The following is a 50,064-nucleotide window of genomic DNA, read 5'->3' as shown; positions in this document are numbered from 1 at the left end:
AAGGTCGTACCATAAAACACTTGGGCTATACGTGTGAGATTGACTGAACGAACCTTTACCAGTGCTAGAATAAATTGGGCTAGCAAGGTGACTCGGGCTTGATGCCAACCAAAAACCCCTTTAAGCTCTTTGGTGAGTGAATTGATCTCTTTCATTGTTTTACAATTCTTCATGGTTTCGCAGCCTGAATTGTAATACCAATGAGGGATCAATTCACTTCTAACTAATTGATTTTTCTTATTTATTCAGCTTTTTGTCCTGTACATAGGCTGTACACCCAAAACTTTATGCCCAATCAGAGTTGCATTTGAACGCCAATCTGTATATATTTTCGCCACCTTTTGATTTGGTCAGATTATGAGCAGTGACTAGTTTTTGTTTACAACTCATTTGACCCGTTTTGTTTTGACCAAATTAAAATATCGCGTTAACCCTAAACGCTCTCAATTCACTTAATCTGCAAAAGAAGGAGGCTCACAGTGATAAATACTCATATGTTCATTGACACAACGGGTTTCCTTGCCAAGTATGTTTTCAGTTAATAACCAGCTGTTCATCGCTGGTTTATAGCATTACAAGCCCTATTAGCACTTACTCATTACCAGTACGCCTGGAGACTGTTTAATAGCGGCTTGGCATTGAGCCCTTCCTAAAGTTTTGTCCTCTATTGTCATACGCACCATGATGACAGAGAGAAAACAGCCAACTTTTTGTATTAAACAATGCCATTTAGGAGTGCACATTATGATTTGTTTTATAAGCCAGCCTCATTTAGGAGCAACTTGTCGTATGCCTATTTTTACATTGATCGTAAAGACACTTGATGATGAAAAAGAAAGATATAAAAGAGATTATTACCTGCTTAGGTGAAGAGCGGCGTTTGTTTTATTATCATAAGGACCGCTATTGTTTTGATCTGCTGCGTTATGCAATGGCTAAAAATAAACACCAAACCTGCAAGTTAAATCAGCTTAAGCAAAGCCAGTTTGGCCAATTTTTTACAAAAAAATCAGTCAAGGAAGCTTTATCCATTTATGGACAAGGTGAAATCAGTCAAGACCAGTTGGCGTGTTGCTGGTTAGAAAAACCATTCATTTTTGCATTAACCTTAGACTGCTGGGGTAATGGCGATAGAGGTTGGGATCAAACTTCTCGAAACCAATCTAATTTAGTCCTACAAATCAACTTTACGGGTGAGCACTTAGATAATTACTACTCACTGATAAAACCAGATAAAGATGATGAAGGTCCGTTTGCATCCGACTCGCACCCTATCAATACCAAAGGCCGCCATACTATGGCTTGGGTACGCTTAGACTTCGACCTGGACACTAATGAAGCATTAATAGAAGAAGTTCAAAATGACTGGTTAAGGGATGCCAACCGTGCTTATATGCGTCTGAAAACCAGGCGAAAAAGAAATCCCAATCTTAATCCAAGCGATGTTTGGTATAGTATTAATGGAGACTATGAGGGGTTATCTCGCTATGTTGAAACCATTTTACCCCCCTACCAACAAATTTGGGCTGAAGCATCACTGGCAGCGGCTATACAGTTTATTCGAGAAGAGCTGGGCATTACTCAAATCTACTACCACACCTATGAAACGGGAAAAAAAATAAAAGATGTAGCGCACAATCCCCCTCGATCAATCTACACCAAGCTGCCAAGACAGTTTGGCTTTAAACTTACTGCAAATACACCCGTGTTTTTACGCAACGATAAAGTCGCACGCCGCTATCTTAAAGCTATTCGCCAACCTAACTGGTATGTCATGCAGCTTTAATAGAGACGGTATACCCTGCAACTGACATGCAGCCTCAGTTATACCCTTCACGAATGATTTCTAGGTTTTGTTATCTTCACTCCTCACCCCAATCACCTATTAATATAGGTTCATGGGGCTTCGTCTCTCGATGGCCGCACCTAAAAACCATTCGTATTGGGTATATATCGGCAGGTATAGAAACAATCGCACTGGTTCAACTAGATTATTTTGATCTAGTTGAGCCGGATATTTAACGGCTATAAATTATTTGGAAGTATTCATTTTTACACAATTTGTTTATGGCAAAGAATTGCTTAATACACTCCCCTAAGTAGAACACTCAACAAACGAGAAACATTACTTTATATAAGGACTTTTAAAATATAAGGACATTCAAATCTCGCATTGCCATAATTCTACTATTGATATAAAGCTCCTTAATGTAATGCTAATTGCCTTAACGCAAACGATGTTTTTTTGGCATAATACTATTGCTTACATGCCTTGAGTGTAGGTTTTTTGAGGTGACATCATAAGGCTTAGTTAACCATCTACAAAAAACTGAGTTTTATTGCCTATCAGTGCTGACACTTACTCAATAACCCATCACAGAGCATGCTGAAATGAAAGGCTAGATAAGGTAATACTAAGTTGATTTTTTCCTACTCTACATACACCCTGAAGCAATCTATACCCAACACGTAGGGTATATTTATTATGGCATTGGTTTTACCAATAAAATATAGCTTAAGCCAAGTAGCAATAAGCTAAAAATAAAGGCATAAGTCTTCTTTTTAACAGTGAAACAAATCCCCTAATAGGGTTTGCGTAAAGGGCAACACTAACCTTTGTCTACTTAGCGTGAAGCCACTATGCTGAAAACAACATGTTGCCATGTAAGCCACAGGACTAAAGAATTAACTAAAACGGTATAAAAAGCCGGCGAGGTAATTGATAATGACTGATAGCAACGAGGGTCCTCAGGTTTTTGAAGATCTCCACTCAGCTCAATTAGTGGAGTTGGCAGTAATACGCAATGAAGGCCGTTTAGCATCAAATGGTGCATTAGTCGTTGAAACGGGAGCAAGGACGGGTCGCTCACCCAAAGACCGCTATATTGTCGATGAACCAAGCACATCAGATGCTATTGATTGGGGAGCTATAAACCGACCATTTCCTGCAGAAAACTTTGATACACTCTGGGAAGAAGTAGAACAAAGTCTAGCGGGCCGAGACCGTTTTATACAGCATTTACATGTTGGTGCTGACCTTGAACACTACTTACCTGTTCAAATGACGACAGAAACAGCCTGGCATAATTTATTTGGCAGAACCCTGTTTGTTCGCCCATCAACATACAATCCTCAAGGCAAAGAAGCCTGGCAGATTCTTAATGTACCCAGTTTCACTTGTGATCCAGCCAAGCATGGAACCCACTCTGATGGTGTTGTGATCATTAACTTTGCCAAACGTAAAGTACTACTGGCGGGTATGCGCTATGCCGGAGAAATGAAAAAAGCCATGTTCTCCGTGCAAAACTTTCTACTGCCTGAAAAGGATGTTCTCCCTATGCACTGTTCCGCTAATGTTGGGGAAAATGGTGAGACTACCCTTTTCTTTGGTTTATCCGGCACGGGTAAAACAACACTCTCCGCAGATGAGCAATGTTATTTAATTGGCGACGATGAGCACGGTTGGGCTAAAGGCAGTGTCTTCAATTTTGAGGGCGGTTGTTACGCGAAATGCATTAACCTTAGCCATGAAGCAGAGCCTGTTATTTGGAATGCGATTCGCTTTGGCGCCATTGTGGAAAATGTGGTCATTCATCATCATACCAATGAGCCGGACTATGCGGATATTTCCATGACAGAAAACAGTCGATGTGCATATCCTCTAGAACATGTACCCAAGCGTGTTCATGAAAACCGTGCTGGTGAGCCAACGGCGATCATCTTTCTCACCTGTGATATGACAGGTGTACTGCCACCTGTATCGATATTATCCAAAGAGGCTGCAGCTTATCATTTCTTAAGCGGTTATACCGCACTGGTCGGTTCAACCGAGATGGGGAGTGAAGCTGGATTGAAATCCACATTTTCAACCTGTTTTGGTGCCCCCTTCTTCCCAAGACCTGCACGAGTATATGCTGAGCTTCTTATTAAGCGTATTGAAGAATTTGGCAGTAAAGTCTTTCTGGTTAATACTGGCTGGACAGGTGGAGCTTATGGCAAAGGCGGTAAACGCTTTAGTATTCCAACGACACGTGCCGTCATTCATGCGATTCAAAATGGTGACCTGGCCGAAGTGCCAACTCAGCATTTACCCACTATTAATGTTGAAGTACCCACTCAAGTTCCTGGAGTAGATGCAACACTATTGAATCCTCGCGATACTTGGCAAGATAAGCAAGCTTACGATGATGCCGCCAAAGACTTAGTACAACAGTTTATTAATAACTTTAAAAAGTTTGACGTACCTGAAGAAATCATCCAGGCAGGTCCTCATATTGATAGCTAATAGCCGCTTTAACTAGCTATCTTCACATTTCTCGATAGCCAAGGGGATACTTCAACTATACTAAAGTTGGAGTATCCATCGACCTCTTTAATTTCCAACTTGCCCAATAAATAGATAAACCCTATCTACTGCACTTGTTTTATTAATAATTCTTTTGAGTAATTACCCAGGGCATGCCGTCCAACCTGACCTAGCGCTTCAGGTCTGGCTAGAAAGCCTGTGTTTTTCAGTGTTGATCCTCTTAGTAAGGTTAATGCTCATGGCTTATCGAGCAAGCTGAGACATGTACGATAATTAGTCTGTATAGTGAGTGCAGAGTAAGACACTTTCTGTTTGAGTGTGTCATAATCTGGATTGTTTTTTATTAATTGAGAGAAAGGTAATTCATGGAAACTATCTTTCAGCGTATTGCGGAAGAACTCGATGTTCGTCAAGTGCAAGTTGCTGCAGCCGTAGAGCTACTTGATGGTGGTGCTACTGTTCCTTTTATCGCCCGTTACCGGAAAGAAGTAACAGGTGGTCTTTCAGATACAGATTTACGTACTTTGGAAGAGCGACTGCGCTACCTCAGGGAGCTGGAAGAGCGGCGTGACACAATACTGAACAGTATTAAAGAGCAAGACAAGCTCACCCCCGAGCTGGAACAATCTATAAAACAAGCAGATACCAAAACACGGCTTGAAGATTTGTACCTGCCATATAAACCTAAACGTCGTACAAAAGCACAAATTGCACGCGAAGCTGGGCTAGAACCACTTGCCGATTTACTTTTCAATCAGCCAGAAACCTCTCCAGAACAAGCAGCTGAGTCATACATTAATGCAGATCAAGGTGTAGCGGATGTCAAAGCCGCACTTGATGGCGCTAAGTTTATTCTTATGGAACGCTTCAGCGAAAATGCTGAATTGCTCGGAAAACTAAGAGAGTTTTTATGGGAAGAAGGCGACCTGTCTTCAACAGTTGTTGCAGGTAAAGAAACTGAAGGCGCCAAATTTCAAGACTATTTTGCCCATCGTGAACCTATCAAAAAAGTACCTTCTCATCGCGCACTGGCTATTTTCAGAGGCCGTAATGAAGGTATCCTGCAAGCTGTCATTGCCGTGGGCGAAGAGCTAGAACGTGGGGCATCTCATCCTTGCGAACACATGGTTGCTGAGTTTTGGGGAGTATCTGACGAGCAACGTCCTGCCGATAAATGGTTGCAGGAAGTCGTGCGTTGGACCTGGCGCGTAAAACTGCTCAGCCAACTGGAAAGTGAACTTCTCACCCGCCTGCGAGAAGCCTCAGAAGAAGATGCTATTGCCGTTTTTGCACATAATCTAAAAGACCTTCTCCTCGCAGCCCCTGCAGGCCAGCGTTCCACCATTGGCCTGGACCCTGGTTTACGAACCGGTGTTAAAGTCGCAGTGGTCGATAACACCGGTAAGCTTGTTGAGCACACCACCATTTTCCCTCATGCGCCACAAAATGACTGGGATAGATCAGTCGCAATACTGGCAGCCCTCTGTCAAAAGCACGATGTTGAGCTGATCAGTATCGGCAATGGCACAGCGTCAAGAGAAACAGACAAGCTAGCCGGTGAACTCATCAAAAAATACCCTTCATTAAAAGTAACGAAGATTATGGTGAGTGAAGCAGGTGCTTCTGTTTATTCAGCTTCAGAACTAGCCGCAAAAGAGTTTCCAGAACTTGATGTGTCATTCCGTGGTGCGGTATCTATTGCAAGAAGGCTCCAAGATCCACTGGCAGAGCTCGTGAAAATTGAACCTAAGTCTATTGGGGTAGGCCAATACCAACATGATGTTAGCCAAACCCGCTTAGCACGATCTCTGGATGCGGTAGTTGAAGACTGTGTGAACGCTGTGGGTGTTGATGTAAACACCGCCTCCTCTCAGCTACTGCAACGAATATCAGGACTTAACCAAACGATTGCCAGCAATATTGTCAGCTTTAGAAATGAGTTTGGCGTCTTCAAAAATAGAAAAGACCTGAAAAAAGTGCCTCGTCTGGGTGAAAAAACCTTTGAACAAGCAGCAGGCTTCTTGCGTATTATGAATGGCGATAACCCATTAGATGCTTCTAGCGTCCACCCTGAAGCCTATCCTGTTGTCAAATCAATCGCTGAAATCAATCAACGTGATATACGCAATATCATAGGTGACAATGCATTTCTGAAAACACTGGACCCTGCCAAGTTTACAGATGAACACTTTGGTATCCCAACAGTTACAGACATTATCAAAGAGCTTGAAAAGCCAGGACGAGACCCTCGCCCAGAGTTTAAAACAGCCACCTTTAAAGAAGGAGTAGAAACACTGGCTGACCTCAAACCCAATATGACATTGGAAGGGGTTGTTACCAATGTCACTAACTTTGGGGCATTCGTTGATATTGGTGTGCATCAGGATGGGCTGGTCCATATCTCCGCTTTATCAGATACCTTTGTTAAAGACCCTCGTGATGTGGTTAAGGCAGGGGATATTGTTAAGGTGAAAGTGCTGGAAGTGGATATTCCTCGCAAGCGGATTGGTCTGACAATGCGCATGACAGATACGGCGGAAGACTTCAAAGCACAAAAAGATCAACCTCGTGCAGAAAGGAAAGCAACAGGCGGTAATAAAAAAGGACGGACAGCCAGTGCCTCAAGTAAGCCTGCTGGCGGGACTTTTGCCGATCTGTTTGCTAATGCTAAAAGCCTCAAAAAGAAATAATTACACTCTTGGTCTCTGGCGCTATCCAGAGACCATGCCCAACCTTTCGCTTTTGATTCCTTCTTTAGCTACAACCTGATTATAATTCTACCCACTCAATTACTGTCTCAATGTTATTTTGCTAAAGACCGGTGTTATACCTTGCAAAAAAACGTATACACCTTTGTTTTCGGCTCAACATCCCGCTTAATAAAGCAAAAATGCTGATAACATTCGCACATAACCCGATAGAGATGGTATACCTTAGTATAAGGTAACTTGTAGTGATGATGACTCATCCCCATATAGTGTTCTCCACTCATCTGATTAGCTTAAGGAAGCGTTGTTTTGGCTAACTTAGCAGACCGGCTTAAGTTGTTAAGCCAGCCGGTAAACCGCCAACTGCTCAAAGCAACACGGCGCGGCATTGAAAAAGAAAGTTTACGAGTCTCCCCTAACGGTTTCTTAGCTCAAACTCCTCACCCACTGGCGTTGGGTTCCAAGCTAACACACCCCTATATCACAACAGATTATTCAGAAGCACTACTGGAATTTATTACGCCCGCCTTTACGGACATTGATACGACGCTTGGCTTTCAGCATGATTTGCATCGATTTACCCAGCAGCATTTAGCAGATGAGTTACTTTGGGTTAACAGTATGCCCTGTATTTTAACGGGAGATGAGAATATCCCTATTGCTTATTATGGTGAATCCAATATAGGCAGAATGAAGTATATTTATCGCGAAGGTTTAGCTCATCGCTACGGTAAAGCAATGCAAACCATTGCGGGAATACATTATAATTTTTCTCTTGCCCCAGAAGTATGGTCACTACTTAGCGACTATGAGCAAACAAGTTTACACGAAAAAAATCAGCACGATTTACAGTCAAGCAGCTATTTAAACCTTATTCGCAACTTTCGGCGCTTAAGCTGGTTATTAATGTATTTATTTGGTGCGTCACCTGCGGTATGTCGTTCCTTTTTCAGCCATACCAACCACCAGTTGCATGACTTTGACGACTATACTGTTTATTTACCTTACGCGACTTCGCTGCGCATGAGTGACTTAGGCTATCAGAACAATGCGCAGTCTGGCTTAAATATTTGCTACAACACATTACCAACATATATAGAGTCCCTTGAGCACGCAATTCGTACCCCCTTTCCTGATTATGAGAAAATAGGTCTCACTAAAGATGGCCATTATTTGCAGCTTAATACCAATATCCTGCAAATTGAAAATGAATATTACAATGCCATTCGCCCCAAGCGTACTATAGAATCAGGCGAACGCCCTGCCCGTGCTTTGCAGGCAAGAGGTATCGAGTATATTGAGGTGCGCTGCCTGGATTTAAACCCATTTGACGCTATTGGTATAAACGCCTCACAAGCCGCATTTATGGATGTATTCTTAACCTATTGTGCTTTAGCTGAAAGCCCCACAATCACCACACCAGAATGCGAAGCCATCACTCATAACTTTACACATGTGGTGTTAGAGGGAAGAAAGCCAGGATTGCAGCTTCAAAAACAGGGAAAACCCATCCTACTAGCTCATTGGGCAAAAGAAATTATTGATTCACTGATGCCTGTCGCTGCACTGCTTGATGATGCCCATGGAGCAAACCATCACCAGGAAAGCTTACAGCAAGCATTACAAAAAGTAGAAAACCCAGAATTGACACCATCTGGACAATTACTACACACACTCTCAGAAAAACAATACAGTTTCAGCGAGTTCACACTGATCCAGTCAAAGCAACATGCTGAAACATTTAAACAAACGCCAATAGCCGCTGATACACAGCAAATGTTGGAAGTACTAGTTAAACAATCCCTTCAACAGCAAGCTGAAATTGAAGCTGCACCACAGGAAGCATTTGAGACTTTTTTAGCTAAGTATTACACATAAATAATTAACATGTGCGGCAAGCTATTTGCTTTTATTAGTCTTATGACTTGCTGCACAAGCTATTTATGATCACGTTATTCGCTAACTAGCGCTGTACTACAATATTCTTAAATAACAAATCTTCAACTAAAGGCTCACCTTCTTCTTCTTTAAAAAAAGCTTGCACTTGATGTAAGGCATCATTCCGCAATCTTTCTTTACCAGCAACCGTATCAACATCATCGACTTTTTGAGCACTGAGCAACAAAACTAATAAATCACGTACTGCAGCAATATGCTGACTTACTTTTGCTTTAGCTACATCTCCGGTAATTTTGAAGGCAATATCCGCTTTTAGATACTGCATACGTTTCGTCTTACTTGATAAATTAACTATGATGGGAGGATTAACATCAAGATACGCCACTTGAGGCACTTCCTCATCTGCAGACAAAAGTGTGGCAAAACAAAAACTAAAAACCAATACCGTTAAGGCCAACAGACTAATCTGATAAGCAGCTCTTTGTCTCACGCGCTTCCCTCCCCAAACACCGTTTTACGTCCCTGTTTTAGGTTATTAGTGAACAATTTTAGCAGCTCATAGACTAAAAAAAGAAAGCTCACACAAATATGTCCCTAGCGTTACTTTTCTTGAGTGACGTTAGTCAATCGTTTGTAGTTTATAGATCGTTACAGGTATATTTGTGGATGCAACTGACTTACTGTATTCAATATTATGTACATGATTGTTGACTAACTTTCTCGGCAGGAGACTCTTCATGGGCTTACCACAATCTCGCCCTTTGTTCTTTTTGGCATTTTTGACCTGTGCTGGCCTTATTGGAGGCGCATTGTTTTTTCAGCATGGTTTAGGACTTGAGCCCTGTCCACTGTGTATTGTTCAACGCATTATTGTGATAACAATTGGTGTGATTTGCTTGCTGGCCTCTATTCACAACCCTGGTAACGTTGGTTACCGCATTTATGCTGGACTCACTGCTTTAATTGCAGGGACTGGTATTGGTGTAGCCAGTAGGCAAGTCTGGCTGCAGAGCTTACCACCAGATCAAGTCCCTGAGTGTGCTCCTCCACTCGATGTGTTAGTAGATATGCTACCTTGGCAAGAACTGCTAACAGTCATGTTCACAGGCACTGGTGACTGCGCTGAAGTTCAATGGACATTTCTTGGGCTAAGTATTCCTGGCTGGTCACTCGTTGCATTTATTGGTTTCTTTTGCTTTGCGATGATCGAATTATTCCGCCAACGTCCCAAACGTATGTTTTCATAAGCAAACACAATATTTAGTGTATTCGTTGATATAGTCGTTAAACCCTATATCCAAATTAAAGGGCACCACTCTACCTACCCTTCACCCGTCATATATTTCTAGGTTTGTAGTTGGCGCTCTTGAGCACCACAGTTGGAGGGAATGCGGCTTGGGGGATGTCATGCAATGGCTGCTATCGCCAGTCTTAATAAACCAGACTAGCCCCACTAAAAACGCTTTGTATAAAGTATACCCAATACGAATGGTTTTTAGGTGCGGCCATCGAGTGACGAAGTCCCATGAGCCTATATTAATCGGTGATTGGGGTGAGGAGTGACGATAACAAAACCTAGAAATCATTCGTGAAGGGTATATATCTGGCTTTTCTTTAGGTTATTTTCTCGCTCTTATTGCTGCAAACAAGTACATGACCTTTCCATTAAGCAATTATTGCACTTGCTGCTTTCCTGCCACTGGCCTAATCTACCGTTAAAAAACAAACTTCATCACACCTGTAAATAAGTATGTAGTAACATAGCATCGTCGCACACGCTAAATAGCTTTCGCGAAGGGTGTAATACATAAAATAATAGTTGAATGGTATGCATAAGGGGAAAATGAATGCTTGAAGGTTGTCATAATGCGAAAGAACGCTGGGGTGGAGTGTCAGAGATCATTGATCGATGGTTAAATGAGCGACAAGAGCTCATTGTTTTATATTGCGATATCAATGGGCTCAATGGTATTAAAGAAAAAAATACTCAAAATCAAATTAAATACGAGAAACTCCAGGCCCTGTGCCAACTCATGATGGACTATGTCTCTGCCGGACATTTTGAAGTCTATGAACAATTGTTAAGAGAGGGAAAAGAGTTTGATGATGGGGGTATTGAAGTTGCTAAACAACTCTATCCTCTCATTCAAAAGACAACCGAGATATGTCTACATTTTAATGATAAATATGACAGTCAAGCCAGCTGTAAATCCAAGCAAGATCAATTGCGTGAAGACCTTTCACAGCTAGGTCAAGCAATGGAAGAACGTTTTACTTATGAAGACCAGCTGATTGAAGTTCTTCACAACGCACATAAAGAGCTGCTTTCTGAATAGTCTTTAGTACAGCTCATACTTTTACTAGTTTGGATAGCGGGGTTTTAATAGCAAAGCTCCGTCCACCCCTTTTTTCAAGGGCCACTTGCGCCCTCTCCAGAGCATTCATTCTAAAAAACATCTAGCCTTGACTCTGAAGCATACTTTAGGCTCTATGCTTATGGCGTGGAGGCAATTTATGGAAACGAGTCTTAGTATTGGCACACTAGCCAAAGAGTGCGGCCTGACCGTAGAGGCAATCCGTTATTATGAAAAGCAAGGGCTGATGCCAAAGCCTCATCGAACGGAATCAGGCTATCGCTTTTACAAAACAACCGATATTGATCGTTTAAGCTTTATTTTGCGTTTAAAACGCTTAGGTTTTTCCCTAAAAGAGATAAGAGAACTTCTCTTACTTAAGTCAGCACCCGAAAAAAATCACCAGCAAATTCATCAACTGGCTGAAGAAAAACTGGAAGATATTGAGCACCGAATCAAAGATATGCTTCGCGTTCGCCATGATTTAGTCACCCTCCTGAAAAGCTGCTCAAAAGCACATCAGGATTCATCTTGCCCAATACTTAACGCATCTAACCCTTTAGCCAAGGATTCGTAGTCATGACAGCATTTATAGAAAACTTAATCGCCCTTACCAATGCTGCATCACCCTGGCTGCTTCTTGGCTTGGTACTCGCCGGATTAATGAAAACCTGGCTACCACAGCAACATTTGCAACGCTGGCTCGGCAAGCCAGGACTATCAGCAACTATTCGTGCAGCAATTATTGGTGCGCCACTCCCTTTGTGTTCTTGTGGCGTCGTGCCTGTTGCGATGGAACTGCACCGCAAAGGGGCTTCTAAAGGAGCTACTTTATCATTTTTAGTCTCAACGCCAGAAAATGGTGTTGACTCTGTGACCCTAAGCTATGGGATGCTAGGTCCCTTCATGGCTATTATTCGTCCAGTCTATGGCATTTTTTTAGCGATATTGACGGGTATTCTCGGAGAGAAACTGACAGAAAAAGATACACAGCATGCAACAAACTATTCTTGTGGCGGTTGCTGCGGAAATAGTGAGAATACTCGTCAAGTTCAGGCGAAAACAACCACTTGGGAAGGCGTACGCTATGCAATTACTCAACTCTATGATGATATGCTGGGTTGGCTGCTTATCGGATTAATCATAGCTGGCCTAGTCATGACATTCCTGCCATCTTCAGCACTCAGTGACTGGGGGCATGGCGTTTTTGCTATGCTATTTATGCTCGTTGCAGGCATACCCATGTATATCTGTGCTACAGCATCGACACCACTGGCTGCCGCATTATTGCTTGCTGGAATTTCTCCAGGAACAGTGCTTGTATTTTTATTGGCGGGACCAGCAACCAATCTGGGAACCTTAGGCATCATTCGCAAGGAACTAGGACACCGTGCGTTTTTAGGCTACATTATTGCTATCAGCGTTGGCTGTATTAGTTTTGGATTAATGACAGATTTGATTGTTAATTTATTTCAAATAAATATTTCTGCCCAAATACAGCCTGAACATGCTTTATTTCCTGCTTGGTTTAATGCTACGTGCAGCATTATTTTAGTATTACTGGCTATCAAACCTTTAAGAAGACAACTGCTGCCTGCCTAGCGTTTATAGAAATCAAGTTCATTTCGCACCTTTCCTCCCCTGACTGAGGCTATCAATAAGATAGTTTCAGTCAATACTCACCACTTAAGTAAAAGCTGCTAACCTGTATTTATATCCTTTATGAGTGATATTTAAATCCTGACTTTTTACTACTATTGCCACAACTAAGTATCTAAGTCAGAGAGCAACATACTCTATAAATTGTATGACTTAAATAATACTTCTGTTTAATCATTATGTACCCCTTTCCCAAACTACCCATCATTATCCTTCTTATCTTCCTAATGATTGGCTGTACCCAAAAAGAAGAGAAGTTTTGGGAGTTAGCAATCGTTGGCAACACCGCCAGTGCACTGTCCCCTGATGGCCAGCTTGCCATGATTGGTTCAATTAATCACGGTGGCAGCCTTTGGCGGATGCCAGCCTATGAGCGACGGTTTAACTGGAACCACCAAGAAGGTGTTTTCAGCTATCTCGTTGCAGTCGCATTTTCAGGCAATAATGAGTTAGCAGCTACTGCTGATAATTTGCAAACCCTTGTGCTATGGTCATCTTTAACAGGTGAACCTCAAGCATTTTGGCGTGCCCCTGGCGATGTTTCCAGTATCGTATTATCCAGCGATGGCAATAATGCTTTGTTAGGTCTGTTAGATAATCGCGCCATTTTATTTAATATTAAAAATGGGGGGGTTGAGCGCACTTATCTTCATGCTGATCGAGTTAATGCAGTGGCTATGTCTGGTGATGGAGTGATGGTGCTTTCTGGATCGGATGACTACACAGCTAAATTATGGGATACAGCAACAGGTAAACTGCTTCATAATTGGGATATGGGAAATAAAGTCGTTGCCGTGTCACTTTCAGCAAATCATCGTTTCGCATTCATTGCAGCAGCAAACAGTTTTGCTCAAGTTCGCGACACTAAAACAGGCAACCTGGTTTATGATGTTAACCCTCATGCAGAATGGATGGGGCGCGGTCCCACTCTTGTCAGCGCAATTTTCTCGGATAATGAGCAAAAGCTATTAACAGGAACAACCAATCGCGAAATAAAACTGCATGATTTACAACAAAAAAAAGTGATAAAGCATTGGCAGGTCAGTCGCAGACAAGCCTGGAAGCCTACAGGTGTTGCTATACAGGCATTGGCTTTTGGGCAAGATCAATTTTATGCTATTGGCTCTAATGGTCTCATGTATGTCTTACGCTGACCTGAAAAAAAGCCAGTAGCTTTTATGACATTGTACGGTAAACAAGGAGTAAGTCAGTAGTGGCGATGATAATGAATAGTCATCGCCAACTACTCATAAGTACCTTTTAGTGAAAAGGTGCAATATTAAGTCACAAGTTACTTAATATTATCTAACTTTTTTTGGGTTCTTCTTTCTTTTCAGCCTTTTCAGCCTTTTCAGCCTTTTCAGCATTTTCTACTTTTTCAGGTTTCTTGATCTCTTTCAGCTCAACTTTAAAGATGAGTGTAGAGTTTGGACTGATTTTATTTGGAATACCACCTGGTCCATAAGCAAGTTCAGAGGGGATATAAAGCTCCCAAACAGAGCCTTGAGGCATTAGCTGTAGCGCTTCTGTCCAGCCCGGAATAACCTGATTCACACCAAATGTCGCAGGTTCGCCACGCTTATAAGAGCTATCAAAAATGTTTCCATCTAAAGTTCGGCCTTCATAATGAACAACCACTGTGCTCTCAGCCTTTGGTTTTTCACCTTCGCCTTTAGTAATTACTTTGTACTGTAAGCCAGAGTCAGTCTTGATAATCCCATCAGCTTTAGCATTTTTTTCTAAAAATGCCTTTTCTTTCGCTAAATTTTCTTTGGCTTCTTTTTCCATACGCTTTTGAGCACGCTCATAGCTTTCACGCTGAGCTTTTTGAATGATTTTGATCATTTCCTGCTCATCAATCGCAGTTTTTTCTTCTTTCAATACATTAGCCATTGCTGCAGACATGACATTTAAGTCCAGGTCATCATATTTAAAGTCTGCTTTCAGCCGTTGCGCAAACATAACACCCAGGCTGTAGCTGAGCTTCTGTTTGTCGTTGGTTAATTTAACAGGTTCTGCAAATACCTGTGAAGCTGTCGCCAACACCAAACCGGCTGTTAATACTTTTAATTTCATGATCTTCTCATAGTAAGTTGGTTGAATTATGTCCTTAGCACTACGCACCCATAAGGATACTGCAGTTTTGAGCCCTTTAGCCTTAGAAAGTTCGCCTGTGGCTGTTTCAGCCGACAAGTGCATAACTTCCAGTCCAATCGGCAGGCAACCAATTTTAGGGTTGACCGCATCATACCCCATCAGCCAGAAAGAAGGTATAGAGCATTGATGAGTTGTCTACTTAAAGCACAATGACGAGTATGCTGGGTTCAATGCAATTAAAACAGAGATGTAATTCTTTAGTATTTTCGTTCCATTAAATATTCACTATCACAGTCCAGCATAAAGACCACAAAACTCAATAGTCACTTTATGTTTAGGCTCAAAGTGTATCAATGGTATTGCTTGTTCATGAGACTCTCTAATTTTTATTGAAGAGGAAATATAAGGGGATAATATTGGCATATCTTCATCCAACAATTGATTAACCATTTCCTGTGGTAATTTTGCCCGTGGCTGAAACTGATTAACCACAATTCCTTCAATGCTTAGTGCCGAATTATGATCAACTCGAGTTTCCTCAATATTAGCCATTAAGTCATACAATGCACGCCTAGAAAAATCGTCACAGTCAAAGGGTATCAAGCAATTATCTGCCGCTATCAATGCTGATAAACTATAAAAATTAAACGCGGGTGGCGTATCTATATAAACCTCATCAAATAAGTGCTCAACGCGATCAAGCGCTTCACGTAACTTATATATCTTATGGCGGGTTTCCAGCTTATGCTGCAACTCATTCAATTGCGGCGACGAGGGTAATAATGAAAGTCCTGCATACTGGGTAGTAGTAATATATGAGCGAAGATTAGCTCCTGTTAGACGAAATGTCAGACTCTCCTGAAAGAAATCAGCTATAGTAGGAAGAGATGTACTATAGTTTTTTCCAAGTAGATAAAGAGAGGAGTTACGCTGCCCATCGAGGTCAATAAGAAGTGTTCGCTTACCCTGGCTGGCAGCAATAGCAGCGAGGTTACAGGCTATTGTAGACTTCCCAACACCTCCTTTCTGATTAAAAACTACTCGACGCTTCATAATTTAGCCCCTTTGCATGAATGGATAATATTACGTCAATTTGCCATTAATATTTTTCCTCTTGATGAATACTTCAGTAAGTGGCAGCTCAGTGGAAAAATTACACTGATTCACATTTTGTCTTATTAAGTGTTTACCTGGAAATATTGCAACTATTACTTAAAGTATAATGCTATTAGCATCAATATTACGCACAAAAAATTTGCAAGTGTTTCCTATTTTTGCCACCATAAGGTAAATATTTTTAATTTTTCATCCTTAAGATATGGATAATTATTTTTCTCTTCGTATAATTCTTTTAAATTGATCTCTACTGTTAGATGAGGAATTAAAATGGCAGCCAAGAAAAAGGCAACGGTTCGACGAGCTGTAGCTGTTACTGTTTCAGATATAAAACAGCAAATTCAAAAACTCGAGCAGCAATTAGCTCAAGCTCAAGAGAAAGAGCTTACTCAACTTGAGAAGCAAATTACTTCACTTCAAACCAAAGTGGAAAAAGCAAGACTAAAACAGGAGAAAGTAAAACTTAGACAAACAACACTTTCAGCAAAACTTAAAGTCAAAAAAACTGCCGCAACAGTGCGTCAGCTAGAGAAGACAAAAGTTGACTTAGCTGTCGCTAAAGAAGAAGTAGCATTACTTCGCGACGAGCTAAACACCGCTAAAGAAGAGCTTAAAGAGCTTAAAGAAGACGTCAAGTACACCGCTAAACGCGATAAAGTACTTGCAAAATTCGAAGCGGAAATTGCTAAAACTCAAGCAGTCAAAGAGCTAAAAGCGGCTAAAACAGCAGCGAAAACTACTGCTAAAAAACCAGGTAAACGTGGTCGTCCGGCAAAAGCTAAAACAGAAACTACTGCGAAAAAGCGCGGTCCAGGTCGCCCACCTAAAGCAACAACAGCTAAAGCTGCGGCTACACCGAAGAAACGCGGTCCAGGTCGTCCACCTAAAAAGGCTACAACTGCCACTGCTTCTACAGCGGCAACGCCTAAGCGTCGGGGGCGTCCACCTAAAAAAGCCACTGCAGCAACCACTGCAACAGCGGCAACTACTGCAGCACCTAAGAAAAAGCGTGGTCGTCCGCCTAAAAAAGCTACTGCTACTGCAACCGCAGCAACAACGACAGAGACAAAAGCAGCACCTAAAAAGCGCGGTCGTCCACCTAAAAAGGCAACTGCTACAGCAACTAAAACAAAAACAACTGCAGCTAAGACAACGACAGGTCGTCGTGGCCGTCCACCTAAAAAAGCAACTAAAGCGGCAGCACCAGTAGAAGCACCAACAAAAGACTTACTGGCAGAAGCAGCTCTAGCAGATACTGCAGTAGAATCTACCAGCCAGCAAGAACTGCTACCTGTAGAAACTAAAGCTCCAGAAGCTGTTTCTGAAGCACCAGAAAGTACACCAGTTGCACCAGAAGCTAATGAAAACAAGGATTCTGATGCACCAAGAAGTATCTTTGATCCTGCTACTGACATGTAATAATGTTTTACTAAAGAAGGGCTTAAGTCCTTCTTTAATTTAAAACGACATTACTACCACCTATAGCATGGAGTTAATGCACTAACACCAGCCATTGCTCTAATTGTTTTTTTAGTTTCCTATTTATCGTACTCAATCCTGCATAGTGCTTGATATAACAATCGATGTTATGCCTTAGCAGTGCTTTATCTTCAGAAGTTTCCATGTAACAATCTGCACTACAATATAACCAGTACATAAAGCGATTTTCTGCCCATAGTTCTAAATGCTTTATCTGCTGTCTAAGTTTATAGCCTTGAGTAATTGCATATTTTACTACAGGCACTTTTAAGCGCTGTCTCACACGTCTTATTGGCTCAATTATTTGCTTATTCCATCCCTTTATGTGTTGATAGACGGGGTTATCCTCAGGTAGAGGAAGTACTTTATTGTTTTGGGATAACCAAACACAAAACAGTAACCAGCAACAATCCAGTCCATAATCATCCTGCAACGCTAATAAAATTTGCTCTTTTTCTGGCGTATAGTAAGCGACTGCAAATAACCAAAATTCGTTATCAATCAATGGACTCAACATGTAAACCTAAACCACTCGTATAAATACTCACAAAATAAGTTATCAAGGATATAATTCTCTTTGTCATCAAAGTTATACCTTTAGTAGTCTTTAACTACCTACAATTCTCTCTACTGACAGGTATACTGGGCAATATACTCAATCATCACATAGCAAAGTATTTATGATTCGATTACATGACATCAGTTTACAGCGTGGAAGTAAAATACTATTAACGAATGCAACGACAACCATTCATGATGGTCAAAAAGTAGCAATAACAGGCGCCAATGGTTGTGGAAAATCGTCATTATTTGCGGTGTTTAATCAGCAGTTAACTGTAGACAGTGGTGAGTTTACGATAACCCCTAACCTTCGTATTGCTCATATGGCGCAAGAAGTCACTGCGTTAGATAAAGCCGCCATAGAGTATGTAATTGATGGTGACCAGCACCTGCGCTCAGTCCAACATCAATTAACCGTTGCAGAGCAGCAACATAATAATAACCTAATTGCTCACCTACACAGCGAGCTTGAAAAAATTGACGGTTACACTGCACACCATCGTGCTGCACAACTTCTTCATGGCCTTGGCTTCAGTACTCAGCAAGAACAATTACCTGTGACAAATTTCTCAGGAGGCTGGCGAATACGTCTAAACTTAGCTCAAGCGCTCATGAAACCATCAGATTTATTATTATTAGATGAGCCAACCAACCACCTTGACCTTGATGCCATTCTTTGGCTTGAGCAATGGCTGAAAAGCTACCGGGGAACACTGATTATTATCTCTCATGACCGTGATTTTCTGGATAATGTGGTGCATCAAATTATTCATATTGAGCACCAAACACTTAACACTTACCGAGGAAACTACAGCCAGTTCGAAGTATTACGCAGTGAACAGTTAGCACACCAACAATCAATGTTTGAAAAACAACAAACACAACGAGCCCATATTGAGAGCTTTATTGCCCGTTTTCGCGCAAAAGCCACAAAAGCAAAGCAAGTACAGAGTCGCATTAAAGCTCTAGAGCGGCTTGAAAACATTGCACCTGCTCATGCGGACTCTCCCTTTACATTTACTTTTCCTTCGTCAGAAAAAATGTCAGACCCACTGCTACAGTTGCATGACTGTGCTTTAGGCTACGCTGACCAGGCTATTTTGCAAAATGTAAAGCTTAATATTCATCCTGGAGATACTATTGGGCTACTGGGACCAAATGGCGCAGGAAAATCGACGCTACTCAAAAGTTTGGCAGGAATGCTCAGCATACCAAGTGGTGAAAGAATATGCGGAGAACACCTAAAAATAGGTTATTTTGCCCAACACCAATTAGAGTATTTAGATAATAACTCCAGTCCAGCACTACACCTACAACGACTGTCGCCAAATGCCTCAGAGCAAAGCATACGAAATTTTTTGGGTTCCTTTGATTTTCGTGGCGACTTAGCATTTGACCCCATTACTCACTTTTCTGGTGGAGAGAAAGCCCGTTTGGCTTTAGCGATTATTGCCTGGCAGAAACCTAACCTCTTGCTGCTTGATGAACCAACAAACCACCTTGATTTAGAAATGCGCCAAGCCTTAACCGTCGCTCTTCAGGCTTTTGCTGGAGCATTAGTCGTCGTTTCTCATGACCGACATTTATTACGTAATTGTGTTGATCAACTGTTACTTGTTGCGAATAACCAAGTTAAAGAATACGACGGAGATCTAGACGATTATGCTCAATGGCTAAGCCAAGAAAAGCAGCCAACCTCTCAACAGCCCGAAAGCTCAGGAACCAGCCAAACAACGCAAGCCTCTCAATCAAAAAAAGACCAACGACGTAAAAAGGCAGAGATTCGCCAACAGCTGCGTCCCCTGACTTCAAAAATTAAACAGCAAGAGCACGCATTAGAACAGTTATTAACTAAACTAGACGCAATAACAATTCAACTAAACGATAACGATATTTATAGTGATAACAAAAAGGAACAACTCAAACAGCTTCTTACTGAACAGCACGCAATAAAAAAACAGCAAGAAGAAATTGAAGAGCAGTTATTGATAAATATGGCTGAACTAGAAACGCTGGAAGAGGCCCTTAACGATACACTGGCTGACGAGTGAGAAGCATAATAATAGTGATAATATCAAGGAAAGAAAAAGAGAAATGTTTTGGGAGTAAAAACCATCCCTGGTCAGAGGTGTATATCATATGTAGCTTATTTACAGCTCAAATAGACATTATTCCTTGACTATCATTATGAATCATTGGCTTAGCGGCGGTCTGTGTTAGCACTGACAGCATATGATCCGCCATTTTTTGTAACTGCCATTCGGGCTGTCGGGTACTACCCATAATGCGTAACCCCCATGAACCCGTCATTAAAAATTTTGCCATTTCATCAGCAGGCTGATTCTCTGGTATTTCACCACAGCTTTGAGCCTGCTTAATTTTATCAGCAAAACGACTCTCCATATCACTAAAATAATCCATGACACGCTGATGTATTTCATTATCATGAGGTGCAACTTCTAACATTGTATTAATTAGGAAGCAGCCTTTACTCTCCTCATCCTCAACAATTTTTAATATTAACTGCGAAAAATAATATCGAATTGTATTTAAGGGTGACTGGTCTGCAGAAAGACATCGCTGTAGCTCAGATATACAGCGCTCTGCATATCGATCTAGCGTTGCGATAAATAACCCTCGCTTGCTTTTAAAAGCTGCATATAAGCTGCCAGGCTTAAGTTTGGTTGCTTCCACTAAGTTAGCAACAGACGTAGCGCTGTATCCTGTATTCCAGAATAACTGCAAAGCCTGCTCTAACACTTCATTGCGGTCAAATTCGATGGGTCTGCCCATTTCTCCCCCTTCTTTTTCATCAAAGGATCACATTAAACAAAATGTTTTAGCGAATTTTCGCTATAAAAAGGACCAACGTAAGCTCCAAACAAGCAGCTACGTCCTTAATAGCAATGGAGGGATAAAACGTTGATTGCCACATCACACAACAACTGACAACTCGCTGATAAGTAATAGCTTTGCTGAATCACTGAGCTGATCCAAACTAAACTCCACCAACTATACAGTTATTGATGAAATCACTTTTCCGAAATACAGTTTTCTGGTGAAACCTTTTGCCATGCAAACGCTATATCAATTCTCTGGCCTCTCATTTTCAGAGGTAGCCAAATTCACTATGCCGCATACTTAATACCGATATAGTCATCTTTTGCCCACACCACCTGTCCAGTAATTGTCTTCCACTTTTGACTAAGGTGAATTAACTGCCCCATACGCAGTGGCTGTTTACAACTAACACCTGCACCACCAGTGCTTTGATTAACAATCAAGCACTGTGTTTTTTCTTGACCCACATCCAACTCTGCTGGCTCATAACAGGCAATGCGAGGGGAATGGCGGCGCTCATGAGATAAATACTCTAAGTCACCTACATCAAGCGCTCTTAAAAGGTTTTCAGGGCGGTAGTTCTCATTAATCCGCATCACCTCTGCAACACTTGGGTGAACAGACTCATTAACGGCGGGCAATAAATCATTGGCAACTCGCTGACGCTCACCAATAGCACGTTCCCCGCGCCGGTGACTCAGAGCATCGATCATTTTATAGGGAAGAGAATAGTTATTCGGGATAATAATCTGCTCACTCTCACTTTGCAGTTCAATTTGTTGTGTGTAAGCAAGAATTTGCGAAACATATTCAGCGTTAAACTGTAAACCACAGTCCCCAGCTTCTCCCATCATCCATAATAATGTTTGGTCTGATAAATAATTTTTTTCGTAGCCCCCGCCAATATTACTGTGCACACCAGAAAACCATACTTGCTGAATATCTTGGTACTGTGCGAGCTCTGCACTGGTGTTTACCCATAAATCTGGTGCAAATGCACCTCGTCGCTCATCTATTGCCAGTGCTTGTCGTGCGGTCTGAATATAATGGCCAAGCTTTACATCAAAAAAACCAACCCAACGCTGAGATAGCTTTTGTAACATTGGGGTAGGTACTCCCATTGCACCAACACTATCCCACACACCTAAAAAACGTATACAAAAGTTTTCAATGCTGCTTTCTTTTAGGGATAAATAAAACTCATGTTCTGGGGATAAATAGCGCTGTTCAGGAGACATTCGGTAATAACGATAAGCACGCGGTAATAAGTCAAGGTCTTTTGGTGCAATGAGGCCCACAAGCCCCATAAAGCCACATAGTGCTCTCACCGTATAGGCACCTCGGCTAAAACCAAAGCAAAATATCTCATCACCTGACTGATAGTTATTGGCCAAAAAACGATAGGCTTGCAGAATATTTACTGAAATACCGTATCCAGTTGCTCCGCCGACGTATTTTTCCACAATACCTTCTGTACCGATGCCTGGGTCATAATAGGATATTTGGGGAGTTTGGATACAAAAGTCAGGCCCAGAATAAGCGATGGGCTGAACAGCTCGCATTAACTTTACAACGTTTGTTGTACAAATTCGTTTCGTTTTCTCATCAATTTGATCAGGACTATTCCATGTGCCATCACAAAAAATTATTAAACGCTTTTTCATGAATATGACCTTAGCGGGAAAAATCCAGACCACGCTTATCTGGAAAAACATCAGCCCTAAGTGCAATGAAGAAATAAAAACTCAAGAATATTGTCTCACTACACCAATCTGTCTTATTTATTACATATAGTTTAAGGATTGTTCTTTTGCTGCTTTTTAATAAAAATTTACACTTCATTCAATTTAAACCCTGCAAGACATAAGGATGCAAAAGAAACGCCAAAAGATATAACGATAGCTTATTGAGCGAGCACTTATTAATTACTTTATTTATATCCTTTCCCACTTATCAAAACATTTTTTGACTTTATCAGAATTGCCAATAGCTCAACTCATATGGTCTAACTTTAAAATAAATAATAAATACAGGGCAAAGATCCATGCACAATAAGGGATTTACCATCATAGAAGTAATGATTGGATTAGCAATTGCCGTTATTTTAACAACCGTCGCATACCCTAGCTTTATATCATTGATTGTCGAAAACCAACTTGCCGCAGGCTCAAACAGCTTTGTCGGTAGTATTGCTATTGCGCGTAGTGAGGCCATAAAACGAGGTCAAGCGGTCAGGTTAGAAGCACTCGATGCTTCGGATAATAGCAATGAGTGGGGACCAGGCTGGCGCATTGTTGTTGTAACAAGCAGTGAGTTAATCCGAGAGTATGAGTCCTTGGACAATAACGCAACGCTCAATAGTGTTGGTGACAATGGTGCTTACACATTTAATTCCCGGGGTTTCATTACTACCGCCGGTGATACACTTAATTTATGTCACAGCTCAGGGGATGGTAGTCGTCAGATTCAATTACTACGTTCAGGGAGTACAAGTCTAATAAAAGGAGCAGGATGCACACCATGAGAACTTTCACTAAGTTAGCCTCGCAACGAGGCGTCGGTATGATCGAGCTTTTAGTGGCCGTATTTATTTTATCGATTGGCCTGCTTGGCATGGCTGGATTGCAAGCTGTCAGTTTAAAAAACAATAATGACTCCTTAAATCGTAGTTATGCAACCTTTTTAAGTTCCAGCATCATTGATCGTATAAGAGCTAACCCTACAGCAACCTACACTATAGCCTTGGATGCAGCACCACCTGTAAAAGCAGATAGCTGTGAAGGCAGCTCAAGCAACTGCAATAATGCTCAGTTAGCACAATATGATTTAGCTACTTGGAAATGCTCATTAGGCAGCCATAACGATGATAGCAATTGTGCAGGTGAACCTGCAGGTTTATTAAATAATGGGCAAGGCAGTATAACCGTTAGCGGCAGCGAATATACCATTACTATTAATTGGACTGAGCGTCTTGATGCAGAAGGTTCTCCCATTATTACAAGCTTTGTAACGAGGACACAATTATGAAAAAACAGCAAGGCTTCACCATCATTGAGTTAATGATTGCCATGCTGTTAGGGTTATTTTTAATGGGTGGCATTATCAGTATTTTTAACAGTAATCAACAAACTTTTCGTATGTTAAATGGACTTTCTACCATGCAAGATAATGCACGCTTTGCTTTTGACACTATTTCTCAAGACATTCGAATGGCTGGCTATATGGGCTGCCTTTCTAGTATTAATGATGTCAATTATTTAAATACCCTTAACCCATCTTCTTCTGACTATATCTTCGACTTAAGCACAGGTTTAACCGGTTACGAAGCCTCAGGTTCAACATGGAAACCACACCCTGAAAGCTATGTAACCGACCTAGAGCCTCAGACAGGTTCAGATATTCTTGTTATAAGACGTGTGTCAGATAATGGTGCCAGTCTAACCCAAGCCATGCCCTTCCCCTCTGCCGATTTAAAAACTGAAGCTACAGCTCCAATAGAAGATAGTGAAGTTATTTTAGTCAGTGACTGTAGTAAAGCGACAATTTTTCAAGTTACCAATATCACAACTACTGTTGATGATACCGAATACAATGTGGTTCATAACGCTGGCACCTCTGAGTCCCCCGGAAATGCTCAAAAAGAATTGACAAACGACGGCTCAACCTATGATGAAGATGCATCTGTCTATAAGTTCAGAACTGCTGTCTACTATATTGCACCCTCTGCATTTACTAATAATCGGGGCAATCAAGTGTTATCACTTTGGCGCCGAGAAAGTTTGGACCCCGCAGAAGAGTTAATTCGGGGCGTAGAAGATTTAGCCATTTTATACGGAGAAGATCTCGATAGTTCCGGTGTACCCAATCGTTATGTTACTGCAAGCAACGTGGGAGACATGAATCGTGTTGTTGCCGTAAATATCAGCTTGAGTGTTAATACGGTTGATGAAGTAAGTCAGGATAATAACCTTATTACCCGAACATTTAATGCCACTATTAAAATCAGAAATCGTGGAGTTTAATTCGCCATGGATACTCTTAATAAGGCTTTTCATTCTCCCTCACACATCTCGTATCACGTTATCACCCAACAACCCCATAACTTAGGTAGAAAGAATTTTTCGCCTATGTGTAAAAGTTACAATAAACAACAAGGCATCGTTTTAGTCATCAGCCTGGTCATTTTATTGCTGCTATCCATCGTTGGCATCAATGCCATGATGACAACCTCGTTAGACGAAAAAATGAGTGCCAATTTAAAAGATCACAACACCGCTTTTCAAGCCGCAGAAGCCGCCTTAAGAGAGGGAGAAAATGTAGTGAGCGCCCTAGTCACACTGAGTGACTTTAATAATGATGGTGATGATGGCATGTACTCTTTAGCCGCAGCTAAAGATTCACCCTGGCAAACTATCGATTGGAAAACCTCTACCAAGCTACGCACTCTCTCCACCACCATTACAGGGTTAGCCGATCAGCCCAAATATATTATTGAACATTTCACAGCAGTGGTTTCAGAAGAAGAAGCGCTCAATTTAATGAATGTTGGCGAATCGACAGGGGGAGGAGGCACTGAAGTTTTTCGAATAACCGCTTGGGGCGTTGGCTCTTCAGCCGCATCACAAGTCATACTGCAAACCACTTTTGCTAAACGGATCTAAACACGCTCTTGATAATAGGCAGGGTCGCAATGAGTAGCAAACACACTTTTACAAGAAAATGGTTAAGCCTATGTATTGCTTCTGTCGTATCAAGTCAAGCGACAGCAGGTGTTCTTGATATTGCAGAACATGCATTAGAGATCTCCATTGGTGCTGAACCCAATATTGTCATTCTATTAGACGACTCTGGCAGTATGGACTGGGAAGTAATGACCACTGACCAAACCAATGGTGGTTTATTTACAGGCCAGCAACGCGACGGCAGTAATACCGGTATTGGACCAGTAAAGCACCGTGATTCTAACGATGATGGTATAGCCGACTGTAGCTTTAGTAGTGAAAGTATTTTTGGCTACCTCTATGGTGTTGAATTTGGCTCCAATACGTATAGTGATGGCTCAAATGATTGCTATACGGCAGATGACCAGTCTTGGCGGTTTAGAAACAGTAACTTTAATGCCCTATATTTTGACCCAACCCGAGAATACAAACCCTGGCCTGGCCTGGATATCAATGGCAACCCTCTGACAAACATTGATATTACCAATGCGCCTGATAACCCATACAACCCCGCAGAGCGAATCGATTTAACACAACATAACTCCAACTGGGCAGGTGGTACTGATCGCGATACATCGGACCGAAATAGTGATGGCAAGGCTGATGGTTATCGCTATTACACCTGGACAGACAGTAACAGTAATGGACTTTTTGATAACGGTGAACAAACGGAGTTTTACATTCAGGATGCAGATGCAGCGACCCAACAAAACTTTGCCAACTGGTTTAGCTATTACCGCTCCAGAGATCTAGTTGCTAAAGGTGCGTTAGGCTTTGTGATTGATGGGCTAAGCAATGCCCGAGTGGGTTTTGCCACTATAAATAACGACAGTAATAGTATTGAAGTTGCTTCCATGAATGCTTCTTCTAGCTCTGGGAACAAAAAGGCCTTGCTGGATAAAATTTATGGCTCTCCAGTACCCGCACGCGGTACACCACTTCGTCAAAATCTAGAAAAAGTCGGCAAATATTTTGAATGTTTAAGTGGCAATATGTTTGATGCCGATGGTTCTTTTGCCTGCCCCCTACAAGCCGCCCCCATAGGTACCTGCCAACAGAACTATGCCTTACTCATGACGGATGGTTTTTATAATGGAGGAGCGCCCTCAGTCGGTAATGCTGATGCCAATACCACGAACGCATTTGATGGCGGCGCCTTTGCAGACTCAGCCTCAAATACATTAGCCGATGTTGCGATGCATTACTATAAAAGGGACCTGTCAACCACATTAGACAATAATGTTCCTGCAACAACCAATGATGCTGATCGCTCCACCTTAGCTGAAGGTGATAGCATGCACCAACGAATGAATCTGTATACCGTTGGCTTTGGGGTAACAGGTTCCGTCACCAGTATGCCATCAGACTTTACAACGCCATTTACCTGGCCATCAACCAGCACCAATGAAGGTAAAGTTGACGACTTACTCCATGCAGCATACAACGGGCGTGGTGAATATTTGAGTGCTGGTGATCCAGAAAAACTAGCCACCGGTTTAAGTGAGGTTTTTAAAAAAATACAATCAGAGTCAGGTGCGGCCAGCGCTGTAGCTTTTAATACGCAAAACGTAGAGTCGAATACCCTTCTATTTCGTGCTTTTTATAATCCAAGCTTTAACAATGGCGATGTAGTTGCTCAGAAAATTAATTCAGATGGTACCATCAGCGACATTATTGCCTGGTCTGCAGCCACAAAACTTGATGAAAAAATTGCTGCAAATGCGCGCATCATGTTTACCTACGATAAGGCCAACACAACAGGTGTGCCCTTTAATTATGATAGTGGCCTGACCACTGCTCAAAAAACAGCGTTAGAGTCACCAACGCCAACCTCTCTTCCCAGTGGTTATGGTGATGGTGATAGTGTAATTGGCGATGAACGAGTCAGCTATTTACGAGGAAGCCAGGCGTTAGAAGGCGAAAACTTCGATACCGGTCAATTCCGCGAGCGCCTTTCATCATCAGGTAGATTGGGCGACATCATTCACTCAACGCCGACATTTGTAGGCGCTCCTAATTTTATTCGTCGTGACTCAGAGCCATACCCTACTGCTTCAGGTAGCCTATATTCTGAATTTGCCGAAGCTAAAGCTACGCGCACAGAGATGGTATATGTAGGCGCTAACGACGGTATGCTCCATGCTTTCAATGCAAATACTGGTGACGAAGTATTTGCCTACATTCCTGACATTTTATTCAGCAAATTGGGTGAGCTAACTAACCCAAACTATGTGCACCAGATGTATGTTGATGAAAAGGTCAGCGTTAATGATGTATTTACAGCTGTTACCGATGGTGGCCCCCCTGCCTGGGCTTCGGTCCTGGTAGGTGCACTTGGTGCAGGAGGTAAAGGCTTTTTTGCATTAAATGTTACCGACCCAAGTAGTTTCAGCACAGAGTTATCTGCAGTCAATCAAGTGATGTGGGAGTTTACCAGTGCTGATGATAGTGACCTTGGCCTATCTTTTAGTCGGCCCATCATTGCGATGACAAATACAGAATATGGCAGTGGTGAAAAACGCTGGGCTGCAATTTTTGGTAACGGCTACAATAGCACCAGCACTGATGGAGATGCTGCACTCTATGTTGTTTTTCTAGATGGTGGACTGGATGGTGTCTGGACAGCCGGTACAGACTATATCAAGATCACAACTGGCAAGGGGAAAGCCGAAAGTAGTGATGGAACTACGCCTAACGGTCTAGGTATTCCTCGAGCTATTGATATCGACTCCAATGGTACCGTTGACTACATCTATGTAGGTGATATTCAAGGCAATCTTTACCGCTTTAATTTAACGTCAACTACAGCAACTGACTGGACTGACAGTGCTAGTCAGCAAATTATTTTTACCGCAGCCTACAGCAGTACCGTTCAGCCCTTTATAGGCCAGCCCATTGCCGTCCGTAACCCAAATGGAACTGGTTTAATTATTATTGCAGGGACCGGTAGCTGGTTTCTAAATTCCGACGTTTCTTCAACGTCAATACAAAGTCTTTATGGTATCTGGGATACCCTTGACTCAGGTACCACTTACCCTGTTCCTCGAAGTGATTTAGTTGAGCAATCATTTACCAATATTGCGGGTACGGTTGAAGGGACTGTGGTTCGAACACTCACAGATAATCTCGTCAGTTATAAGACAACAGGGAAAAAAGTCATGGGTTGGTATATCGACTTTGATGTGTTAACCGCAGGTAGTACAACAGATGTCGAGTTTCCTGGGGAGCGCCCTGTACGTCAATTACTTATTAGAGATGGCATATTATTTACCAACACCGTTATTCCCAGCACTAATTTATACTGTACTTCAGGACCTGGTGGCTTTCAGATAGCAATCAGCCCAATCAGTGGTGGCGTTGGCCGTCTCACGCCAATCTTTGATATTAATAATGATGGTGCATTTGACTCTGATGATAACGTTCCTGCAACAGATACTGTTGTCTCTGGCACACGGTTTGAAGGTGCCACCCCCTCTGACTCATCCTTTATTGGCGATTTTCTAGTGACTCAGCTAAGCGATAAGTCTATTGAAATCACTAAAACAGATACCAGTGACACTGCTACGGGTCGTTTATCGTGGCGACAAATTTTTCTAGAGTAAAGGTGATTAACATGCCAAGGATTCAAAAGTATCCAAGTCTTTTTTACTCAACCGTTTTTTTATTAGTCAGCGGTATAACGCTATTTAGTTCATTGGCAAAGAGTGAAGAGGTAGAGTCCAAACCCTCATTCAACTTACCGAGTTATTATCCTGTTGAGTTTCAGTATAAAGCAGTCGTTGATCAATATATTCCTCGACAAAACAAGCTGGTTTTAAATGCACAGCATTTTCCAGTCTGGCAAAATGCTAAGCTACACTTGCTATCACAAGAGCATGCAACCCTTCATGCATTAAAGTCTGGTATGGTCATTGGCTACAGTATGAAAAGCATTAGCAACCGAATGGTAATTAATGAACTATGGGAGCTGCCTAAAGAAATGGCCCCTCCACCTCACTAACTTTTTGGCGAACCGGACAATATAACTTTAAATAAAGGAAAACATGTATGAGTAAAGCAAATGGTTTCTCGCTGATTGAGCTGCTGATTGTGATTGCCATCATTGGTATTATTGCCGCTATTGCCTACCCCTCTTATCAAGACCACGTTACAAGAACCCGTCGGGCAGACGCCCAAGCCGCATTAATGCAAATGTCCCAAGCCATGGAGCGAGCTTATACAGAGGCCTCCCCCTCTGCTTACCCTTCAAGCATCGCAGATTTGGGATTTCCTACCGAAGCCCCCTTAGATGGTGATACAAAATTTTATGACTTAGCTGTCCTTTCAGGCAGTGGTACTGGGTATGCTATTGCAGCTTCTCCCAAAGGTGCACAAGCGGGAGATGGCCGTTTACGGTATGAGTCAACGGGTCGGAGATGCCGCTTTCCTGCTAGTGACTCATCAGCTGAAGCTTGCACTCATGCAAGTGCTGTATCATGGGATGCCCGTTAAGCCTAAACTGACTCCTACGCTACTACATCAACTGTTTTATAGATTGCTTTACTTGATGTAAATAATGTCCACCAAATAAATTATAATGATTCATTAAATGGTAAAGGTTATAAATTGGGCGCCTTAATACATAATCTTCTGGCAACGGGAATACTTGATTGTAACCTGTATAAAACTCTTGGGGGAAACCACCAAATAACTCAGTCATAGCAATATCTGTTTCGCGATCGCCATAATAACAAGCAGGGTCGTAGCAATAAGGCTCACCATCCGCTGTAAAGCCTGCATTACCACTCCAAAGATCGCCATGTAATAACACAGCTTCTGGCTGATGATCCGCTAATAACAGTTTAATGCTGTTAATTATTTCCTCACTAAGCGCAGCTCCCTGCTGATTAGCCAACTCAAGTTGAACCCCAATTCTTTGCTCTGCAAAAAACTCAGACCAGTTAGCTTGCCAATGATTAACCTGTAAAGTACGACCAATAAAGTTATTTTGTGACCAGCCAAAGTGTGTTTTATTCGTGGTTTTATGTAGCTGAGCAAGCTGACGTCCTAATTCATTCCACTTACCAATACCTGGCGCAATATACTCTAGCAATAAATAATTACAGCCACATTCATGATCAGTTGCTATAACAGCAGGCACTTTCAAACAATCAGCTTCTTTTAATACTTGTAAATTTAAAGCTTCTGCTAAAAAATTAGTATTTTCATCATCGTGATTTATTTTTACAAAAAAACTGACATCACCTTGCCGTAAGGCAAAAGCCTGATTAATATCCCCACCTACTAATGTATCAATATACTCTGTATCAAAGGCATAACCTAAGTAGTTTGAGATATGTTCATTCAATATGCTTTTTAATCCAGAAGATATTGTCATAGTGCATTTAAATTATTCGTAAAAGTTTAAAATAAATTACATTATCATAGTTCCATTAATAAAGCCTATACTAAAAACTGAAAAACATCATTAATATACCCTTCACGAATTTATTTGAGGTTTGTTGTGGGTATAAGAAATAATGAAATAACTTAAAAACCATAATAACCTTTACTAAAGAACCCTTCCCCCTCCAAAAACATGCAACATATCCCTGTAAAACAGGCGCACTCAACAAACTGGCTATTAACCGCCGATGGGCAGCCACGTGGTTATATCGCCCCCCACTCATTACAAGAGCTCTGGTTTCATACTGGTACGGCTTGCAACCTCCGCTGCCCTTTTTGCCTTGAAGGTTCCAAACCGGGTGATGATCGTTTAGCAGTCATGAAGTTAAAAGAGGTTAAACCCTTTATACATGAAGCCCTTTACCTGGGTGTACAGCAGTTTTCATTTACCGGAGGCGAACCCTTCGTTGCAAAAGAGATGATAAAGATTTTACAGTACGCCAGCCAATACCGCCCCTGTTTAGTATTAAGTAACGGTACAGCTCCTCTTTTACAACGCTTTTCACAACTTGTGTCGTTAAGCTCCGCACCACACGCCATTCGCTTTCGTATAAGTATCGACTATCCCGATTCAACACTGCATGATAAAGATCGTGGCACAGGTTCTTTTGCAATGGCACTTAAGAGTCTTCGCCAGCTTTATCAAGCGGGCTTTAATGTTTCAATTGCTCGTCAGCAACCCAGAGAGGAGAACACAGATGATATAACTGATCAGTATCACAAACTTTTAAACAGTATTGGTCTACCACAAACTATTCCGGTAATTCCTTTTCCAGATTTTGCACCTCCGTTTGTACAGCGCACAACACCTCAAATTACAGAGCAGTGTATGCGGACCTATCACACCTCTGCCAGTCGACGACAATTTATGTGTGCCTTCAGTAAAATGGTGGTTAAAATTAAAGGTCGCCTAAGAGTGTATGCCTGCACCTTAGTTGATGATGATCCTGTTTATGATTTAGGCAGTAGCTTACAGGAAAGTATGAATAAGCAGATCCGCCTTGGTCATCATCGCTGTTACTGCTGCTTTGCCTTTGGCGCCTCCTGTAGTGAAGGCACATAAAGGCAATCCTGCGCTAAAAAACATCAACCACACAAGTAAGTACCTGTGCCCACGGCACAAAGCTCATGCTGGTCGTTATAAAACTCTGAACGCGTTACAGCCACTTTATTACCAGAACGCAATAAAGTAGCCACGACATAAAAAGCATTTCCTCGCCCAGGGCGCAGATAGTCTACACGCAAATCTATTGTACTGATTTTAGCTAATCGCTTAATGCGCTCGTCTAAGCTTAAGTGCTCGAGTTTCCGAAATGCCCCTACCAGCGCCATCGCCCCCCCAGTGACATCCAACATGGCAGAAATAACTCCACCATGTAAAATTCCCATAAAGTAATTACCTATAAGCTCCTCTTTCATAGGCAAATACATTTCAACACAACCTGCTTCGACCCGAGTAATCTTCATCCCCAGAAACTTGTTGAATGGAACCTTGTCAAAAAAAGACATCACTGCGGCTTTTATTTCAGGTAAAAACTCTTCAACATCTTGCGTACTTTGCTTCACTGCTTCCCACCCTTGAAAGCGTTAAATGGAGTAGACATGGATATCCGCATAGATTAAGGCATACCAAAATTTTATATCTGATACCCCTTAACCTACCAAGCCACACCCAGAAGTATACCTATTTGCAAATGGTATAAATTCAGTAATCGATAATAGCCACTAACAGCGTTCCAAAACAGCACTCACCAACTTCTCTATACCTGCTGATGCCTCACCAATCCGCTGCGCAAGCATATAAGCCGGTGTTGTTACCAACTTGTGCTGTTCATCAATAACAATGTCGTTTACTTTGCAAGACACGTGCTGTGCCCCCATGGTATTGATAGCATCTGCAGTTGCTTGATCATGACCAATCGTACACTTTACTGATTCACCAAAGATTTTAGCCGCCATGACGGGTGCAATACAGATCAAGCCAATCGGCTTAGTTGCTTTTGCAAAGCGTTGACATACTGCAAGTACATCAGGCTGTATTTGCATGGTCTGCCCATCAAAGGCAAATGAACACAAGTTCTTTGCAGCGCCAAACCCACCAGGAAAAATTAATGCATCAAAGTCGTCTTCTCTTAGCTCTGACAAGGACTTTATTTCTCCTCGAGCAATTCGAGCCGCTTCAACCAGTACATGCCTTGTTTCTCCCTCAACTACTTCTCCTGTTACGTGGTTAATCACATGTTGTTGAGGCATATCTGGTGCAAAACATTGGTAGTGTACATTAGCCTTATCAAGGTGTAATAAGGTTAATACCGACTCATGAATCTCAGCCCCATCAAAGACACCACATCCTGATAAAATTACCGCAACACGCTTCATTTCCTCTCCTTGTATTTACAATTTTAAACGCTATCAGTCGAACCACCTGAAGAGCAATCATCATACAACAATGACCTTTAAGAAAAGACAGCCTGCATATTAGGATCAGCTAATAATAATCGTGATACAAACTGTTAACTAGATCTAGTTTTCTTCAAACACATCACCTGAATTAAACAAACCAACCAGCTCAGTGCATATTAAATAGTTTTTTATCATAATATTATGCCTAGTTTTCACGCAAAAGGTTTCCGTTTCAGGAAGATTGTCAAAACACAATTTTTCCTGCACAAAAGTGCTCAATCCATTGTGCTATGTAAGTTTACCAAAAAATAACTTCATTTAATTAAAAATTAATACAAAATTAATTAATATTACCTTCAACATAAGGCTAGCTATTTATTATCAATTAATCTCTACAAAAGCGCTGCAAAAACTGTCTACAGCCCTTTATTTCAAGCAAATTTATTCACTTTCAGAGTAGTCTCCCAAGAATTTTTGACTTCACGCAAATAAAATAAAATAAAACGAATTAGTTGTTTTATTGTCATCTTTTTTTCATGTTAGAATTAATCCCGCAGAAGAGAGGTTAACTACTTATTACTCATTACTTGTTTGGTGTTACCAAACACCGTATCCCTCAGTGAGAATATATAGCCATAGTGAAGGGTAAAGATTCATCACCAAGGGGTTACGTAGCAAGAACCTATATCGAGCTTTATTGTGCTCAGCTAATTAGGATGATAGTTGGCTACATATAAGCCTTGTTATAGGTAACGTGGAACGTTATAAAAAGCAGTAAATAATACCCAAAGTAACGTATACCCATAATAACGGGTATAAATAAAGCAGTACTTCCTGTTACTTTGCTAATCCTACTGGCAAAGTAACAGGCTCTTAATACTGAATATAAAAATTAATGTGTTGCTATGGGAGTAAGCAATAGGTGTAAGCATTATAAAAATATCTACATGTAAAGAAAGCATATACCTTCTGTGCAACTGAATACCCAGGGTAAAGCCAGTAGTGTATGCGTTCTTGCAGTCACACATGCCAAGAGTAGTAGTTATGCAAAAAATTATACTTCCTACAACGTTAGTGGTGGCTTCACTCCTTACATTCTCTGCACATGCAGAAATGACTTATAGCTTTGGTAATGTCAGTATCAACTACCTTGAATGGGATGCAGATACTGAAGTCAAAACCGGTCGCAATAAAGAAGACTTCTCCTATCTTGAAATAGAAGGTGGTGCCGGCTTCAACTGGGGCGAAGTGTACGGGTTTTACGACTTTGAAGAATGGGATAAAAACTCAGATAAACATCGATTTTTCGGTAAAGGTAATGTACGTTACTTCCTAGGCGATCAAGGCTGGCATTTATTTGGACAAGTCTCTGATTTCCGTACGAAAGACTTCGATGAAACCAATACATTTTTAGGTATAGGTAAAAGCTTCAACTTTTCCAATGGTCTGTGGTTAAAAGCTCATGCAGCCATACACCATTCATTCCAAAGTGATAAATATGGTTCTTTTGATGGTCACAATGGCTATCAGTTAGGTGTCGTTTGGGGCAAAGACTTCTCCGCACTAGGTCAAAATTTCACTGTTGCCCAGTGGCATGAGTACGACTTTATGCGTGATGATGACTATATGGCAAGTCATGACGGCTCACCTAATACCTCAGGCTATAATGGCGCAATTTCTGGTTGGTGGCATGTCACTGATCACTTTGATGTCGGTGTTCAATACCGCTATGCTGATGACTACTTAGGATCTCCAACTTACCAAAACGGTACAATACTATCATTGAAGTATAATTTTTAAATAAACTAAATCTCCCTCGTCTAGTTAGTGACAAGTAAGGACGCTGACTACTAACCAACTACAATAAAAATGATGCGTTTCTCCTTAATTAAAGCCAATTTTACATTGGCTTTTTTGTTTTCTTTTTTACGCCTTAATCACAAATAATTAATAGTCCCTTTCTTAAATGAGGAAAAAAGTATTTGATTTTTACTGGAATCTTAGGAAGCTTCGAGTGCTTTCAGCACAATCGATGATAACTCTTCGCTGACAAACTTTGTCAACGCAGCATCTGCACCACTGGCATCAGCCGCTGCAGAAGTAATGCTACTGGATAATGACGTATGTAATAAAATATACATTGATGATAAATCTTGGTCCTTGCGTATCTCTCGCGTAAGTGTATAACCATCCATTTCAGGCATTTCAATGTCAGAAATAATCATATCTACATGCCTTCCCTGTTGGTGCAAGTTACGCAGTAAATCCAGCGCTTCCTTCCCATCATTCGATACAACATACTTAACAGGGAGTTTATCCAGTGTTTGACAAATCTGCTTTCTTGCCATGCTGGAGTCGTCAACAACCATGATTAATTTATCTTTTAGGATAGCAATTTGTTCCGGCAATAATTGCAATTTAAGCAGTGAGCTCCCTATGTGCTCTGGCACTACTTCATTTAACACTTTTTCAACATCGATAATTTCTATCATATCTTTGTCAAAAGAAGTTACCCCAGTCACATAACTCCCTTTTCCTGTAGCTTTTGGAGGCGGTAAAATATCTTTCCAGCTCAAGCTGACGATACGCTCTACTTCCCCCACTAAAAAACCCTGCATTGTACGGTTAAACTCTGCAATAATTATATTTATCTTACCTTGAGTATCACGTAGCGGTATCAGCCCAATTGCCTGAGCCAAGTCGATTACACTCAGAGGGGTGCCCCTTAACTTGGCAATACCTACTATGGCGGGATGTGCTTGCGGGAGTTGGGTAAGCTTTTGCGTTGGAATAATTTCTTTAATTTTTAGTACATTAATTCCATAGCGCTGTTTACCGCATAATCGGAATAGCAACAAATCCTGCCCTAAGTGGCGCTGATCACTGTTATTAGATTGACTTATTCCTGTCATATTCACTCTCTAATGGGCAGTCCGAGGATTAACTCTACTACTAATCCCTTTAAGTAACCTTATTTAATTACAGTAGTTTAGCAAAGATTATCCCCTACGCACTCTTGCAAGAACTTGAAGTATCGTTTCCGAATTGTTTCACTTTCGTTAGCTAAATGATGTTTAGCTGATGGCAGAATGAGTTTTTTGGGTTGGGTAAAAATTTTATCTAGCACTTTTAAATTATGCTGCCAGTCAACTGTCAAGTCCTGTTCTCCTTGAATAATAATAGGGGTAAGAGGACTTTTACGGCTGTTTTCAATTTCTTTAATCCAATGATGAAGTGCACCTACCCACTCGACAGATAAATTAGCTGGCTGCAAGGGATCAGCATGACGAATAAACTCCACAAATGAGCTATCTGTAGAGTTAGCAGTATAACGCCTATTAAGACGTCGAATAAAAGGCTTTAGTAAAAAATATGCAAACAACGACTGGCGCCATGCTCTTGGTCTTACAAGGGGAGCTAATAATACAACATGTTGAAATGGACTCGTCGTAAGATCAAACTGATTCCGCTGCAGGTAATCAATCGTTACCGCCCCTCCCGTACTTTGCCCTATTATGTGCCATGGCTTAGGTAACTGATTCTCTGAAAATTGCAAACAGCGCGAAAGCGCACTTTCATATTCTGAGAACATTTGAATAGATGCTCTTGAACCTGAAGACAATCCATGCCCAGGCAGATCAAAAGCAAATACATCAAACCCCTGCTCAAGTAAAAAGCGAATGACATGCTTATATAAACCTATATGGTCATAATACCCATGTAACAAGAAAAAACAGCCTTTCGGGTTAGGCTGTTTATAAACATGACAAGCAACCATGTAAGGAGGTGATTCCAGCCAGCCAAAATAATGTGCTACATCAGGCAATTGCTTCGCAAAATCAATTCCATAATAGCTAAAGTAAGCTAGCTCCTGTGCTGTTGGTTGCAGGGGAGATTCTAATGACAAAGGCCTAAAACCTTGTTGCAAGTGTTCTAAAAAAAATGGAAGCGTTTTCATCAGTAGCCTATTTCTTACACTTTTTTATAAAAAAATACCTATTAACTGCCTTATAACATTTTCACTAAACAGAGCAAACGTTAAAGACTAAGTTTTTTACAAAGATCTGAAGTAACTTTGGCCCTGCCTTAACATCCTCTTTATATAATTACCTGCTAAACTTTATATTGTCTGACAATTTTATGACGTATGACTGAATAGAGTCTTCAGCATCTGCTCAGTCGCACAATGAGGAAATATTAATAAAATCAAATAATTTTCTTAATAACACTGTATAACAAGGACAGTTTACATGTTACCCCCCTATTACTTTCTATTAGCCTATCTGGTTTCTATGATTCCATTTATTGGCTGGTACCTTGGTGGTACCTGGAATTTATTATTTTTACTTTTTTATCTACTTTTCCCCGCAGTAGACCTTGTTCTTGGTCGCAGTAAACAAAACCCTACCCCGCTACAAGAGCAACAGCTTCTCAATGACTATCGTTATAAAGTGATTATTTGTGGATTTTGTTGTGTCCAGCTTGGCTATCTGATGTTAGGACTTTATAGTGCAAAGTTCGAAGTTTGGAGCTCCACATTAGCACTGTCATTGAGTACAGGATTTCTGGTATTTGCTGGTGCTATCAACATTTCTCATGAACTCATACATCGCAATACTAAGCATGAACGTATGCTCGGTGGCTTTATGCTAATGCTCGTGGGTTATGCAACCTTTAAAGTAGAACATGTAAGAGGTCATCATGTTAATGTCGCAACACCGCATGATGCTTCAACCGCAAAGCTTGGTCAGTCAATTTATTTATTTCTTCCCCAAGCAATTATCAGAAATATTATCCAAGGATTTAAATTAGAAGCCACTCGTTTAGCAAAGAAAAAGTTACCTTTCTGGCATTGGCAAAATGAATTACTTTGGTGGAGTGCGGGAACATTGTTGCTATGGACAAGCTTTGCACTATGGGCTGGTTGGCAAGGTTTGATGTTTATATGGGTAAGTTCGATCTGCGCAATCATTTCACTAGAAATAGTCAATTATGTAGAGCATTACGGCTTGGTTCGCAAGCAACTACCTGATGGTCGATATGAGCGTGTCAGTCCAATACATTCATGGAATGCCAGTGAAATTTTCTCAAATGCAGGACTTTTTAATTTACAACGTCACTCAGATCACCATGCTCATCCCGCCAGACGCTACCAAATATTGCGTCACTTTGATGAAAGTCCGCAATTACCTTCAAGTTATGGCGCCATGATGTTACTTGCTTTAATCCCTCCTCTTTGGCGGCAGATAATGGATCCTCGGGTTATTCACTACCAACAAACCCAAAAACAAGTATTTGGCTAAAGGATAATATACACCCCTCACGAATCATTCTTAGGTGTCAAAATAAAGTAGTATATACTCACAGCGAAGGGTTATTTAGGCGAGACCACCGAGCGATGAAGCCCCAGGAGTTTAGATAAACTAAATGACTGGGGTGAAGAGCGATGGTAACAAAGCCTAAAAATCATTCGCGAAGAGTATACAAAAGCCTCAGCCACTTTTTAGGAATTTCTGAGGCTTTAGAAGAATTAACAACTGCAACGATTAATGTTTATTTTAGACTATTATAAAATGCAGCTAAATCGGCAATATCCTGATCACTTAAGTTAGCTGCTTGAGCATGCATAACAACCGCCTGCCCTCCTTGCCGCTGTTTTGCTCGATATGCTTTTAGAGAGCTTTCCAAATAGGCAGCATTCTGGCCTGCCAAGTGAGGATAAATAGGTATTTTGGCATAACCATCTTCACCATGACAGGCATTACATATTTTTGCTTTATTCTTACCGGCTTCAACATCTCCAGCTGCACTGACATACATGGCACTCATACTAAAGAAGGGTAAAAATAATACTAAAAAAAACTTCCTAATAAACACCGACATAAAATTCCTCATAGGCTAATCCACGGCTAATAAATAGTAACTTCTACTGGTTAATAATTAATTTACAGGCAGATCATAGCCTATTTTCACCCAGCTAGACTAGGGAAATTAAAAATGACATTTTTATGTAAATTTAAAGAAATTATCGCTTATCAAGCTCAGCATTTAAAAGCTTGAGATAACGCGCATCAACCTTTCCCATTTTCTCGTCAGCAAAAACCTGCCACTGGGGTCTACTGCAAAATAGGTATATACTTGAGCGCTAATTTCATACACCGTGAAAGGGAGAGCTTGCATATGTCCAAGCAGTTTGTTGTTCGCCAGTTTCCTGGAACACGCATGCGTAGAATGCGCTACGATTCTTTTTCTCGTCGCTTAATGCGTGAACATAGCTTATCCACGAATGACTTGGTGTATCCTATTTTTGTTATAGAGGGTGATCAGCAGCGAGAGCCTATTCCCTCCATGCCTAATATTGAGCGTCTGAGTATTGATCAACTCATCATCGAATGTAAGACACTTGTTGCGTTAGGTATTCCTGCAATTGCCCTATTTCCGGCACCAGATGCCTCTGTAAAATCAGAAGATGCAAAAGCAGCCTATGACCCTGATGGATTAATGCAACGTGCTATTCGTTCAGTCAAAAATGCCTTTCCTGATTTAGGCATTATTACAGATGTAGCACTCGATCCTTATACAACACACGGCCAAGACGGCATCATCGACGAGTCAGGTTATGTATTAAATGACATCACGGTAGAGGTTTTAGTAAAGCAGGCTCTTGCCCAGGCTCAAGCTGGAGCTGATATGGTTGCTCCCTCTGATATGATGGATGGACGTATTGGCACCATACGACAAGCACTGGAAACTGAAGGATTAATTAATACACGTATTATGGCTTATTCTGCTAAATATGCATCAGCCTACTACGGTCCTTTTCGAGATGCGGTAGGCTCCAGTGCTACGTTAGGCAAAAGTAACAAATATACCTATCAAATGGACCCTGCAAACAGTGATGAAGCACTACAAGAGGTAGCGCTAGATTCGCAAGAAGGTGCAGATGTGGTAATGGTCAAGCCTGGTATGCCTTACTTAGATATTGTTTATCGCGTTAAAAAGGAACTTCAGGTCCCTGTTTTTGTCTACCAGGTGAGTGGAGAGTACGCAATGCACAAAGCTGCCGCAGCAAATGGATGGTTGGATAATAATAGTGTCATGCTAGAAAGCTTAATCGCGATGAAGCGCGCGGGTGCAGATGCAATTTTCACCTACTTCGCCAAAGAAGCAGCTGAACTCATTCACTCAGCCTAATTATCATAATTTTTTTACTTAGCTATACCCTTGGCCAACCTTTATGAAACAGTATTATAAGCCAAACCGGTAAACGCCAAGAACTTCGTGCTATAAAGTAATTCGCGCTAAGGGTATAGTAATCAGCATCATGAAGCACTTATACAACAGCTACCTATTAATCATGTTTTATGTAGGGATACCCAGCACGGTGGTGGTTGTTGGATCACTTAACGACACAAGTTTTCAGACGCTATAATGAATATTAATCAGACCATCGACTATTTGGTCCGTACTGCTTAGCAAGGAGTATTATGAACTTGTCTGCCAGTCAAGACATTCAAGAGGTTGCTAGCGAACCTGTTGAAGAGCCAAGCAAAATCACTGACTTATCAAACCCCGACTATTACATTAATCGAGAACTTAGCCATCTTGAATTTAATGCCCGGGTTCTGGAACAGTCCTTGAATGAATCATACCCTTTGCTTGAACGTTTAAGATTTCTGCTGATTTTTGGCAGTAATATGGACGAATTTTTTGAAATTCGTGTTGCCGGACTAAAACAACAAATTAATTTTGCCCGAGAAAAATCGGGGCTAGATGGTAAACAGCCGCAACAGGTGTTAGCTGAAATAGCCCAAAAAACTCATGAATTGGTTAATAAACAATATCAAATTTTAAATGATGTACTACTCCCTAAGTTAGAAGAGCAAAATATCTGCTTCCTGCGGCGCACACAATTTACGCCAAAGCAAGCAGCCTGGATACAGGATTACTTCAACCAGCAAATTCTGCCTGTTATTAGCCCTATCGGGCTAGACCCAGCACACCCATTCCCTAGGTTAGCCAATAAAATTCTCAACTTTATTGTTTCTTTAGAAGGCAAAGATGCCTTTGGTCGGGAAACTGGTATGGCCATTATCCCGGCCCCCCGTTCACTGCCTCGACTCATCAAACTCCCAGAAGAACTCAGTAACGGAAAAGTGTGCTATGTCTTTTTATCTTCAATGATTCACAGCCATGTAGAAGATCTCTTCCCTGGCATGACCGTTAAAGGCTGCTATCAGTTTCGCTTAACACGTAACAGTGACCTCACCCTCGACTCAGAAGAAGTCGAAGACCTCGCAAGAGCACTCCAAGGGGAGCTTTGGTCTAGACGCTATGGTGATGCAGTTCGTTTAGAAGTAGTTGCCAACTGCCCGCAACCTTTGACGAACTTTCTATTAAAGCAATTCAATCTGACTGAGCAAGAGCTTTATCAAGTTGATGGTCCCGTCAACCCAGGCCGCTTAATGAGTGTTTGCAATAGTGAAGACCACTCAAGCTTACAATATGATCCTTTTAGCCCGGGTTTTCCGAAAGCACTGGTTAAAAATGAGGATTTACTGGGCGCTATCAAAAAAAATGACATTTTACTTTTACACCCTTTTGAGTCCTTCACCCCCGTTGTTGATGTTTTACGTCAAGCAGCAAAAGATCCTAATGTATTAGCAATAAAACAAACCTTATATCGTACTGGTGCTAATTCAGAAATTGTCAGTGCCATGGTTGATGCTGCACGTAATGGTAAAGAAGTCGTTGCGGTCATAGAAATTCGTGCACGTTTTGATGAAGAGGATAATCTGCAATTAGCCAGCCGGCTGCAAGAAGCGGGCGCAGTCATTGTTTATGGTGTAGTAGGTTATAAAACCCATGCCAAAATGGCATTGATTATTCGCCGCGAAGGGAAAACAATGCAGCGTTATGCGCATTTGGGCACCGGTAATTATCATGCAGTCAATGCGCGAATTTACACCGATTATAGTTTTTTAACCTGCAATAAAGTATTAACTGAAGATGTACATCAGCTGTTCCAGCAACTAACAGGTATGGGTAAAGCTGTGCAGGTGAAAAAACTACTCCATGCACCTTTTACCCTAAAGAAAACCATACTGGAACTGATTTATAACGAAGCGCATAACGCAAAAGAAGGAAAGCCCGCCAAAATTATTATTAAAGTCAACTCCATGACCGAGGCAAAAGTTATTAAAGCACTTTATCGTGCTGCCCAGGCAGGGGTGGAGATAGATTTAATTGTTCGAGGCACTTGTTGCGTACGTCCAGGTATAAAAGGGCTATCTGATAATATCAGGGTCCGCTCTATTGTAGGTCGCTTTTTAGAGCATACCCGAGTCTACTACTTTTGTAATGACAATAATCCACGGGTCTTTTGCTCTAGTGCTGACTGCATGGAGCGTAACCTTGATCGCCGTGTAGAAACTGCCTTCCCTGTTGAAAACCCTAAACTTGCCTTACGCATTAAAAAAGAACTTGATATTTACTTGAGTGATAACTGTATGAGCTGGGAGCTGCAAACCGATGGCAGTTACATCCAGAATCATCCTCCTGAAGGAGAGTCTGACAAAAACGCCCAGCTTATCCTATTGGAAAAACTTGCACGGTAGCACTCAAATATTGGACGGTTTCTAACGTTCCTTTGTAACAGTGCACATCATAATCATTTTTTCTGATGTGCGCTGTTTACAGCAAACGCTTTTTCTTTATTGTGTTCTTTTTATTCACAGCCATCAATTTATTACTGAACAGACAAACTAAAACCTGCCTTAGTGAGATACTGTTGCTCCTGCTCAAAATCCGCCTGTGTTAATGGATGCTCAGCTAACCACCCAGCCCCCAGTGTTAAGCTCAGACCAGAAGATGTTGGCACTAAACTATAGTCGGGCAACAGCTCATCATCTCGAACATGATTGAGTAAAATCGCAATCCTTAGCAAGATAGCAAGTTTATTCATACGCGTTGCGACACCAGGGACTAAATCAAAAAATGCATCTTCTGAAAGTGCACGCCGGTGACAGCGTACTAACATCGCTAAACGTAACTGATCATCTCGTGAAAAACCCAGCAAGTCTGCATGTTTGATAATATAAGCACCATGCTTATGAAATTGGGCATGAGAAATATCCAGGCCAATTTCGTGTAACTGGGCAGCCCAACCAAGCAACTGTCGGTCTTCTGCCTCTAAAAACCAAGCTTTGCTTACTTGATCAAAACATTTGATAGCGTGTTTACACACCCGCTTGGCATGTTTCATATCGACATGATAACGACGCATTAAAGCCTGAACCGTCTTATTCCGGACATCGACATGATGAAAGCGGCCCAGCATGTCATACAGTAAACCTTCTCGTAACGCTCCATCAGAATACGCCATCTTTGGTATTTGAAACGCTTCAAAAACCGCCATCAATATAGCAAGCCCTGCGGGAAAAATACCAACACGATCAGGTTTGAGTGCTGGTAAGCTAAGATTATCCACATGTCCTGCCGCAATCACTTGTCGACGAAGATGCTCTAGCCCTTCTAACGTAATACCAGAACCTGTCATGCCCAACCCTTGCAGGACAAATGCAATAGATTTCACCGTACCTGATGAGCCTATAGCTACTGACCAGGCATTTTGTTGACAGTCTTCAACTATATTCAGGAGTTCTAATCGAGCTGCATAATAGGCCGCTTGAAAATTTTGGGCACTCAGCAAACCCTCTTGAAAAAAACGTTTAGTGTAGACCACACACCCCATATGAAGACTTTCCAGGAGTGTCGTATTAAACCCTTTGCCAATGGCAAACTCGGTACTTCCTCCACCAATATCAACAACCAAACGGGCCTCATCTTGTCCAGCCATAGTATGTGCAACTCCCTGGAAAATGAGTCGCGCCTCTTCACGGCCAGCAATCACATCAACGGCATGACCTAACACATTTTCGGCCGCTGCAAGAAACTCATCGGCATTGGTTGCAATACGTAGTGCATTGGTACCAACCACTCTTATGTGCTGAGCAGGTAAACCTCTAACATACTGGGCAAATCGACTTAAACAGGCCAGACCTCGCTCCATGGCTTCAGTACTTAGCACACCTTGATCATCTAATCCTGCTGCTAACTGAACTTTTTCACCTAAACGCTCAATAGGCCTAATCTCATCACCTTCCTGCCTCGCAACAATCATGTGAAAACTGTTTGAACCTAGATCAATTGCTGCGATCAGGGACTGGTCATTATGTTCTGAGCGGGATATGCTATCGGTCATCAGCAGTCCAAATTGGCTAATTTTTGTTATTATCTGAGTGGATGTCTAAAATCCACCAAGGCAACAACAACTACAACAAATTAATAACAAATAACAACAAGTCAGTATCACAATACTGCAATTTAATGGGTCATCTTAGCGAATTGTTTGCTTAAGGAACAGAGTGCTATCATAGGCCCCATTTTGTTTTGGAATATATCTTGGAGAAACTGCGACATGAGCGAACATATCAAGCATGTAACTGACGACTCATTTGACCAGGACGTCCTCAACGCTGAAGGCCCTGTACTGGTTGATTACTGGGCTGAGTGGTGTGGCCCCTGCAAAATGATTGCGCCCGTATTAGATGCGATTGCAGAAGAATACGCAGGCAAACTGACTATATGCAAGATGGATATTGACAAGAACGAAAAAACACCGCCCAAGTACGGCGTACGTGGTATACCCACATTAATGTTATTCAAAAATGGTAATGTTGAAGCAACAAAAGTAGGGGCTTTATCGAAGTCTCAGCTGACTGCTTTTCTTGATAGCAATATCTAAAGTTTAGCCATTTTCCTTGTCAGCTCAGTGCAGCGTAGCCTGCACTGTTTCCTTAACAGAATCACATTCCCCCCCTTGTTAACAGTGACTCATACAACGTTTACAGCATATTCCTATTTTTTTCTGGACTAAGGAGTAGACTGAATCTATTATCAGTGTTAGATTATGCACACTAGCCTAATTGAGTGCAGGAAGCTATTCTTATTACAGTAATCAGCTGTGAGTCCTTGTTAGTGATACCCCTGAAGACTATAGGTGATATCCTCTAAGGTATTGACTATAAGGTATTAAAAAGTCAGCTGTGTCGAAGTAAGCAGTCTCATAACAAGAAATACCAACCTTATGTGTTACTTGTAGTTGAGATTTTCTCGTAATACGCTATCTATTGTTATACTGTAATCTGTAATTAAGTTATGCTGTAATTTAGTTACGTTAGTTAACTGCAGAAGCTAATATTTTGTTGTAAAACAAAGAAAAACTGAAAAGATAGAAATTCAAAAACACGACATACTTTACAAAAACTAATTTACAAGCAATAGTGCGATCGAGAAACGAACTGTACAAAATAATTGTACAAACGAAATATAGAATATTCGATTCAAACAATACTTACCAAATTAGTAATTATCAAACACATACCTTAGTTTCTGCTATCACTACAGCAACTTAGTATACCTTTCATTGTTATTTCATATAACCCGCTATGAATCTTACCGAATTAAAGCAAAAACCCGTCCCAGAATTGCTGGAAATTGCAAGTCAAATGGGACTAGACAACTTAGCCAGATCCCGGAAACAGGATGTAATTTTTTCAATACTGAAGCGTCACGCCCGTAGTGGTGAAGATATTTATGGCGACGGTGTACTTGAAATATTGCAAGATGGCTTTGGTTTCCTGCGCTCTGCTGACAGCTCTTACCTAGCAGGCCCTGATGATATCTATGTATCCCCCAGCCAAATTCGCCGTTTCAATTTACGTACAGGCGATACTATTTCTGGCAAGATACGCCCTCCTAAAGATGGCGAACGTTATTTTGCCCTGCTGAAAGTTAATGAAATTAACTTTGGCAAACCAGAAAATGCAAAAAATAAAATATTATTTGAAAATTTAACACCATTATTTCCTCAAGAACGTCTGTTAATGGAAGCCGGTAATGGCTCCACAGAAGATTTAACAGCACGAATCATTGACTTAGTTGCACCCTTCGGGAAAGGACAACGTGGCTTGATTGTTTCTCCGCCAAAGGCAGGTAAAACATTAATGCTACAGAATATTGCGTCCAATATTTCCCGTAATAACCCCGAGTGCCACCTTATTGTACTTCTCATCGACGAACGTCCAGAGGAAGTAACTGAAATGGCCCGCTCTGTGCGCGGTGAAGTGGTCGCCAGTACGTTTGATGAACCCCCATCTCGTCACGTTCAAGTGGCAGAAATGGTTATTGAAAAAGCCAAGCGACTTGTTGAGCATAAAAAAGATGTTGTCATTTTATTAGACTCTATCACTCGTCTTGCCAGAGCATACAACACAGTCATTCCATCATCAGGTAAAGTACTCACAGGTGGTGTTGATGCACATGCATTGGAAAGACCAAAGCGTTTCTTTGGTGCTGCACGTAATATTGAAGAAGGCGGCAGTTTGACTATTATCGCTACCGCTCTGGTAGATACTGGCTCCAAGATGGATGAGGTGATCTACGAAGAGTTTAAAGGTACGGGTAACATGGAACTGCACCTTGACCGGCGCATTGCTGAAAAACGTGTTTTCCCTGCTATTAACATTACTCGCTCAGGTACTCGCCGCGAAGACTTACTCACGACAGAAGAAGAGCTTCAACGCATGTGGATTTTGCGGAAAATACTTCACCCAATGGATGAAATTGCCGCCATTGAATTTCTCGCTGACCGCATGAAAGATACTCGAACCAATGAAGAGTTCTTCCAGTCTATGAAGCGGAAATAAAAGTCTATAGGGCACCTCTAAATAGATAACCGCCTACTAAAGTGGGTGGTTTTGATCTGAAGTACGTTTTTGGAGTGATCACTATTAGACAAATATAAATAATTCCCTTACAAACCGTCCCTTTTGTCATAATTCAGGGCTGGCTATAATGCTGATCTGAATGAGATATTTTGGACTCCAATGAAATACAAAGATCTTCGAGACTTTATCAAGCAGTTAGAAAAAAAGGGTGAACTCAAACGAATCAAACACCCTGTTGATCCCTATTTAGAAATCACCGAAATTGCTGACCGAACCTTACGCCGACAAGGCCCTGCCCTTCTGTTTGAATCCCCTAAAGGCTCTTCAATTCCTTTATTAGCCAACCTTTTTGGCACACCTGAGCGCGTTGCTTATGGTATGGGTGCTGAGTCTGTTGCCCATTTACGAGAAATCGGTCAGTTGCTGGCTTACTTGAAAGAGCCTGAGCCACCGAAAGGGATGAAGGATGCCTGGGAAAAGTTACCCATCTTCAAGCAAGTCATGCACATGAGTCCTAAACAGGTTCGAACAGCCCCTTGCCAACAGGAAATTTTCGAAGCCTCAGATGTTGATCTCACCACATTACCTATTCAAACCTGCTGGCCAGGAGATGTAGCCCCTTTAGTGACCTGGCCACTGGTGATTACCCAAGGCCCACATAAGCCACGTTATAATTTAGGCATTTATCGAATGCAGCTACTGGGCCGCAATAAACTTATCATGCGCTGGTTATCACACCGAGGTGGAGCAATAGACTATCAAGAATGGCAAAGTGTTAACCCAGGTAAGCCTTTTCCTGTCGCAGTTGCCTTAGGTGCTGACCCAGCCACTATTTTAGGGGCTGTCACACCAGTTCCCGACACTTTAAGCGAATATGCATTTGCAGGCCTGCTGCGAGGTAGTAAAACAGAACTAGTGAAGTGCCACACTTCAGACTTACAAGTGCCCGCCAGTGCAGAAATTGTACTAGAAGGTTATATTTACCCGGATGAGCTGGCCCCGGAAGGTCCCTACGGTGATCACACAGGCTACTACAATGAAGTTGATAACTTCCCTGTTTTTACCGTAGAGTGCATAACGCATCGTAAAAACCCCATTTATCACAGTACCTATACAGGCAGACCACCTGATGAGCCAGCCATTTTAGGCGTTGCTCTCAATGAAGTCTTCGTACCCATTTTGCAAAAGCAGTTTCCAGAAATTGTTGACTTTTATTTGCCCCCTGAAGGTTGCTCATATCGGCTTGCTGTTGTGACCATCAAAAAACAGTATCCAGGTCATGCTAAAAGAGTCATGTTGGGTGTATGGTCATTCCTACGACAGTTCATGTATACCAAATTTGTTATTGTTACCGATGATGATGTCGATGCCCGAAACTGGCAAGATGTAATATGGGCAATGACAACACGCATGGACCCCCAGCGTGATATGACATTTGTTGATCAAACGCCTATTGATTATCTTGACTTTGCTTCACCTGTATCAGGTTTAGGTTCTAAGGTTGGGATGGATGCCACCAATAAATGGCCTGGTGAAACAAACCGAGAGTGGGGCAAACCCATTGTGATGACGGAAACTGTTAAACAACGAGTTGATGAGTTATGGGACCAATTAAATATAATGTAACGAAAATAAATAGCATGTGAAATTATAATTGTGGAGCACCAGCAGTGACTACCAAAACCTTAGCAGTGAACATCTACAGTATTGATCGCCTCCCTAATGATATTTTCCGTGTTCGCCTTCAACAAACTACTGAACAACTACCTTCTTTTTATGCTGGTCAATATTTAATAGTACAGTTACCCAATCAACAACAATGTCCTTTATCTATTGCCAGTGCGCCTGAACACTACCATAACCATGATTATCAGCTTGAACTTCATATTCAGTACTTGCCAAATAGCGAACTTTCAAAACAAGTTATTGAATACATTCAACAACAAAAAACACTCTCCATTACTTTACCATTGGGAAATTGCCATCTAGCGACAATACCCAATAAACCATTGGTATTTATTGCTGCAGGTACCGGTTTTGCGCAAATGAAAAGCATGTTAGAACATTGTTTTGCGCAAAAACACCCTTATCCACTGCACCTATATTGGGGAGCAAGATTATCTGAACAGTTTTATTTAAAAGCACTTCCTCAACAATGGGCTAAAGAAAATAAAATAGTTTTTCACCCTGTTGTAAGCGACTCAGCCATTGAAGATGAAGTATACCGTTCAGGTTTATTAATCGAAGCCGTTCATGAAGATTTAGCAAGCATAAAAGATGCTTTCTTTTATATTAGCGGCTCTCCCACCATGGTTTATGCTACATTTGATGGACTTATCAGTGAGGGTATCGCTGCTGATCATGTTGCTGCGGATGTTTTTGATTACGCTCCCAGAAAAAAATAGGGCATGGTTCAGAAATAGGTGTTTTGAGTGAACACTTGACGAGCGCAGATCTACTACAGAAGCAGCATAAAAAATGATTTTCACAGAAGAAGTTTAGGCGTGGCTAAACGGCTTTCTTAAACCGTTGATACCCTAACAGTTCCAGCCAGTGAGCATGGGGTTTGCCTGTTAAGGCTTCCGCTGGTGTCTTTCCTACTAGATAAGCATGATGGCTACGCTGAAAAGCCCGGTGATTTAAAATAAATTGATAAAGCGCCAGCTGCTTATTCGTCACCTGCTT

General features: G+C 41.5%; 40 protein-coding genes and 1 pseudogene. 27 read left to right on the top strand and 14 right to left on the bottom strand.

The genetic code is table 11. The features are described from left to right. Positions 1-155: pseudogene (locus tag F607_RS35980) on the bottom strand (IS4 family transposase); the annotation flags it as partial. A gap of 668 nt (positions 156-823) precedes the next feature. On the opposite strand from F607_RS35980, the gene F607_RS0107500 reads away from it, so the two are divergent. From F607_RS0107500 to gshA, 4 genes are all read left to right on the top strand, one after another. Continuing rightward, on the top strand, positions 824-1,786 hold the full coding sequence (locus F607_RS0107500) for a hypothetical protein (protein WP_157365397.1): 963 nt from the start codon (positions 824-826) through the stop codon (positions 1,784-1,786). 939 nt (positions 1,787-2,725) lie between these two features. After that, positions 2,726-4,285 (top strand): phosphoenolpyruvate carboxykinase, encoded by a 1,560-nt coding sequence (locus tag F607_RS0107495; RefSeq protein WP_038290508.1) that lies wholly within the window; start codon positions 2,726-2,728, stop codon positions 4,283-4,285. 386 nt (positions 4,286-4,671) lie between these two features. Next, positions 4,672-6,996 (top strand): Tex family protein, encoded by a 2,325-nt coding sequence (locus F607_RS0107490; RefSeq protein ID WP_027707595.1) that lies wholly within the window; start codon positions 4,672-4,674, stop codon positions 6,994-6,996. A gap of 327 nt (positions 6,997-7,323) precedes the next feature. After that, positions 7,324-8,892 (top strand): glutamate--cysteine ligase, encoded by a 1,569-nt coding sequence (gene gshA, locus F607_RS0107485; protein WP_027707594.1) that lies wholly within the window; start codon positions 7,324-7,326, stop codon positions 8,890-8,892. 85 nt (positions 8,893-8,977) lie between these two features. Here the strand turns inward: gshA and F607_RS0107480 are convergent, their stop codons facing one another. Beyond that, positions 8,978-9,403: a flagellar basal body-associated FliL family protein gene (locus F607_RS0107480; RefSeq protein WP_051311086.1), complete on the bottom strand. Its 426-nt coding sequence runs from the start codon at positions 9,401-9,403 to the stop codon at positions 8,978-8,980. 247 nt (positions 9,404-9,650) lie between these two features. Here F607_RS0107480 and F607_RS0107475 point away from each other — a divergent pair, with 247 nt between their 5' ends. The 5 genes from F607_RS0107475 (at position 9,651) to F607_RS0107455 (ending at position 14,080) form a co-directional block, all read left to right on the top strand. Continuing rightward, a complete protein-coding gene (locus tag F607_RS0107475) occupies positions 9,651-10,160 on the top strand; it encodes a disulfide bond formation protein B (protein WP_027707592.1) in 510 nt (169 codons plus the stop codon). A 600-nt stretch (positions 10,161-10,760) separates the two neighbouring features. Further along, complete coding sequence (locus tag F607_RS0107470; protein WP_027707591.1) at positions 10,761-11,249, top strand: Rsd/AlgQ family anti-sigma factor; 489 nt, start codon at positions 10,761-10,763, stop codon at positions 11,247-11,249. A gap of 178 nt (positions 11,250-11,427) precedes the next feature. Further along, positions 11,428-11,844 (top strand): heavy metal-responsive transcriptional regulator, encoded by a 417-nt coding sequence (locus tag F607_RS0107465; protein ID WP_027707590.1) that lies wholly within the window; start codon positions 11,428-11,430, stop codon positions 11,842-11,844. A gap of 2 nt (positions 11,845-11,846) precedes the next feature. Then, positions 11,847-12,869, top strand: a complete 1,023-nt coding sequence (locus tag F607_RS0107460; RefSeq protein ID WP_038290505.1) for an SO_0444 family Cu/Zn efflux transporter — start codon at positions 11,847-11,849, stop codon at positions 12,867-12,869. Positions 12,870-13,105: 236 nt separating this feature from the next. Beyond that, on the top strand, positions 13,106-14,080 hold the full coding sequence (locus F607_RS0107455; RefSeq protein ID WP_038290502.1) for a WD40 repeat domain-containing protein: 975 nt from the start codon (positions 13,106-13,108) through the stop codon (positions 14,078-14,080). A 151-nt stretch (positions 14,081-14,231) separates the two neighbouring features. On the opposite strand, the gene F607_RS28610 is transcribed toward F607_RS0107455, so the two are convergent. Together F607_RS28610 and F607_RS0107445 are read right to left on the bottom strand one after the other, a co-directional pair. Beyond that, positions 14,232-15,002, bottom strand: a complete 771-nt coding sequence (locus F607_RS28610) for a BamJ family beta-barrel-assembly machinery protein (protein ID WP_084611154.1) — start codon at positions 15,000-15,002, stop codon at positions 14,232-14,234. 309 nt (positions 15,003-15,311) lie between these two features. Further along, positions 15,312-16,076: a ParA family protein gene (locus F607_RS0107445; protein ID WP_027707587.1), complete on the bottom strand. Its 765-nt coding sequence runs from the start codon at positions 16,074-16,076 to the stop codon at positions 15,312-15,314. Positions 16,077-16,409: 333 nt separating this feature from the next. On the opposite strand from F607_RS0107445, the gene F607_RS32620 reads away from it, so the two are divergent. Next, positions 16,410-17,558 (top strand): hypothetical protein, encoded by a 1,149-nt coding sequence (locus F607_RS32620; RefSeq protein ID WP_027707586.1) that lies wholly within the window; start codon positions 16,410-16,412, stop codon positions 17,556-17,558. 73 nt (positions 17,559-17,631) lie between these two features. On the opposite strand, the gene F607_RS0107435 is transcribed toward F607_RS32620, so the two are convergent. Next, positions 17,632-18,135, bottom strand: coding sequence for a TIGR02444 family protein (locus tag F607_RS0107435; protein ID WP_027707585.1), 504 nt, complete (start codon positions 18,133-18,135; stop codon positions 17,632-17,634). Between the two features lie 163 nt (positions 18,136-18,298). On the opposite strand from F607_RS0107435, the gene F607_RS0107430 reads away from it, so the two are divergent. Next, entirely contained in the window at positions 18,299-20,230 is a 1,932-nt protein-coding gene (locus F607_RS0107430; RefSeq protein WP_027707584.1) for an ATP-binding cassette domain-containing protein, read from the top strand. 106 nt (positions 20,231-20,336) lie between these two features. On the opposite strand, the gene F607_RS0107425 is transcribed toward F607_RS0107430, so the two are convergent. After that, the gene (locus F607_RS0107425; protein ID WP_027707583.1) at positions 20,337-20,972 is read right to left on the bottom strand and encodes a TetR/AcrR family transcriptional regulator; all 636 of its coding nucleotides are present in this window, start codon (positions 20,970-20,972) and stop codon (positions 20,337-20,339) included. Positions 20,973-21,307: 335 nt separating this feature from the next. After that, positions 21,308-22,684, bottom strand: coding sequence for a phospholipase effector Tle1 domain-containing protein (locus tag F607_RS32615; RefSeq protein WP_051311080.1), 1,377 nt, complete (start codon positions 22,682-22,684; stop codon positions 21,308-21,310). A gap of 380 nt (positions 22,685-23,064) precedes the next feature. On the opposite strand from F607_RS32615, the gene F607_RS28595 reads away from it, so the two are divergent. The 7 genes from F607_RS28595 to F607_RS0107385 all read left to right on the top strand — a co-directional run bounded on the left by F607_RS28595 (position 23,065) and on the right by F607_RS0107385 (position 30,232). Then, positions 23,065-23,544: a GspH/FimT family pseudopilin gene (locus F607_RS28595; RefSeq protein WP_084611150.1), complete on the top strand. Its 480-nt coding sequence runs from the start codon at positions 23,065-23,067 to the stop codon at positions 23,542-23,544. Then, complete coding sequence (pilV, locus tag F607_RS28590; RefSeq protein ID WP_051311076.1) at positions 23,541-24,047, top strand: type IV pilus modification protein PilV; 507 nt, start codon at positions 23,541-23,543, stop codon at positions 24,045-24,047. The genes F607_RS28595 and pilV overlap by 4 nt, the downstream gene beginning before the upstream one ends. Beyond that, entirely contained in the window at positions 24,044-25,042 is a 999-nt protein-coding gene (locus F607_RS28585; RefSeq protein WP_051311074.1) for a PilW family protein, read from the top strand. The genes pilV and F607_RS28585 overlap by 4 nt, the downstream gene beginning before the upstream one ends. A gap of 105 nt (positions 25,043-25,147) precedes the next feature. Beyond that, a complete protein-coding gene (locus F607_RS0107400; RefSeq protein ID WP_027707582.1) occupies positions 25,148-25,681 on the top strand; it encodes a pilus assembly PilX family protein in 534 nt (177 codons plus the stop codon). A 29-nt stretch (positions 25,682-25,710) separates the two neighbouring features. Beyond that, on the top strand, positions 25,711-29,343 hold the full coding sequence (locus tag F607_RS0107395) for a pilus assembly protein (protein WP_027707581.1): 3,633 nt from the start codon (positions 25,711-25,713) through the stop codon (positions 29,341-29,343). 11 nt (positions 29,344-29,354) lie between these two features. Further along, the gene (locus F607_RS0107390; RefSeq protein WP_027707580.1) at positions 29,355-29,741 is read left to right on the top strand and encodes a hypothetical protein; all 387 of its coding nucleotides are present in this window, start codon (positions 29,355-29,357) and stop codon (positions 29,739-29,741) included. 47 nt (positions 29,742-29,788) lie between these two features. Next, positions 29,789-30,232 carry a type IV pilin protein gene (locus tag F607_RS0107385; protein ID WP_027707579.1) on the top strand — a complete coding sequence of 148 codons (444 nt, stop codon included), beginning with the start codon at positions 29,789-29,791 and terminating at the stop codon, positions 30,230-30,232. A gap of 22 nt (positions 30,233-30,254) precedes the next feature. On the opposite strand, the gene F607_RS0107380 is transcribed toward F607_RS0107385, so the two are convergent. After that, positions 30,255-31,118: a fructosamine kinase family protein gene (locus F607_RS0107380; protein WP_038290497.1), complete on the bottom strand. Its 864-nt coding sequence runs from the start codon at positions 31,116-31,118 to the stop codon at positions 30,255-30,257. Positions 31,119-31,319: 201 nt separating this feature from the next. Here F607_RS0107380 and F607_RS0107375 point away from each other — a divergent pair, with 201 nt between their 5' ends. After that, positions 31,320-32,249: a radical SAM protein gene (locus F607_RS0107375; RefSeq protein WP_051311072.1), complete on the top strand. Its 930-nt coding sequence runs from the start codon at positions 31,320-31,322 to the stop codon at positions 32,247-32,249. A gap of 23 nt (positions 32,250-32,272) precedes the next feature. On the opposite strand, the gene F607_RS0107370 is transcribed toward F607_RS0107375, so the two are convergent. Continuing rightward, entirely contained in the window at positions 32,273-32,752 is a 480-nt protein-coding gene (locus F607_RS0107370; protein ID WP_230400374.1) for a thioesterase family protein, read from the bottom strand. Between the two features lie 159 nt (positions 32,753-32,911). Continuing rightward, the gene (gene elbB, locus F607_RS0107365) at positions 32,912-33,565 is read right to left on the bottom strand and encodes an isoprenoid biosynthesis glyoxalase ElbB (RefSeq protein ID WP_027707575.1); all 654 of its coding nucleotides are present in this window, start codon (positions 33,563-33,565) and stop codon (positions 32,912-32,914) included. A gap of 1,068 nt (positions 33,566-34,633) precedes the next feature. On the opposite strand from elbB, the gene F607_RS0107360 reads away from it, so the two are divergent. Further along, positions 34,634-35,389, top strand: a complete 756-nt coding sequence (locus tag F607_RS0107360) for an outer membrane protein OmpK (protein WP_027707574.1) — start codon at positions 34,634-34,636, stop codon at positions 35,387-35,389. 200 nt (positions 35,390-35,589) lie between these two features. Here the strand turns inward: F607_RS0107360 and F607_RS0107355 are convergent, their stop codons facing one another. After that, positions 35,590-36,501: a chemotaxis protein gene (locus F607_RS0107355; protein ID WP_027707573.1), complete on the bottom strand. Its 912-nt coding sequence runs from the start codon at positions 36,499-36,501 to the stop codon at positions 35,590-35,592. Positions 36,502-36,578: 77 nt separating this feature from the next. After that, positions 36,579-37,547 (bottom strand): alpha/beta hydrolase, encoded by a 969-nt coding sequence (locus tag F607_RS0107350; RefSeq protein WP_027707572.1) that lies wholly within the window; start codon positions 37,545-37,547, stop codon positions 36,579-36,581. Positions 37,548-37,839: 292 nt separating this feature from the next. Here F607_RS0107350 and F607_RS0107345 point away from each other — a divergent pair, with 292 nt between their 5' ends. Beyond that, a complete protein-coding gene (locus F607_RS0107345; RefSeq protein ID WP_038290493.1) occupies positions 37,840-38,892 on the top strand; it encodes an alkane 1-monooxygenase in 1,053 nt (350 codons plus the stop codon). A 250-nt stretch (positions 38,893-39,142) separates the two neighbouring features. On the opposite strand, the gene F607_RS0107340 is transcribed toward F607_RS0107345, so the two are convergent. Beyond that, positions 39,143-39,472 carry a c-type cytochrome gene (locus tag F607_RS0107340; RefSeq protein ID WP_038290491.1) on the bottom strand — a complete coding sequence of 110 codons (330 nt, stop codon included), beginning with the start codon at positions 39,470-39,472 and terminating at the stop codon, positions 39,143-39,145. A gap of 297 nt (positions 39,473-39,769) precedes the next feature. On the opposite strand from F607_RS0107340, the gene hemB reads away from it, so the two are divergent. Both hemB and ppk1 read left to right on the top strand, forming a co-directional pair. Beyond that, entirely contained in the window at positions 39,770-40,783 is a 1,014-nt protein-coding gene (hemB, locus tag F607_RS0107335; RefSeq protein WP_027707569.1) for a porphobilinogen synthase, read from the top strand. 293 nt (positions 40,784-41,076) lie between these two features. Then, positions 41,077-43,206, top strand: a complete 2,130-nt coding sequence (gene ppk1, locus F607_RS28580; RefSeq protein ID WP_051311069.1) for a polyphosphate kinase 1 — start codon at positions 41,077-41,079, stop codon at positions 43,204-43,206. Positions 43,207-43,337: 131 nt separating this feature from the next. Here ppk1 and ppx read toward each other — a convergent pair whose 3' ends face one another. After that, entirely contained in the window at positions 43,338-44,852 is a 1,515-nt protein-coding gene (ppx, locus tag F607_RS0107325; RefSeq protein WP_211233608.1) for an exopolyphosphatase, read from the bottom strand. A 216-nt stretch (positions 44,853-45,068) separates the two neighbouring features. Here ppx and trxA point away from each other — a divergent pair, with 216 nt between their 5' ends. The 4 genes from trxA to F607_RS28575 all read left to right on the top strand — a co-directional run bounded on the left by trxA (position 45,069) and on the right by F607_RS28575 (position 49,784). Beyond that, positions 45,069-45,395, top strand: a complete 327-nt coding sequence (trxA, locus tag F607_RS0107320; protein ID WP_027707567.1) for a thioredoxin TrxA — start codon at positions 45,069-45,071, stop codon at positions 45,393-45,395. Positions 45,396-46,098: 703 nt separating this feature from the next. Continuing rightward, on the top strand, positions 46,099-47,358 hold the full coding sequence (rho, locus tag F607_RS0107315) for a transcription termination factor Rho (protein WP_027707566.1): 1,260 nt from the start codon (positions 46,099-46,101) through the stop codon (positions 47,356-47,358). A 180-nt stretch (positions 47,359-47,538) separates the two neighbouring features. Further along, the gene (gene ubiD / locus F607_RS0107310; protein ID WP_027707565.1) at positions 47,539-49,005 is read left to right on the top strand and encodes a 4-hydroxy-3-polyprenylbenzoate decarboxylase; all 1,467 of its coding nucleotides are present in this window, start codon (positions 47,539-47,541) and stop codon (positions 49,003-49,005) included. 44 nt (positions 49,006-49,049) lie between these two features. Beyond that, complete coding sequence (locus tag F607_RS28575; protein ID WP_051311067.1) at positions 49,050-49,784, top strand: NAD(P)H-flavin reductase; 735 nt, start codon at positions 49,050-49,052, stop codon at positions 49,782-49,784. Positions 49,785-50,064: the final 280 nt, after the last annotated feature.

It is taken from the genome of Zooshikella ganghwensis DSM 15267 (genome assembly GCF_000428585.1).
Lineage (GTDB): Bacteria > Pseudomonadota > Gammaproteobacteria > Pseudomonadales > Zooshikellaceae > Zooshikella > Zooshikella ganghwensis.
This window is presented reverse-complemented; position numbering and strand designations above follow the sequence as displayed.

Bases quoted from the DNA above. Each gene is read 5' to 3' on its own strand.
- F607_RS0107500 (WP_157365397.1), top strand. From the start codon at position 824: ATGATGAAAAAGAAAGATATAAAAGAGATTATTACCTGCTTAGGTGAA.
- F607_RS0107495 (WP_038290508.1), top strand. From the start codon at position 2,726: ATGACTGATAGCAACGAGGGTCCTCAGGTTTTTGAAGATCTCCACTCA.
- F607_RS0107490 (WP_027707595.1), top strand. From the start codon at position 4,672: ATGGAAACTATCTTTCAGCGTATTGCGGAAGAACTCGATGTTCGTCAA.
- F607_RS0107475 (WP_027707592.1), top strand. From the start codon at position 9,651: ATGGGCTTACCACAATCTCGCCCTTTGTTCTTTTTGGCATTTTTGACC.
- F607_RS0107470 (WP_027707591.1), top strand. From the start codon at position 10,761: ATGCTTGAAGGTTGTCATAATGCGAAAGAACGCTGGGGTGGAGTGTCA.
- F607_RS0107465 (WP_027707590.1), top strand. From the start codon at position 11,428: ATGGAAACGAGTCTTAGTATTGGCACACTAGCCAAAGAGTGCGGCCTG.
- F607_RS0107460 (WP_038290505.1), top strand. From the start codon at position 11,847: ATGACAGCATTTATAGAAAACTTAATCGCCCTTACCAATGCTGCATCA.
- F607_RS0107455 (WP_038290502.1), top strand. From the start codon at position 13,106: ATGTACCCCTTTCCCAAACTACCCATCATTATCCTTCTTATCTTCCTA.
- F607_RS28610 (WP_084611154.1), bottom strand. From the start codon at position 15,002: ATGAAATTAAAAGTATTAACAGCCGGTTTGGTGTTGGCGACAGCTTCA.
- F607_RS0107445 (WP_027707587.1), bottom strand. From the start codon at position 16,076: ATGAAGCGTCGAGTAGTTTTTAATCAGAAAGGAGGTGTTGGGAAGTCT.
- F607_RS32620 (WP_027707586.1), top strand. From the start codon at position 16,410: ATGGCAGCCAAGAAAAAGGCAACGGTTCGACGAGCTGTAGCTGTTACT.
- F607_RS0107435 (WP_027707585.1), bottom strand. From the start codon at position 18,135: ATGTTGAGTCCATTGATTGATAACGAATTTTGGTTATTTGCAGTCGCT.
- F607_RS0107430 (WP_027707584.1), top strand. From the start codon at position 18,299: ATGATTCGATTACATGACATCAGTTTACAGCGTGGAAGTAAAATACTA.
- F607_RS0107425 (WP_027707583.1), bottom strand. From the start codon at position 20,972: ATGGGCAGACCCATCGAATTTGACCGCAATGAAGTGTTAGAGCAGGCT.
- F607_RS32615 (WP_051311080.1), bottom strand. From the start codon at position 22,684: ATGAAAAAGCGTTTAATAATTTTTTGTGATGGCACATGGAATAGTCCT.
- F607_RS28595 (WP_084611150.1), top strand. From the start codon at position 23,065: ATGCACAATAAGGGATTTACCATCATAGAAGTAATGATTGGATTAGCA.
- pilV (WP_051311076.1), top strand. From the start codon at position 23,541: ATGAGAACTTTCACTAAGTTAGCCTCGCAACGAGGCGTCGGTATGATC.
- F607_RS28585 (WP_051311074.1), top strand. From the start codon at position 24,044: ATGAAAAAACAGCAAGGCTTCACCATCATTGAGTTAATGATTGCCATG.
- F607_RS0107400 (WP_027707582.1), top strand. From the start codon at position 25,148: ATGTGTAAAAGTTACAATAAACAACAAGGCATCGTTTTAGTCATCAGC.
- F607_RS0107395 (WP_027707581.1), top strand. From the start codon at position 25,711: ATGAGTAGCAAACACACTTTTACAAGAAAATGGTTAAGCCTATGTATT.
- F607_RS0107390 (WP_027707580.1), top strand. From the start codon at position 29,355: ATGCCAAGGATTCAAAAGTATCCAAGTCTTTTTTACTCAACCGTTTTT.
- F607_RS0107385 (WP_027707579.1), top strand. From the start codon at position 29,789: ATGAGTAAAGCAAATGGTTTCTCGCTGATTGAGCTGCTGATTGTGATT.
- F607_RS0107380 (WP_038290497.1), bottom strand. From the start codon at position 31,118: ATGACAATATCTTCTGGATTAAAAAGCATATTGAATGAACATATCTCA.
- F607_RS0107375 (WP_051311072.1), top strand. From the start codon at position 31,320: ATGCAACATATCCCTGTAAAACAGGCGCACTCAACAAACTGGCTATTA.
- elbB (WP_027707575.1), bottom strand. From the start codon at position 33,565: ATGAAGCGTGTTGCGGTAATTTTATCAGGATGTGGTGTCTTTGATGGG.
- F607_RS0107360 (WP_027707574.1), top strand. From the start codon at position 34,634: ATGCAAAAAATTATACTTCCTACAACGTTAGTGGTGGCTTCACTCCTT.
- F607_RS0107355 (WP_027707573.1), bottom strand. From the start codon at position 36,501: ATGACAGGAATAAGTCAATCTAATAACAGTGATCAGCGCCACTTAGGG.
- F607_RS0107350 (WP_027707572.1), bottom strand. From the start codon at position 37,547: ATGAAAACGCTTCCATTTTTTTTAGAACACTTGCAACAAGGTTTTAGG.
- F607_RS0107345 (WP_038290493.1), top strand. From the start codon at position 37,840: ATGTTACCCCCCTATTACTTTCTATTAGCCTATCTGGTTTCTATGATT.
- F607_RS0107340 (WP_038290491.1), bottom strand. From the start codon at position 39,472: ATGTCGGTGTTTATTAGGAAGTTTTTTTTAGTATTATTTTTACCCTTC.
- hemB (WP_027707569.1), top strand. From the start codon at position 39,770: ATGTCCAAGCAGTTTGTTGTTCGCCAGTTTCCTGGAACACGCATGCGT.
- ppk1 (WP_051311069.1), top strand. From the start codon at position 41,077: ATGAACTTGTCTGCCAGTCAAGACATTCAAGAGGTTGCTAGCGAACCT.
- ppx (WP_211233608.1), bottom strand. From the start codon at position 44,852: ATGACCGATAGCATATCCCGCTCAGAACATAATGACCAGTCCCTGATC.
- trxA (WP_027707567.1), top strand. From the start codon at position 45,069: ATGAGCGAACATATCAAGCATGTAACTGACGACTCATTTGACCAGGAC.
- rho (WP_027707566.1), top strand. From the start codon at position 46,099: ATGAATCTTACCGAATTAAAGCAAAAACCCGTCCCAGAATTGCTGGAA.
- ubiD (WP_027707565.1), top strand. From the start codon at position 47,539: ATGAAATACAAAGATCTTCGAGACTTTATCAAGCAGTTAGAAAAAAAG.